The organism is Phaeobacter sp. CECT 5382 (assembly GCF_001457775.1).
Classification (GTDB): domain Bacteria; phylum Pseudomonadota; class Alphaproteobacteria; order Rhodobacterales; family Rhodobacteraceae; genus Pseudophaeobacter.
The window spans coordinates 1-55,855 of record NZ_CYSG01000014.1; the positions used below are offsets into that span (position 1 = coordinate 1).

The window sequence follows — 55,855 nt, forward strand, 5'->3', positions numbered from 1 at the left end:
CATATACTCCAGCTACCATGCTGGATTCACGAAATGAATCCCTCACCCGATTTGTACAACAAAGCCACGTGAAGCCCAAATCATCATCGAAAACTGGAGAAAATACTACAATACCAAACGACCCCATAGTGCATTGGGCTACCGCCCACCTGCGCCAGAGACCATCATCCAGATGGACCAACGGCCAATCATGCACTAACTTTCAAGTTGGACCACCCAAGTGGCGCTGCTCAAGGGCTCCCCCAAGTCAGCCTAGGTTTGACTTGGGTCAATGCGCATATGCGCGTCTCGACATATTCCCCACCATGAATGTGGAGATCTCTATGCGACAGATCATGCAAGCCCTGTGCGACCCGACCCGCCGCGCGGCTCTCGCTCCTCTCTGGAGTGGGGGAGTACTGTGTTTGCGAACTGATGGCGCGACTGAATGTCAGCCAGAGTCGGATGTCGCGGCACATGAAGGCGTTGCGCGAAGCCGGGCCCGTGCTTGATCGGCGCGATGCGCAATGGGTGCGCTACATGCGGAACCCGGATCTCGCAAAAGAACATGCCGCAGTCATCGACGCGGTTCTGATTGCCGAAAGCGTTTTGGAGGGGAAGAAAGTCGCATGACCATCGAAACACATGACACAGCTACCGATACCCCGGCAGATCGCGGGCTGGACGACTGGCGATGGGTTCTCGGCGTCTCCCTTGCGGGGCTAGTCCTCTATGTTCTGTATGGCCAGCTGATCCCCTTTTCCGAATGGGTCACCGGCTTGTTTCCGGTGGACCGGGAGAGCCATACAGGTGAAGCAATCGCCTTTTTTGTCTATGACGTTCCCAAGGTGCTGATACTGCTGACCGGTATCGTCTTTGTGACCGGAGTTCTGCGAAGCTGGTTCAGCCCGGAAAAGACCCGTGCGATTCTGGCCGGTAAGAGCCAGATCTGGGGCTACCCGCTGGCAGCCGCTCTGGGGGTACTGACACCGTTTTGTTCCTGCTCTTCGGTGCCGCTTTTTATCGGTTTCGTCTCTGCGGGCATTCCACTGGGCGTGACCTTTTCGTTTCTGATTGCAGGGCCGATGGTTGGGCCTGTGGGGCTTGGCTTGCTCTATGGCCTTGTTGGCTGGCAGATCGCCACGATCTATCTCGTCTTTGGTTTCAGCATCGCCACGGGTGCGGGGTTCGTCCTTGGTCGAATGGGTTTGGAACGCTATCTGCAAGACTGGGTCCGCGAATTGAACGCGGGGCCTGTCAGCGCCCTTCCAGAAGAGAGCCTGACGCTGGTTGATCGTCTCAGGATTGGCCTTGAACAGGTGCGCGAGATTGTCGGCAAGGTCTGGATCTGGGTACTGGTCGGCATCGGCATAGGAGCTGCGATCCACGGCTATGTGCCCGAAGAACTGATGCTGCGGATCATGGGTGGTGAGGCCTGGTGGTCGGTTCCTGCGGCTGTTGTCGTCGGCGTGCCGATGTACACCAATGCGGCGGGGGTCATCCCCATTGTCGAAGCTCTCTTGGGCAAGGGCGCGGCACTCGGCACGACACTGGCTTTCATGATGTCGGTGATCGCGCTGTCGCTCCCTGAAATGATCATCCTCAAACAGGTCCTAACCCTGCGCTTGATCGCGATTTTTCTCGCAGTGGTCGCGTCCGGCATCCTCGCCACCGGCTTCCTGTTCAACGCCTTGCTATAAACGGCGCTGCAGCGCGCGATTTTTGCCGCCCGGCAGGTCGACATCACACTTTGAAAGGCTATCCACAATGAAAAACGTCAAAGTCTACGGCCCCGGCTGCAAACGCTGTGAAGCCACAGAAACCATGGTCAAGGAAGTCGCCGCCAAGCTGGGCATGGAGGTCGCGGTCGAGAAGGTTTCTAACCCGCGCGAAATCGCCATGGCAGGGGTCATGTCGACGCCCGGTATTTCGGTCGACGGCAAGCTGGTCCATGCCGGTGGCCTGCCGGACGCGGCCAAACTCGAAGGCTGGCTCACAGCCTGATCGGAATTTTCTGGGAGGAAAACACTTGAAGATCAAATTGATAATCGCAGCGCTGTTGGCACTGCCGGGCCTTGCGATGGCCGAAAACCTGACCGGCAGTCTGACGGTACAGCCCGTCACTGACAATGTCTGGGCCATCGTCGGCGAAACCGCGCAACGTAGTCCGGCCAATCTTGCCAATAACGCAACCTTCGGTCTGGTTGTGACGCAGGATGGGGCCGTGCTCGTGGATCCTGGTGGGTCGTGGCAAGGGGCGGAGGCGCTGCATGAGGTGGTCCGCAGTGTCACCGATCAGTCCGTCGCTTACGTCATCAACACAGGCGGGCAGGATCACCGCTGGCTCGGCAATGGCTACTGGCAGGCCCAGGGGGCGACCGTGATTGCATCTGATGCGGCGGTCGAAGATCACCACGCCCGCGCCTCACAACACCTGAGCGCTCTGGCACATTTTCTGGGCGATGGGCTGGATGGGACCGAGCCTGCCTATGCCGATGTTACTTTCGCAAACGACTATCAGCTCGACGTCGGAGGTTTCAGCTTTGAAATCATCCATCGTGGACCGGCGCACACGCTTGGTGACAGTTTTGTCTGGCTGGAAGCGCGCGATGTGATGTTTACCGGCGATATCGTCTATGTGGACCGTCTTCTGGGGAATGGGCCCGCGCGCGACACGGATAGCTGGATCTCGGTATTCGACGCGATGGCAGCATTAAAACCTGCGCATATCGTACCCGGGCATGGACCCGCCACTAATCTGGCCACGGCGCGGCGCGACACCTACGACTATCTGGTCAACCTGCGCACACAAATCGGCGCGCTGATCGAAGATGGCGGTGATATCATTGACGCTCCAAAGATTGACCAGTCCGCATGGGCTCATCTGGCGCAGTTCGATGCATTGGCGGGCCGCAATGCTCAAGCCACCTATGAAGAGATGGAGTGGGAATAAGAGGCGCAGGCTGCTTAGCCAGCCTGCGCCTCTTCTCGATTGGGTCGCGATGCAAATCGCCCGCTGGGTGCCATAGTAAAGGGAAGCACGCCTTTAGGTGATCTCGGGGGCAAATCTGTAAAAGCTTAGGTCCCCCGAGCACACAAGGGCAATCAAGCCCGACGGTTGAGCATGGCGGTGCCCAGCAATGCGTCACTCAAACCTTGTCCTCGAGCAGTGGTCAGCATCATGATGATGGAAATCACCTGCAGAACCGGCACAGCCAGGGACAGGGTGTAGCCTGCAGTGTGCAGCGTGGCCTGAGCCGTATCCAGGCGTTGCCCGGAGAGGTTTCGCAACTCCAGCCCTGCAAACCGCATCCCCCATGTGGCGGAGCCATTCGCGATCGTGACGGTTCGGTAGACAAAGCCAACCACCAGATACAGAAGCGGCCAGATAAACAAGCCGAGAAAACCGGTCAGGGGGATTGCCAACAGACACAAGGCCACAATGACGATACTGTCCAACCCCCAGGCTATCAGCCGTTTGAAGGCAACCGAGGCGTAGAATTCGGCCTGATAGTCAGGGTCTGGCAGGGCGTTCATCGGCGGGGGTCCTTGTTTTGTGGGGGGGTTGGGAAGTTATGGGGGAGACTGGACAGACTGGACAGGTCGACCCTCCCCGTCCAGTCGGACGAAGAGGGCTCGAGGTCATCAAGACTAGTGGGCCTTGGCAGCTGCCTCAGCTTCTTCGGCGGATTCATCGGCTTCAGGGGCGGCGCTGCGTTCATCCATGAACTCGTCGAATTCGGCCTTGTCTTTAGCGTCACGCAGGCGCTGCAGGAAGGTCTCAAAATCGTTCTGCTCCTGTTCAAGACGGCGCAACGTGTCTTCTTTGTAGGCGTCAAATGCGGAATTCCCAGAGGGTTTCATTGCGGACATGCCGTGGCGAGCCCAGGGTTTCCAGCTGTGGGTGCGGCAGGATTTATTGAACATGCGTTTGCTCCAGATCATGTAGAAAAGAAGGGCGAGGCCGATTGGCCAGAAAAAGACAAAGCCAAGAACCATGGCGGCAATCCAGGCGCCTTTGCCTCTTTGGTCCAGCCAAGCTTCACTGCGGGTGAACCAGCCTTGATGGCTGGAGGAGGCAGGTGAGGTCACAGCGGTCATATTGTGTCTCCAGGTTTGAGTGAATGTAAATGTTGTTCACATTACTGGATATCGGTGTGGCGGGTCTCCTCTTCAAGTATCTATGTAAATCTTTTTCACATTATTCGTTTTACGTATTCTTTTTGTTGGAATATCTGCGAATGCCTCTGCGTGTGATTTAGCTGTAGCGGGGCTTTGTTGCACAAATCAGGGTTTGGACGTGCTTCCCCTTACCCCAGCCGGACTTAGCCTACAGGTTCCGTGACAGGTATACCAAGGGCGGTGTAGCGGTTCAGCACCGCGAAGCGGATTTGAATTTCGGCAACCTGCCGATCAAAATCCCTCGCCATCAACGATTGGCCGAGTAATTTTATACAATGCATCCACTGACCGGCAGGTGATGCCTGCATCACCGAGAGGGGGCCTTCACCTTCGGCTTTGATGCCTGTGCTGTCGATGAGGAGGTTCAGCGGTCCCGAGGAACCGCGATATGATAGGTTTACGTTCAGTGTCGTCTGGGTCTTCTGGCGACGGCATAAAGTGCTGAAATCGGGCACCACCCAATCCAAGCCAACCAACCGTAGCAGGCTCTGGACAAGCCCATTTGTTTGGCGCAGCGGCATGCCGAACAGTACTTTCATGGTCAGACAAGTTTGGATAGCCGCGTCACTGAATTGCCGTTGACGCCCCCGCTTGCCGCTTGAGGGCGGCGTCCAAACCATCTCGGGATCAAACCAGATCGACAACGACCCGCGCTGCTTCAAGCTGTCATTGTACGACGACCAATTCTTGGTCTTGTATTTCGTAGGTGCACAGCTGCCCATGCCTTCAGCTATCACGCTGGTTTCATACAGTGAATCCTATCAACCCATTTGTGCAACGATGCCTCGCTCATCCGTCCGAACCTCATCCCAGCAAGTAGGGATTGGTGAAGGTGTCGCCATCCCAGATGCCATCCGCCGCGTGGGCCGCAGCGTGCTGAGCTAGGTCGAGCGCATCCATCTCGGCATAGCTGCGCCCGGAAACGGTCAGATCCACAATATAAGCGCGCTCCAGAACTAGGGATGGGCCGGGCTGATTGTATCCACCCCAAGGCACTGTACGCAGGCGCGACCATGACCGGAATGCTCTGTTTTGCGTTTTTTTCAATTTTCTAGTGATCCAAAATTTGCCCTCATCCGTAATTTGATTATGATCACAACAACCTTAGCCCCTCCCCCTGTAGGCCGTCGGTATCATCGGCCACCAAAAACTGGATCTACTGTGCTGCAAGAACAGCAGAAAACGTCTCAACTGACGGTTTGGCTTGTTGCGGTCAGGGACCAGCGAGACCGAGCTGCCTTTGGTGAGCTGTTTGATTACTTTGCGCCGCGTCTGAAAGGATTTGTGATGCGCAACGGCAATGGTTCTGCACAGGCTGAAGAGATCGTTCAAGATGTCATGCTGACCGTTTGGCGCAAGGCTTCGTTGTTCGATCCCCACCGTGCCCAGGCCTCGGCCTGGATTTATCAAATCGCCCGTAACAGGCAGATTGATATTGTTCGGAAAGAAAACCGACCTATACCCGAGGAATTGGCCCACGATCCTGGCTCTGAAGCCGATGCCAGTCAAATCCTCGCGTTTGATCAAGAAGCCAAGCAATTAAAAGCTGCAATTGAACAGCTTCAGCCAGACCAAAAAGAAATGATCGAGAAGGCCTACCTTGGTGATCTTACACACAAGGAGATTAGTGTTCAAACCGGCCTGCCACTTGGCACTGTGAAATCACGCATTCGGCTGGGACTTCGCCGATTGCGAAAAGAGTTGAAGGGGTTGCGCTAGATGTCTGCGATCACACATCACATCCCGGATGCCATGATGGCCGCCTATGTCTCGGGAACCTTGCCACACCCATTTGCAGTGGTAGTTGCCGCCCATGTTTCGCTCTGCGCCGAGTGCAACGCCTCTCTTGGGGCGCATCAAGCCGTCGGTGGTGCATTGCTTGAAGGGGCCGATCATATGGCGGTGTCCTCTGGACTGAAAACTGATTTGATGGCGATGCTGGACGCACCCACCCGGCCCGAACCCGTCTATGATGCGCAAGGCTGCTATCCCGGCCCAGTCATGGCGGCGCTCAAAGGCAAACCACCCCGCTGGAAGCCGCTTGGAATGGGCGTCAAGCAAAGCATCCTGTCTGAATCCCACGGCGGATCTGTGCGCCTGCTCTATATCCCTGCTGGGCAAGCGGTTCCGGATCATAGCCACAATGGCCTTGAACTGACGCTGGTCCTGCAAGGGAGCTTTAGCGATGAAACCGGACGCTTTGGCGTCGGTGATGTTGAAATTGGCGACGAAGATCTGGAACATACGCCGATTGCCGATGCCGGGGACGCTTGCATTTGCCTTGCTGCAACGGATGCGCCCCTGCGGTTTAACGCTTTCCTGCCGCGACTTTTGCAACCTATTTTTCGCATCTAGCGACGGGCTGAACTCCACGTCGACAAAGACCCGCAACCTGCGGGTCTTTTTTTGTTAAACCCTTATAATAAATAACATTTCCGTGATCTCGAAATCCGCACCACGCCCCGAAACGTATCCTTTGTACGAACCTAAACTGCTAAGGGTGATACGCCCACAACGTCCAAGGAGACAGATTATGAAAACCAGTTTCAAATCCGCATGTGTAGCCCTCGTTTTGTCCGCCGCCGCCGTGAGCGCGCAGGCCGACACAATTGTCGAGATCGCCGCTGCTGACGAACGTTTTTCGACTCTTGTGGCTGCTGTAGGGGCCGCTGGTTTGGCCCAGGCGCTCTCTGGCCCAGGGCCTTTCACAGTCTATGCGCCAGTGAATGACGCCTTCGCAGCGCTGCCAGAGGGCACCGTTGAAACCCTGTTGAAGCCAGAAAACAAGGATCAATTGACCAATGTGCTTTTGTACCATGTCGATGACCGCAAACTGTCCGCCGACATGATCCCAGCCGGTTCAAACTATTTCAAACCACTGCTGGCAAGCGAACGTCTCTGCATCACCTCAGGTCGTGACGGTGTGAGCATTGCAGATGGTTCTGGTAAAATTGCAAATGTGGTGATCGCGGATATTCTGGCTGAAAATGGTGTGATCCATGTGATCGACAAGGTTTTGCTGCCTGGGAAGCGTCCGGCCTGTCACTAAGCAAAATCACGGGCCCCGTCGCGCTGCGCGGGGCCTTCCTATTTACCGCGATACACAATCCAGTCAGGTAGCAGATGCAAGATCTTGATGACCCAGGAAAAAGGTCGTGGAAAATCCGTTCTAAAACCTCGGCGCTTCATGGCCCTCAAAACATGGGCTGCCGCCATTTCCGCCGACATCAACTGTGGCATCGCAAAACTGTTTTTATCAGTGAGCCGCGTTTTGATAAAACCGGGATTAACAATACGTACAGTGATACCGCTGCCCTTCAGGTCGTGCCGCATCGTTTCCGCCAGGCTCATCAAGGCAGACTTACTTGCGCCATAGCCAATGGCAGCGGGCAAGCCGTGATACCCGGCCAGTGACCCAATCAGCGTGACATCCCCTTGTCCTTTGGAGACAAACTGCGGCACAACGTGCCCCAGAACCCGCAATGCACCAGTAAAATTCACCTCCAGCATTGCTATCGCAGCGCCGCTGTCCCACTCCTGACTGCGCATCGGTTCATAGGCACCGGCGTTGTAGATCACGCCATCAATGGAGCCCACGGCTTTAGCTGCGTTTTCAACGGAATGTGAATCGGTCACATCCATCACCAGAGGCCTCGCAGCCCCGAGTGTTTGAGCCAGGTCTTTCAGACGCACCTCAGAGCGTGCGGAAAGGATCACATGTGCCCCAGCAGCCACCAGCTCTTTGGCGATCTCGCGGCCCAGGCCTTCGCTGGCACCGACCAACCAGTAGGTTTTGCCCTGGAGCGGGTTCACGATCCTGTCCCACTGGCTTTGGCATCGGAGACAAGCGGCGTTGGCGGTTCGGGCTTTCGCAAAAACGGCGCTCCTTTGAGAAAAAGCTTCAATGCCTGCCAATAAATGAGTGCCACCACCCGCACCGCACCAAACGGGCGCCGAACTGCAGCCTTTGCCAAGGCACCTGTGGTTATTGGGGTTCGCAAGCCATTCAACGTCGCCAAAACGCCCTGATCACCATTTTTGTAGGAAATTCGGATATTAAACGCCTGCTCTGTCATCTCAAAGTTGAAGCCATACTGCCCGGCGACCTGCTGGAACGGTGAGACATGCATCAGCTTTCTCGCCTCGATCTGGTCTTCCCGCTTGATCGGGCGAAAATCCGCATGCGCACAAAAGTAGCAATGGCGATGGCCAAAGGTGTTGTTCACCTCAGCGACAAAGGCGCGCGGTGTACCATCGATGACAGCGATCCAAAAGCTCACCGGATTGAAATGAAACCATAGGAAACTGGGTTGAGTCAAAAGCAAGAGCTGCGCCTTTTCGAGCGGTAACCCGCGTCGTTGCAATTCTTTTTGAAACCAGGCGACTCCCTGCCCTCCTCCGCGCGGGCCACCATGATGCCGGTCCTGAATCGAAAACAGGTTGAACCGGTTGCGCGATAAAAGCGGCGGCGCGCCAGTTGCCATATCGGTCAACACATAGTCGACGCCATAGCGAAAGGCATTTTTCAGACTGCCACGACGGGCGTGATAGGTTTGGGCTGAGACAATTTCGATCATGGTTTCAATACGGAACAAAGCGGCGATCGGATCACTTCTGATCTTCGCTTTCTCAAACAATAAGTGATCCACTTTTCAAGTCCCTGCGTATTCCTTTTTGAACCTAAGCCAAAACGAGGACCGTATGCTGGATCAAACCCAAGGCCCGCGCCGCAAGATCGCCATCATAGGAGGCGGTATTTCCGGCCTCGCTGCGGCCTACTACCTGTCCTCTCATCATGACGTGACCCTCTATGAGGCAGCGCCGCAATTGGGTGGGCATGCACGTACTGTTTTGGCAGGAAAGACAGGTCAACAGCCTGTCGATACAGGGTTTATCGTTTTCAATTACGCGACCTATCCCTATCTGACACGCCTGTTTCGCGAGCTTGATGTACCAGTGATCAAAAGCGAAATGAGTTTTTGTGCCAGTATCGACGACGGCAGGATCGAGTACGGGTTGAACAGTCTCGCCGCGATTTGCGCACAGAAACGAAATCTTGCTAGGCCGCAGTTTTACAAAATGGTCTATGACATCCTGCGTTTTGGAAAAGAAGCCGAAGCCGCTGCGACGGATGATAACAAAACAATTGGTGAGCTGGTGGCGGAGCTGGGACTGGGGCGTTGGTTTCGCGACAACTACCTGATGCCGATGTGTGGTGCGATCTGGTCAACGCCGGTGACCGATGTGGATGCCTTTCCGGCAAAATCCTTGGTGCATTTTTTTCGCAATCACGCCTTGTTGGCTGGTGCCGGACAACACCAGTGGTGGACTGTGAAAGGCGGCAGCATTGAATATGTGCGCCGCCTTGAGGCCGCGCTCTTGGCACGTGGCTGCTCAGTTCACTCTGCGACACCAATCGAGCAGGTGAAGCGCGACGCCTCTGGCGTGACGGTGGTAGCGCAGGGGCAAGGGAGCCAAAGCTATGATGAGGTGGTCTTTGCCTGCCATTCCGATCAGGCGCTAACTATTCTGGGCCAAGACGCCACCGCAGAAGAAAGCACGGCGCTAGGCGCAATCCGCTATCAGTCTAATACTGCCGTTTTGCATTGTGACGATGGTCAAATGCCAAAACGACGGAGCTGCTGGTCAAGCTGGGCCTATCGCAGCCAGGATGGCGGCGTCGGCGTGACCTATTGGATGAACCGTCTACAGAGCATTCCCGAAAGTGACCCATTGTTTGTGACGCTGAACCCGACGCGTCCTATTGCTGCTGACAAGATCTACGATCAGGTCAAATTTTCACACCCCGTTTTTGACAAGGCCGCGTTGCAGGCACAGCGTGATCTGCGCGCCATGCAAGGCAAACGCAACACCTGGTTCGCCGGGGCGTATAACCGCCATGGCTTTCACGAAGACGGCATTGCCAGCGCCATGCGCATTGTCCGCATGATGAACGCCCCCACCGCCCTGACCCCCAAAGGATCCCAGCATGACGTTAACGAACAAAGCCATGACCTCGCAATTCCTGGAGACCTGCGCGCAACTGCGTGAAGGTCGGCTGACACTGCGCACACCGGATGGCGCGCGCTATCAGTTTGGAGATCACGGGCCAGAGGCCGAGATGCAAATCCGCGATTGGGCGGCGGTCTCGGCGATGGCGGCCCATGGGCAAGTGGGACTGGGCGAGGCCTATGTCCAGGGTCTCTGGGACAGCCCTTCGATTGAGGGCCTGATGACGTTGGCCATGTTGAACCGCGACCATTTGGGCAGCTATGATCAGGCAAACCCATTTCATCGCGCCAAATTCCGGATCATTGACCGCATGCTGCGGGCCAATTCCAAACGCGGATCGCGCAAGAACATTCGCGCCCATTACGATGTTGGCAACGAATTTTACCAGCTGTGGCTCGACGAAGGCATGTCCTATTCCTCTGGCATCTTTGGCGACACCGGTGATGATCTCGCGCAGGCGCAAACTCTTAAAAATGAACGCGTTCTGTCCCGACTAACCTCTGGTGAGAAGGTATTGGAAATCGGCTGTGGCTGGGGCGGATTTGCCGAACAGGCCAGCGCTGAAGGACGCGATGTGACTGGCGTCACGATTTCGCAAAATCAACATAGCTATGCAGACTGCCGCCTGGATGGACGGGCCGACATTCAGTTGCGCGACTATCGCGATGTTCAAGGTAAATTCGACAATATCGTGTCCATTGAGATGATCGAAGCCGTGGGAGAAAAATACTGGCCCAGCTATTTCAGCACGCTAAAACACAACCTGGCCACTGGCGGTCGGGTGATGCTGCAGGCGATTACGGTGCCCGATGACTTCTTTGAGACCTACCGCACCTCTTCGGACTATATCCGGCAATATGTCTTTCCCGGTGGAATGCTGTTGTCAGACCGGATCATTGAGGAGCAGGCAAAGTACTCCGGTCTTCAGGTCAAAAGCAACTTTGCCTTTGGTCAGGACTACGCCAAGACCTGCAGGATCTGGGCCGAACGTCTGGTCGGGCAGAAAAAAAAGATCATGGAACAGGGACACGACGAAGTGTTCTTTCGCAACTGGCAGTATTATCTGGAGATTTGTGCAGCGTCTTTTTCGATTGGGCATACAAATGTTGTTCAAGTTGAGCTGGCCCATGCGTAGTCTGATCCTCTGTGCCTGCCTGTACCTGGTTCCGCCTGCCGGTATCGCCGCGACGGTGCCCACAGCGTTGACCGGCGCCGAACAACGCGGACAGGCGACCTTTAGACACCTCGGACTACAAGTTTATGAAGCGCGCCTGTTTACCGAAGGTGGCGGGCCTTTGGATTGGTCACAGGATTTTGGACTGGAGCTGACATATCAGCGCAAGCTCAGCCAGAATGATTTGGTGGAGGCCACGCTGCGGGAAATGAAACCCATGAGCAATGTGCCTCCGATCCGTGCGCAGCTGGAGCGCTGTTATCAGGGCGTAAGACCCGGAGATCGATACCTGGCAGTGAGTAAAGGGCCGGATCAAGTCAGCTTTTGGCGCAATGATCGCGCGGTTTGCACTCTGTCCCAAAAAGGCATCAAAACTCACTTTATGGCCAGTTTTCTAAGTGAAAACAGTCGTTCTCCCCGCTTCACACGCGCGCTTCTGGGCCAGTGATGCTCTATCCGAGGATCAGCCTCTATGCTCTCATGTTGGCCAGTGCCGGGATTCCATTGTACATCCATCTGCCACAATTTGCTGCAACAAACCTAGGAATTGGTCTCGGCACACTTGGGGTGGTGCTGCTGGCGATACGGCTTTTGGATCTGATCCAGGACCCGTTGATAGGCTGGGCCATAGATCGCTGGCCGCAGACGCAGGCCGGTTTTGCGCTGGCCGCCGCTGCGGGGCTGACATTTGGCTTTCCGCTTTTGTTTGGATTGCGGGACGGCCCGTTTGTTTTGGTCAAGATGGTCATGATCCTAGTGCTGCTGTTCTCAGCCTACAGTTTGGGCATGATTTTACTCTACGGACGGAGCGCAACTTTAGCCAGATCGGCGGAACCACGTGCCCTGATGACCCTGGCTGCTTTCCGCGAAAGCGGGATGTTGATGGGGGTCATTTTGACGGCCATCGCTCCGGCTATGCTTGTCAGTCTGGGAGCCTCTGGCCAGGGATATACCGCATTTGGTTTTCTTTTGGGCGCGATCGCGATTGTCACTGCGGTTTTGACGCGACCGATTTGGGTCCGACCAGTTGTCATGGGGCGACAGCTTAGTTTTGCCGCCCTGCAACACTCTGGCGGCGTAAAACTGCTTATCCTGGCGGTGCTGAACAGCCTGCCGGTGGCTTTGACCTCAACCCTGTTTCTTTTCTTTGTGCAAGACTACCTGACCCTTGCAAAGCTGGCTGGACCATTCTTGGTCTTGTTCTTTCTATCCGCCGGAGTCAGCGTGCCTGGCTGGGGCGTCTTAAGTCATCGGATCGGGGCAAAAACCGCGCTGCTGATTGGCATGCCCCTTGCTATTGCCAGCTTTGTTGGTGCCGCGTTTCTTGCACCTGGCAATGCGGTTGGCTTTGCCTTCATCTGCATTGCCTCAGGTGCAGCGCTTGGGGCCGATATGGTGCTCTTACCTGCATTGTTTAGCATTGCGCTGGCCAAAGCCGGTCTGAGCGCAGGCACGGCCTTTGGGATATGGTCATTTGCCGGAAAGCTCGCCCTGGCTTTAGCTGCTGCAATTGCTTTACCCTTATTGGAAACCCACGGTTTCACGCCTGCCGCAGACAACAGTCCAGAAGCACTACGTGCACTTGTCATTGCCTATGCCATCCTTCCCTGTTTTCTCAAAACTGCAGCCTTCTGCTATGCGCTAAGGTTGCCCTCTGAAAGTTCGTCTCTATGAAACTGCTTGTCGCTTGTCTCTTGATTGTGCTTTTTGCCATGATTGCAAAAACCTTTCTGTTCAGTTTTCGGTTCCAATCGCCTAGCGATTACACTGAAACAGGCCCCGAGTTTGACCTGACGACACACCTGTCAGGCGAGATCCTGTCGGAAGGGCTGATTTTTGGCCCAAATGGCAAAATGACCAACAGTTTTGTCGCAAAAATGGTCGGCACATGGGAAGGCGACAGCGGCACATTGACCGAGGAATTCACCTATTCCAATGGCAAAAGCCAAAATCGTAAATGGTTTCTAACGCTTGGCCCGGGCAACACATTTACGGCCACTGCAGACGATTTGGTCGGAGAGGGACAAGGCATCATTTCGGGATCGACCGTTCAATTGACCTATGAAATTATCCTGCCCCAAGAATCTGGCGGCCATACGTTGCAAGCTACCGATTGGATGTATCTAACGGCGAATGGCGCGATCATAAACAAATCAGAGATGCGCAAGTTCGGCCTGAAAGTGGCGGAGCTGGTTGCAACGATGCGGCCCAATTAAAAAATCCGAAGCCGCACTCTGTCCGAAGCCGTACCCTGAAGGTGTCCAAAGCTGGAGCGGCGCATTCACCTAAAAACTAGGGGCATTGAAAGGTGGTGGCGGAAGGGAGGGGCGGCGTGAAAACGAAAAGCATTTAGTGCGGCACAGTTCATTTGGATCCTGAAGGAACGCAAAGCTGGTATGGGCGCAATGGAGCTTTGCCAAAAGCACCGTACCAGCGATGGCACATTATACAAATGGCAGATCCTCCATAAAACGGATCTCGATGTTCCCGTTAGCAGTGTTCCAGAACCACTGATTTTGCTCTTTTCCAGGCCTGTTGGATGGCCGATTTCTCAAGTGCCTGCATCTCGGTCGCCATCTCCACCTCCAAAAGGCAGGTGCGCAGGGAGGAAAGCCCCAAGACCGCCGCCGATCCGGCCAGTTTATGCGCCTCGCTGCGCAGGGCCGCGGTAAGTTCTGAGGCTGCAAGAAGGGTTTCAAGAAAGCTCTCGACCTCGCGATCATAGCTCAGCAGGAAGCCGCAGGCGCGCTCATCGCCCAGAGCTTCGAAGAACTGGAGAATATCTGACCTTTGCGACAGGTCCGCCGCTCCAGTTTCGGATCCGGTACGACTGGCAATGAGGTCCGTAAGCCTCTGACTGCTCACAGGCTTGGTTACCACTTCCACAAAGCCAGCTTTCAAGATCCGCGCATGATCTTCTGGCGCTGTATGGGCCGTAAGAGCAACGATATCGATCCCCGGGGCCAATTCCGCTGCCCGGATCCGCCTGATTGCTTCAATCCCATCCACCTCGGGCATGCTTATATCCATCAGAATCAGGTCAAAACTGTCCTGGCGACAGGCCTCCACCGCCTCGGCGCCCCCAGAGGCCGTGATCACGAAATGCCCCTGCCGTTGCAGCATGTGCTGAAGCAGCTCGCGGTTGATGTCATTGTCCTCGACCACAAGGATTCTGGTAGAAGAATGGTTTGGCCCGTCTGCATCCTCGCAGATTTCAGCTGCCGTCTGCCTTGGCACCTGAATTGTGCCCTTGGATCCAGTCGGGCATGGCGGCGACATGCGACCGGACCCAGATCCTGCCTGCGCCGTCATTTGAGCCGTTGGAAGCGGCAGGATCAACGAAAACAGACTGCCCTCGCCCGGTTCGCTCTCGCAAGTGATGGTGCCGCCCATCACCTGCACGATCCGTCGAGTGATGGCGAGCCCCAAGCCGGTGCCCTCGCTACCGCGTTTGAAACTGGAATCGAGGGTGATGAAATCTTCGAAAATGCGCTCGAGATCCTGTGACCCGATCCCGTGGCCAGTATCAGAAACATGAAACTCTACCATTCCCTGATCGGATCCGCGCATTACATCCACCAGAACTGCGCCATTGCTAGTGAACTTGATCGCGTTGCCGATCAGGTTGAGTAAGGCTTGCTGCAACGCACGTGGCCGCCCAGCCACCATTTCCCCTCCGGCGATATTAATTTGCAACGTCAACGTGTTTCCGCGATTGTGGGCATTCGCCTGCTGGCTTTCGACCAAGCCTGAAATCAGTTCTTTGAGATCAAAAATCTGCAATTTTTCCGGGGCGACTCCTGCCTCGAGGCTGGACAGCTGCAAAACGTCGTTGACATGATGCAGCAGCAGCTCTCCCGAGACCCGCATGGCATTTAGATAGCGGCTTTGCTCGGCGTCAGGATGCGTGCCTTCCAACAGATCGATCGCCCCAAGAACACCAGTCAGAGGCGTACGCATCTCGTGGCTCATCACCGTCAGCAGGTTAGCCTTGGCACGCTCCCCAGCAAGCGCATCATCGCGAGCGCGCCGCAGCTCTTCCTCAGAGGCCACCCGGTCTGAAATATCCCGAATGAAACCAACAAAGACCTGATCAGCCTGGCTGCGACTGATCGACAAGGAGACCTCAACAGGGAAGATTTCGCCGGATTTGCGTTGCGCCTCTAGCTGGATGCGCCCAGCCCCGGCGACCCGGGCTTCGCCCGTTTTCAGAAAGCGTGTCATTCCGGCACGATGAGCTTCGCGCAGATGCGGTGGGATGATCAATTCGTCCATGGCAGCGCCAATCGCTTCATCGCGACTATAGCCAAAAATTGCCTCAGCAGCGCCGTTGAACGCCTGTATCTTGTTGTTCTTTCCAACAACCAGAATCGCGTCTAGAGAAGAAGAAATCATCGCCTCCATTCGAGAGGCAGCCTTGCTGCGTTCTGCAGCCAGAACACGCCCCCGGCGATACATCCAGCCCAACAAAAGCGCCGTCACCGCCAGCGCCAAAAACAATGCCAGCACGACCCAGGCCAGTCGCAGCAGGATGGAAAACAGATGCAAACGCTTAGTTTCAGTCGCTTCGACCTGGATGACCACCCCAAAGAGCGCCAGCTCGCGCACATCATCGCCATTGTCCGCAAGCTTTTGCGAAACCTGTGGCAGATTCTGCATCAAATCAGCATCATCGACATCAATCAGGGTCGCCAGAGCTTCAAGTCGCAGCCACAACCGCTCCAGCAATCTGCCACCGGCGGTGTTCTCTCGCAGATCGGTAAACAGCGGGCTTTCCTGGAAGGTGTCAATGCGGCTGTAATAGATGTCGAATTGCCGCCGCAGCTGATACAGATCAGCAGGCGTTTTTACCGCGTGCACAGCTGCGTCCAGCTTGAGGAAATCAACTTCGGCCTGAGACAGCACCCATTGCATATTGTCGGTGGCGGCCGTCGAAAGCTCATCTAGGCGCTGCACTACTTCGTGCCCCATACGGACAGACTGCACTGTCAGCAGTGGCAGAACCAGCAGCACCAGCGCCAGCAAGAATTTGAAAACAGCAGACCCGTAACGCCTTTGCACCTTGGCCACGGCCAGCGACACGGCCCTGCTCGGCCCTGAAAACCTCATTCCTGAAAGCGACCCTTTATCACGGGCCCTGGTCTGATCGCCGACTGGAACATCCTCCAGATTTGAACCCTTACTCCAGACATAGGCCAAGCCATTTCACGTCGCTACAAATCTCTACTCGGTGACGGTGGCGATGCTGAGGCTCTCCAATTGCCAAATGCTGCGCGAATAGATCGCTTCGGTTTTATAGGCCGGATTGCTGTCATAAGGGTAAACGAGCCACAACGGTCCCTTGGAACGTAGCGGCATTGTTTTGCCATTGCGTTCATAGGCAATGATCGGGCCACCCTCGACGGCATCCGAAAGCGGGATCTCGATCATATAGTCATTGACCGCCCGCGCCTGAAGCACCCCTTGTTTTACTTCAAGCGGCGCGATCAGATCCACCAGCGGAACTCCGGTAAAACGCTGCACCCCTGTGGTCCAGATGGTCTCGGTCTCAAAACTTTCTGCTCCCATTGCGCGCAGCTGCGACAGGGTGAACTTCTGCGTCAGCCCGGCTTCGGCGACCACCTCGATTGTCAACAGGATCTCTTCGGAGGATTGGACACCTGCCGCATCCTGTTGAGAAACAGTCTCTGCCTGAGACGGTCCACCAAAGGCCACAAACGCGACCAGAGCAGCAATGGGAAGGAACTTTCCCCAATTGAACATGTCATTTCTCCTCATTCCGGCTTATCCCGCCACCAACTCAAATAGGTCAAGCCGCTCCCGCAATCAGACGAATGGATCAGATTGATAGGCTCGGCTCTCATGGCACTTCGAATAGAAATCAAGTGCCATTCGTCCGGCAAGTCTGACACAAGACACCGCCCGGCTCACCTGCGCCTGCGGATAGCCCTATATCCTTCCGTATAGGAGCCCGATCCACTGCAACAAACTGTTGCAACATAACCTGGCTCTTTCTGGATAATTTCCTATTAATCCTGTGCTAAATCGAGGTTCAAAGCAGCCCAGAATAAATTCAATTTCAGACAATGTCTTGGTGTCAAATACCCTTTTAACGTCCCTGATGTAACGTCCCTGATGGCCTATACAAAAGAGACAAGCCTAGTCCGAATGGCAGAAATCTTGATGGAATTGAAACGCTTGACCGCGTAGGCTTTGAGAAATCAATTTAAGCAACTGCAAGGTTATCATGCGTATTTTGCTGGCAGACGACCACGATATGGTTCGCGAAACCATTTCCGCCTACCTCACCTCCGAGGGTGGCGCTGAGGTATCACTGGCGACAGACCTTGCCGGTGCGCTTGAAATCATCAAACAACATGGGCCGTTTGACCTGGTTCTTCTAGACTATCAGATGCCCGGCATGCATGGGCTTTCCGGTATGACACAGGCGATTGCCGCCAATAACGGCAAGGGCGTCGCAATTTTATCCGGCAGTGCCCCGGCCAAGACCGCCCGCGAAGCATTGGATGCCGGGGCCATCGGATTCATCCCCAAAACCATGGGAGCGCAATCACTTCTTAATGCCGTGCGCTTCATGAGTGCCGGTGAGATCTATGTCCCTGTTGAGCTGATGCGACAGGAGGCAACAGCACCATCACATCCGCTCGCCGACAAACTCAGCCCCCGAGAGCAGGAAGTGCTTGAGGGTCTGTGCCGGGGCCTGTCCAACAAGGAAATCGCCCGCGAGCTGGATCTTCAGGAAGTGACCATCAAATTGCACGTGCGCACGCTCTGCCGCAAGCTGGATGCAAAGAACCGCACCCAAGCCGCGCTGACGGCAAAAGAGGCCGGTCTGTTTTAATCGCCTGTGGGCTGCCGACACTCATACCCCTTCGAAAGGGCACTTTTCTCACAGGCAGTGAGCCGAAAAGAAATTATTCAGAAACAAAAATCGGATCGCGGGATCGCGCGCCAATAGCCAGTTGAGCTTGCCTTCCTGTGTACCCGACCCGGAGTTGTCCACGCCAATCGACCGAGCACCCAGCCCGCTGTCATCTTGGCCCGCTGTCATCTTGGCCCGCTGTCATACTGGCCCGCTGTCATACTGGCCCCTGTTATCCAGGCCCCTGTTATCCGGTTGCCTGTCATCCTGCGCCCCGCCATTAAACTCAGCCCCGCCGAATTCCGCTTTCCTAAGCCCGCTCCAATCCAGCGGAGCGCTATCTGGATCCATATAGCCAAACCCGACAGCGCCATCTGGGCCATCTGGCGAAAGGAAATGCCGAACACGGCTCGCCCATTCAAACAGGGTGACGCCGCCATGAACCACTGACGTGACGCACAGCGTATAGGGCAGTAAGATCCATGGATTGCGCTGGTATTCCAGCACCAAAACTCCAAGTAGAACCCGGACGAGAAACACCAGGCTAATCCAGAAAGCGGCGAACCCTGGCCGCATCATTTCTCCGCTGAGCAGAACCAACGGCACAAAGATCGCCAGCAGGGCAGACAGGCGTAGGTCCACCACCCGCAGCCAGACAAAAGTCGGGATATTCACCGGCCCCATGGCAATCACTTGACCGCTGCGCTGCATCATCTGCCCCGACCAGCGCCGCAAATGCAGCGCGATCCGGTGCCAGCCAACCCCTTTCAGCAGGCTGATCGAATAGACGTGCACATCCGGTACAAAGAGCATTTTTCCTTTATTTTTCAGCAGGTGACACCAGGTAATTGAATCGGCAACCGACAGCCTGCGAAAGCGGCTCGCCTGCTCAAGCCCCTGTTGATGCACCTCTTGCGCGCAAATGAAGCTTTCGTCCAAAATATCGCGCGCGCGCAGAATGCGTATCCGCCCGGAAAACGGCAGGATCCGTCCTGACAGTGCCTGCGAGGACAGCTCCTGGCGCCGCTGTTCAAACCGCAATCGCAGCCAGGTGCAAATCCAGGAGGCCCCAAAGCAGATCGCTTTCTGATCGGTCGTTACAAGCTGCAACTCCATGTCCAGAGCAAACAGTGGCAGTGTCTTTTTCAGAACATCCGGCCCCAGGATGGTGTCATCATCAAGAAAGATAATCAGATCGTCCGGCCCTGCCCCCCAGCGACGGATCTCGCGCAGCACCTTGCCCATCGAAACAAAATGCCCAGCGGTTTGAAGCCTGATAAAAACCAGTTCAAGGCCCAGCTCGTCTTCGCCCAGTTCCCTCTCCCGAGCAGCCTCTTCAAACAATTCGTTCAAAATAGCTTCGTCATAAGCACTGGTGGTGCCGTAGTAGACCGTCGTGGGGATCGCTTCGTTGCGGATTTGTCTGACCAGTTCAAAGATGACTTGCCGCCCAAGTTCGGGTGTCTCAAAGCAGGCCGTGATTTGGATGTGCAGGCGTTCAGGGCGCCATCCCTTTGTCCAGATCCTGTCGGCGCGTCGCCGGAGCGCGGGCCAGTCGCTGGACGAGTAGCGCCTAGCTCGCCGATAGGTCAGTCCCGACCAAAACAGCCGCCAGGCTCCGAGCGCGGCGAGTCCCAGGGACAGCTGAAAAACGCTGGACTGCATAAGACCGGACTGCATAAGACTGTCCTGCAAAAAAAACTGCCAACCATAGGCCAGCGGCAAAACGATCAAGAAACTACAGACACCAACAACAAGTAATTGAGCGGTTTTGCGATTGGCCGGTTCGGCATCTTCTGACAGAACGGAGCGATCCCGATCGCGCTGCGCCAATATCTGCGCTTGCAGGTCCGCACCCCAGGTGCGCGTTGCTTCAGGCTTCCTCATACCGCCTCCTCAACCAACCAAACCAAACTGCGGTCTTTCCCAGTCCCGCAGGGCTGCGTCGAACCACCTATAAAAAACCGCACCCATGTTTCTGTTCGACCCGATAGCCCTGAATGACCCTCAATGACCCAGTGCGGCAGAAGCGACAAAAATGCTGGTTATTCCGGCTTAATTTGTTGGTTCGATCTGTTCAATAGTAGCATCCCCTTCACCCGTTCAACTTTTCGCGCATGAGCCAAAAAGTTCGCAAAAATCAACCCTTACGTGCCAAAATCATTCCTTCAGCAGCCCTGCGCAACCCAGACACGAAGGCGTTCTCCACTCCAGCTGGCAGCCAGAAGTTGAAGCCCGACAGCTCCCGCTGCCCCAGACGGGTTTCATGGTCTTTAAACTGAAATGCGCCTCTGCGATCCGCCGTCTGGGTTACCCCACTGATGAGCTGACAACCGTGTCTGCTAAATGGCGGATCAGCCAGCTTGCAGGCTGGCTGGAAGGTGGGCAAAGCCGCGAAAGCGTATGCGCCCACCCGGTTTTCGTCCCGTCAGAATTTCATAGCCGGGGAAGCGTGCCAGAAACCGTTCCAGCGCGATCTTGCCCTCCATTCTGGCCAGGGTCAGCCCGACGCAGACATGCGGCCCGCCCGCAAAAGCCAGGTGACGGTTGGGACGGCGTGCAATGTCAAACCGCTGCGGCTCCGAAAAGACCTCCGGGTCACGGTTGGCCGCCCCGATCACCAGATGCAGATTGCAGCCCCGGTCGATGGTGATCCCGCCGATTTCCACCATGGCCGTGGTTTCGCGATTGCCCAGCTGATTGGGCGAGCGAAACCGCAGGACCTCTTCGACGGCCGGTTTGATCAGCTCTGGTTCTGCCAGCAGTCGCGCCTTTTGGTCCGGGTGATCATGAAGCAGCGCCAAACCATTGCCGATCAGATTGGTGGTTGTCTCGTGACCTGCGTTGAGAATGAAAATACAATTCTGGATCAGCTCGATCTCGCTCAAGCCCTCTTCGCCGGGCTGACGTTGTTCATTGCCAATCAGTCGCGTCAACACATCCGTTTCCGGATCCCCCGGCCTGGCCCGGCGGCGCGCCACCAGATCTTCCAGGTAGGCTTTGAACTCATCCACCGCGCGATGTCCCGCCGCAAGTTGTTGCGCGCTGAGAGAGGGCTCAAGCGCGCCCAGAATGGCCAGTGACCAATCGCGCAACGGCGCACGTTCATCCATTGGCACATCCAGCAGGTTACCGATGATCTGGATTGGAATAGTCGAGGCAAAATCTTCAATCAGATCCACCTGTGCTGCGCCCTCCATCGCATCAAGCAGCTCATCCACGGTTTTGATCAGGCCCGGCTCCATCTTGGCAATTGCACGGGGCGTCAAGGCCGAGGTCATGATCCTGCGCACGCGTGTGTGCAGCGGCGGATCAGAGAACACCAACGAGGTGGTATGGTGTTCAAATAATGCAGATCCCACGCCAAACTTCGGGCCAAAAGCCGCCTTTTTATCCGAGGAATAGAGCGTCGTGTCCCGATATATCCTGTCCAGATCGTCGTGTCGGCTGATCAGAACCGACCCGTCTGGTTGAACCAATACCGGGGCCTCGACCAGCAGTGCATCGTAATAGGGAAAGGGATCCTCGACGAACCCTTGAGGCGGATTGGCCAGGTCAAAGCCGTGAATGTCTTCTGGTCGTATGGCCTTGCTGCTTTTCGACAAAATCGCCCCTCCGAGTTTTTCTTTCTGAGGCTCTGATAAGAATACTTATCTGTCAATCACATGGCATAGCAAAATTTCTTGCTCCCCAAGTGACAGAGGCGGGAAACGTCCCTATGTTCGCCATATGTCCACAGCTATCTCAACCATCCGCAATCTCGGCCCCGCCTACGAGGAATCTTGTAAGCGGGCAGGCATCCACACCGCGGAAGAGCTGCGCGCACTGGGTGCAGATGAAGCCTATGCGCGGCTCTTGGGATCCGGTAGCAAGCCCCATTTCATTGGCTATTACGTGCTGGTGATGGCGCTGCAGGGGCGTCCCTGGAATGATTGCAAGGGCGAAGAAAAAAAGGCATTGTGGCAGCGGTTTGATGCGATCAAAGCGCAGCGTTTTGACAACAACCGATCAGAGTTGGAGCGCATTCTCAACCAGATTGGCGTCATTGAGAAACCAGTCTAAATGTGACGCCGCGTTCCTGATGAGACGACCGTCAGGCATCCCGGCTGCGCAGGTTCAGATCGTACGCGCTGCGCACATGGGGCAGGAAACCTCCGCAAAAAAGGAAAAGGGCCGCACCGACAGTTCGGTACGACCCAGGATCAGCATCTCTGACAAGAACGGTGGCTTAGCCGACCAGCTCGAGGCCGGAGAAGAAGTAAGCGATCTCTACAGCTGCTGTTTCAGGCGCGTCCGAGCCATGTACCGAGTTTTCGCCAACGGATTCAGCGAATTCGGCGCGGATGGTGCCGGCAGCCGCATCAGCTGGGTTGGTGGCGCCCATGATTTCGCGGTTTTTCGCGATGGCGTTTTCACCTTCCAGAACCTGGCAGACAATTGGCTCGGAGGACATGAATTCGCACAGCTCGTCGTAGAAGGGACGCTCAGCGTGCACTTCGTAGAACTTGCCAGCCTGAGCTTTGGTCAGGTGAATACGCTTTTGTGCGACGATGCGCAGGCCAGCTTCTTCGAATTTGGCGTTGATTGCACCGGTCAGGTTGCGGCGGGTGGCATCGGGTTTGATGATCGAGAAAGTGCGTTGCAGAGCCATCGGGCGTTCTCCATTTAAAAGATCGGCGAGAGTATTCTCCGCGCCACAGATATCGCGCGCCGCCTACCATGCCTGCAGGCACATGGGAAGGGCAGAGTTGTGTTGCGCCGAAAAATGCGGCGCCGTTCCGTACCCTTTGCCAGGTTTCATTCTCAGGCGGTTTCGTTTTCAGGCGGTTTCTTCCAAAGGATCATGCTTGTCGAGCCAGCGCACATATATAGCAGAGGCCAGCGCGCAGAAGCTGGAGCCCAGGATGATGCCGAGCACGGTGAATGGCGCCGCTTCAGGCGTGACCAGCCCGCCTGTCAGCGTGGTCATGACCGCACCAAGCGCCACCACCAGAGCCCCTGACAGGCCCGACGCACTGCCCGCCAGATGCGGACGCACCGACATCAGCCCGGCGCTGGCATTGGCCACCGTCAGCCCATTGCCAAAGCCCACACAGATTGCCGATCCAAAGAAGGCCCAGATGGAGCCGAAACCGCTCAAAAACAATCCGAGCCCAACCACAGGCCCGATGGTGGCGGCCAGTCGCCCCGCCAGCACCAGATTGATCAGTTCCACTTTCAGGGCCAGCCGTCCGGTGACAAAATTCCCCACCATGAACCCACAGGTGATGATACCGATCCCCAATCCCAACTGCGCCGGGTTGAGGTCAAACCAGGCCGCGGCCACTAATGGGGCACCGGTGATAAAGGCGTAAAAGCCGCCAATGGAAAACGCCAGACACAGGCTGTAGCCCCAGAACCGGCGGGAGGCCAAAAGCTCTGGATAGCTGCGCATCTGGGCGCCAAAGGTGGCCGATCGTTGGTGGTTTGTCTCGCCCCAGTCCCCCCAACACAGGGCCAGCAGGCCAAACCCCAACAGCGTATAGAGCGCAAAACTGGACCGCCAGCCAAAGGCCATGTCCAGGCCCCCGCCCAACATCGGCCCCAGCATTGGCGCCAGCGCCATGGCCATGGTGACATAGCCCAGCTTGCTGGCAGCCTCTTGGGTGAAATGCATGTCGCGTAGGGCAGCACGCAACAGGCCCTGCCCCGCCACAACAATGCCCTGCAGCATGCGAAACCCCAGAAACACCCAGATGTCTTCGGCCCAAAAGCACCCCAGTGAGGCAACCGCAAAGATGAGCATTGAGCCCAGTAAGACCGGCCGACGACCGTATCGGTCCGACAAGGGCCCCATAACCAGCTGCAAAACGGCAGAAATCGCCAGATACCCCGCCAAAGACAGGTTCACCACGCCGTAGCTGGTGTCAAAATCCTCGGCGATGCGGGGCAGCGAGGGTAAGAACATATTAAGCGACAGAACCGCCAGAGCGGTGCTGAAAATCAGCGTCACAAGATGTGGAGCACTCTGTGCAGCGCGCATGAAATCACCTGAGTTTGAAAGCCTCGTTCCTCAGGTACCAGTATAAATCGACAGGAGCCAGACACGACGCCGCGTGCCGTGACCTGCACCCACCCGCCCTTCATCGAGTTGCCGCCCGGCTAACGTTCGACCGGCAGAACTTGACGATGGTCAAATCAGGTTGGATTGCCAAATCCGACAATTTAAGTCAGTTATTAAAAACCCTATTTCATCCGCCCCCTGGCTTTCACTGTTCTGCCGTCTCATCACAAGGAGTACCACCATGTCATTCCAAACCCACCTCTGCGCCGCCCTTGCAACCATTTTGACATGGGCCGGGGCAACCACGTCCGTTCAGGCCGGCGAGCCCGCCGCGGCACCCGCCCTGCCCTTGACCTACGAAACCTTCGAGGCAGCTGTCGCGCATATCGACCTCGAAACTTGCCCTGTTTCACTCCCACAGGCAGACAGCTTCTGCCGCGCCTCAATCCACCACGAAGAAATTCACGTCTTTGCCTTTTCGCTGCAGGGCGATAGCCCGATGGTGGGTTTTGCCTCCTTTTCTGCCGAGGGTCTTGAGCCACTGCTGAAATGAACGCCGGATATCGCCCGATAGGCCCGGATACACATTGACAAGTCTTGGGCACTGCGACAGTGCATGAGCCCATGCTACGTATTCAGGATATCACCTATTCGGTTGAAGGCCGCCCTCTGTTCGAAGAGGCCAGTGCCACCATTCCCAACGGCCACAAAGTGGGCCTGGTGGGGCGCAACGGCACCGGCAAAACGACCTTGTTTCGCCTCATCCGGGGCGAGCTGGCGCTTGAGACCGGCTCCATCTCACTGCCCTCCAAGGCACAGATCGGCGGCATCGCCCAGGAGGCGCCGTCGTCAAATGTGTCGCTGATCGACACGGTTCTGGCAGCCGCTACAGAACGCGCAGCCCTGATGGCAGAAGCCGAAACCGCGACCGACCCCGGCCGTATCGCCGAGGTGCAGACCCGGCTGGCCGATATCGATGCCTGGTCCGCCGAAGCCCGTGCCGCGTCGATCCTCAAGGGTCTGGGCTTTGACGAAGAGGCACAGCAACGCCCCTGCTCCGACTTCTCTGGCGGTTGGCGGATGCGGGTTGCCCTAGCGGCGGTCCTGTTCTCGGAACCCGATCTGCTGCTTTTGGATGAGCCGACCAACTATCTCGACCTCGAAGGGGCACTTTGGCTGGAGGCCTATCTGGTCAAATATCCCCACACGGTCATCATCATCAGCCACGACCGTGAGCTCCTGAACCGCTCCGTCGGTGGTATTTTGCATCTCGAAGACCGCAAGGTCACCTATTATGGCGGCAACTACGACCAGTTCGCCCGCCAGCGCGCCGCCAACCGCGCCAACCAGGCTGCTCAAGCAAAGAAGCAAGACGCACGTCGCGCCCATCTGCAAAGTTTTGTGGACCGTTTTAAAGCCAAGGCCAGCAAGGCCAAACAGGCCCAAAGCCGGGTCAAGATGCTGGAAAAGATGGAAACCATCCGCGCGCCCGAAGATGCCGCGCGCACCGTTTTCACCTTTCCCACACCCGAAGAGCTGTCGCCGCCGATCATCGCCACCGAAGGTGTCAAGGTTGGCTATGATGACAAGGTGATCCTCAGCCATCTGGATCTGCGCATCGATCAGGATGATCGCATCGCCCTTTTGGGCAAGAACGGCGAAGGTAAATCGACGCTATCCAAAATGTTGTCGGCGCGTCTGGCGCCAATGGGCGGCAAGATGAGCCAGTCCAGCAAGCTGCGTATTGGTTTCTTTGCCCAGCATCAGGTCGATGAGCTTTATATCGATGAAACGCCGCTGCAACACCTGATCCGCGAACGCCCCACCGAAGGCCAGCCGCGCCTGCGTGCCCGTCTTGCGGGATTTGGCCTGGGTGCCGATCAGGCGGATACCGCTGTGGGACGCCTGTCCGGCGGGCAAAAAGCACGGTTGTCGCTGCTGCTGGCCACATTGGACGCACCGCATCTGTTGATTCTCGATGAGCCGACCACCCACTTAGATATCGAAAGCCGCGAAGCCCTAGTCGAGGCGCTGACCGCCTATACCGGTGCCGTTATCCTAGTCAGCCACGACATGCATCTGCTGTCACTGGTGGCCGATCGGCTCTGGCTGGTCTCTAAAGGCACAGTCAAACCCTATGAGGGGGATTTGGCCTCGTATCGGGCCTTGCTGCTGGAAAAAGACAAACCTGCGTCCAAGGACAAGCCGATCAAAAAGGAAAAGCCAAAGCCCGCGCGCCCGACGCGCGATGCCATTCTGGCCCTGCGCAAAGATGCGCGCAAATCCGAAGAACGCGTCAGCAAGCTCACGCAGATGAAGGACAAGCTGGATATCAAACTGGCTGACCCGGAACTTTACGAGCCCGAGAAAAAAGACGAAGCTCGGGTTTGGCAGAGCAAGCACGCCGAAGTCATCGAAGCGCTGGATCGCGCTGAGCTGATGTGGATGCGCGCTCTGGAGAAACTGGAAAAAGCCGAGGCCTCATGATCGACACCGCCTTTCTGATCACCTCTTTTGTGACGCTCTTTGTGATTATTGATCCCATTGGCCTCACACCGATCTTTTTGGCGCTGACACAGGGGGCCACCCCACAGGAACGTCGCTCCATCGCGCTACGCGCGGCCTTTACGGCGATGTTTCTGCTGGCCCTGTTTACCCTCTTTGGCGAGGCCGTGCTGGGCTTTGCCGGCATCTCCATGGCCGCCTTTCGGGTTGCGGGGGGCGTTCTACTGTTCCTGACCGCATTGGACATGCTGTTTGAACGCCGGACCAAGCGGCGTGAAAACCAGGGCGAAGAGGCCACCGAAGCCGAAGATCCTTCGATCTTTCCGATGTCGATCCCGCTGATTGCCGGCCCTGGCTCAATTGCGACCGTGATCCTTCTGGCCGGGCAAAAGCCCGGTCTCGAAGGGTTTGCGCTGGTCATGGGCGTGGTTGTTGCCGTGCTTTTTGTGATGCTGCTGATGTTTCTGGCCTCAGGCATGCTCGAACATGCGCTCGGCAAGACCGGCATCAATGTGGTGACCCGGCTTCTGGGCATGCTCTTGGCCGCTCTTTCGGTGCAATTTGTGCTGGATGGTCTGCGCGATTTTGGCTTTGCCGGCTAGGCATTCGCCGCAGCCCGCTTAGATAGTCAATAGAATCGCAATTTCGCAGGGACCGCTTTCGCAATGGAAGATTTTGAATTCAGCCGCCTGATCTATCTTGGCTTGCTGCTTGTCGCGGTTGGGGCTTGGGTCTTTGTCGAGAACCGCCAATCGCTGGGCAAGACGGTACAGCAACTGGCAGTCTGGGCTTTTATCTTTCTGGGTGTGATTGCCGGATACGGCCTTTGGGGAGATATTCGCCAGACCCTGCAACCACAGCAATCCGTAATGAGTGAAACGGGTCGTGTCGTGGTGCCGCGTTCCGCTGACGGCCATTATTATCTGACGCTTCAGGTAGACGGCGCCGACATCCATTTCCTTGTCGACACCGGTGCCAGCGAAGTGGTTCTGACGGAACGTGATGCACGACGGGCCGGGATCGATCCTGATAAGCTGGCCTATCTAGGGCGTGCCCGTACCGCCAACGGCGAGGTGCGCACCGCATCGGTGCGTGTCGGAGAGATCTCCCTAGGCAACATCCGGGACGAGAACCTGCGGGTCTGGGTCAATGAGGGCGAGCTGGACAGTTCCCTTTTAGGTATGGGCTATCTGCAGCGTTGGTCCAGTATTGAGATCCGCGATGGCGCGCTGGTGCTCACGAGATAGCGCGGACGCGAACAAGGCCGGGGCGGTCGGTTTCGTCTTTTGGCCTATCCGAATGCAGTTGCCCGAATAGGCCCTTTCCGGCCTACGCCGCCTAGTGGGATATCTCTTCAGCCAGCCTGCACCAGCTGATCCAGCTGAGCACGCTCCATCAGCGTTTTGAATTCCACGCCAAAATAATTGCCGTTGCGCCACAGCACCCGTGCAGGGATTGACCATCCGGCGTAGGTGACGCTGTGATCTGGATAGACCAAGGTCTTTTCGGGAACATTCACTTCGACTTCGGCGCCGACCGGACAGGTGACTTCGGATTTCACTTTGGCGCCCAGCTGGCTGACATCAATGATCTGCGCTTCGATCACTTCCTCCTGTTCTGCGGGGTGGACCAGACAGGAGGCATTGCAGACAAAGCGTTTCTTTTTGCGTGAATTGAGTTTGTTGATCCGGTCAAAGATCAAAAACGCAGCCACTCCGAGCAACAGAACCGTAATGGCACCGATACTAGCAATCTTACTAGAGACCAGATAGTTTTCATCGGTAAATGTGCCGGCCACCGAACGACCGTTTCCGTCCAGGCAGGGCAAAGCCACTAGCTCGCGCCGATACGCATCGAGCTTGGCCCGCAAGCGCAGCTTTCGCGCGGTTTCGGCGGCTTTGAACTGGCCGCCAATGGCGCGAATTTTCAAAAGGGTCTTTTGCTGCGCCATAAACTTCGACGTCGCCCCACTGATGCTGTTCAAGCCATTGTCATTGAGGCGCATGCGCAGTTCCACAACAGACGTATTCTTCAGGAAGCGCGTCAACTTGGCCCGCGCCTTGGGGTTGGCGCCGGTTTCCACATTGTCCAGAAACAACTCACTCAGATGCACCAGGGTCGCAAGCTCATCAAAGACCGTGCAGTTCATATCGCGGGCAAGGGCAGGATTGCCGCCCCCGAGAAGCAGAAAGGCGGAGATCAGCCAAACTGCAATGCAGCTGCGGGCAATTCGCCCGAGCCTCACGCGTCCGTAAACTAGCATGGATCGCCATGGTCGACCGGGTTTTGCGGGTTTTTCGAGGTTTCCAGGGCGCAGGGCGAGTCTGGTGGGTTTGGATAGACCAGTGTCTTGCAGTGAATGGTCTAGCCGTGACTGAAGCACTGCCTGCCAACCTGAGCGCAGCCCGTGGACCCGGCCCCTGCCCCGTCGTGAAACCTGCGGGACGGCCGCATCAATCGCACCTTCAGCCCAACCATGTGCTACGCAGTTGCCCATTTCACCTTTACCTATATCAGACCCTCCAGCATTGCCTTGCAGCCTGTACACACTTTGTCTTCGTCACTGTTTCCAGCAGACCAGTCTGACAAAAGCCAGAAGTGAGCAGTCTAAACCAAGACGTCACTCCGCCCTTTGCTACCGGTCTCCTCAGACCGATCTCCGTTTTGGTTGCACTGGCGTGATTAAGTCAGAGGCCTTCGCCTCTGTAGCTTGAGCTGCCAACAACCAATTCGGAGACCCCAAATTGAGTACTGTCACTATTGGCGAAACTATCTAAGAAATGATTACATCAAAGAATAGCGCCATTCACGCCGGCGCAATAAAATGGACAAGTAGGAATTCTGGTTTCTTTGCAATCTAATCGTCCCCTCCACTTTATGGGATTGAAGCGGGAATTCATAAATTCGCCTGCCATTAAATCAATTATATATGGCTCTTCCCGGCAAAGGGCGGGGGCGGAGTTTGCAAAACCTGCGGGGGCCGACAGACAGGCTGGCATTTCGAAAAACAGATAGCGCCAGGCTGCTTTGCAGGTTTTGCCAGGCTTGGCAGAGCCGGGCAGCTAGGGCCCTGCTGCGGCCGGATCGCAAAGGTATCAGAAAATCATCTCGATACCGGATCGCATGATCGCTATCGCACGATCGCTAGAGGCATCATCTGATGTCGAAGATGGGAATCAGATCGGCCTGCTATGTTCAGTCCCAGCGACAGCATCTCAGGCCAGCTGAATTAGGTTTCGGCTTTCTTTTCCCAGCGCCCGGATTCTTCGGACCAGTATTGTGCCGAACAGCCCGCATCCGTCAGGGCCTTCCATTGGCCGCGGGCCTGCTGCACCGCCTGTGGATCAGTCCCATCAAACAAGATGCAGACCCGCGCCAGGGATTGGACTTCTTCGGCCTGCACCTCGGCCCCGTCCACCGCCATCACACAATCCGGTGCATTTGCGGCCTCTTGGCTGGTGGTCAGCAAAACGGGTTGCAAGGCATCATGGGGGCCGCCCGCCAGACCGTGCGCCAAAAAGCTGTCGTCAGCCCCTTGCCACAGGCTTTCGTCCAGCCAGGCCATCCGGTCCTGCATCTGGCCGCGCACGGCTATGCGCCAGCCTGCCCCGCGCGCCTTTTCCAGCAACACCGGCAAGGTGTCCTGCAGCGGGCGGCGGGTCAAGTGATAGAAATAGACGGCCCCCATGGTCGCGTTACTGCGCTTCGAACTTGTCGCGCACCAGACGGTCCAGCGCCATAACGCCCCAGCCGGTTGCGCCTTTGGGCGCATAAGTCGTTGCGGATTTCACCGAGGCAACACCGGCGATATCCAGATGGATCCAAGGCATATCGTCTTTGATGAACCGCTTGAGGAACTGCGCCGCCGTGATTGATCCGGCCGGGCGGCCGCCAACATTCATCATATCCGCGATGCGTGATTTCAGCTGGTCATCATACCCCTGCCCCAGTGGCATCCGCCAAGCGCCTTCATCGGCGGCCTTTGCCGATTTAAGGAACCCATTGCACAGGGCGTCATCATTGGAAAAGACACCGGCATTTTCATGGCCCAGACCGATGATCACCGCACCAGTCAAGGTGGCCAGATCAATCACGCCACTGGGATTGAACCGCTCCTGCGCGTACCAAAGCACATCACAGAGCACCAGACGGCCTTCGGCATCGGTGTTGATCACCTCAATGGTGTCGCCCTTCATGGATTTGACCACATCGCCAGGGCGGGTGGCATTGCCGGAGGGCATGTTTTCAACCAGACCAACCAGACCAACCACATTGGCCTTTGCCTTGCGCAGAGCCAGCGCTTTCATGGTGCCAGTCACCACACCAGCGCCGCCCATATCCATGGTCATGTCTTCCATGCCCGCAGCAGGTTTCAGCGAAATGCCGCCAGTGTCAAAGACAACGCCCTTGCCGACCAGGGCCAGCGGAGCTTCACCCTTGGAACCACCGTTCCACTGCATCACTGCAACCTTGGACGGGCTGTCAGAGCCCTGCCCGACACAGAGCAAGGCGCCCATGCCGAGCTCAGCCAGGGCGGCCTCGTCGAGGATTTCAACCTCCAGGCCGATGTCAGACATCTCTTCGATACGGCGGGCAAACTCCCTGGTTGTCAGCACATTGGCCGGCTCATTGATCAGATCGCGGGTCATGTGCACCCCTTCAGCCACAGCCGCCAGAGGCGCAAACAGAGCCTCCATATCGGCAGCCGCCTTATGGGCGATGGTAATCACAGTCGGGGCGGCGGTTTTGTTGTCTTTTGGTGTTTTGTGGTTCTCAAAATCATAGCTGCGCAGGGCCATGCCCATTGCTAGCTCTGCCGCCTTGGGCATTGATCCCGCCATCACCGTCATCGCCTTGCCACTGGTGCCTGCGATCAGTTTTGCACCAGCCTGACGCGCCTCTGTCGGAGTGACTTTACGCGGCATCACCAGCACGTCCAGCGCTTCGGCCACCATGCCCGCAGGCCAGGCCAGAGAGATCACCGTGCCGGTTTTGGCCGCTTTGAAACCTTCGGAGTCCACCAGCCTTGCCAGGGCACCTTTGGTCATCCGGTTGGCGCTACGGCCCGCCTGATCCATGATGCCTTCGGGGGTGATCAGCACCACCACACGACCGGTCATTCCGGACAGGTCTTTGGGCTCATAGTCGGCAAAGCGGATGGTGGGCAAAGGGCTCATCTGTAAATCTCCTGTCGGGATCGTATCGGGATCGTGTCGCGGAATTTTTCCGGGCTTTAGCAGCAACAGGTAGCTTGCCGCCACGGCAATGGCCACCCCTACGAGACGTCAGCCCTCAGATCAGTAATCCGCAAAGCCCCGCCGATGCTGCAAGTCCGCTATCACAGAGGCGCAGATTGCAGTTTTCCCCCGCAAACAATTCCTCTAAGGTCAGGCAAAATAACATCGACAGGATCTGGGGGGATCGAGTGTCACGCTACGACAGATACGTCCTGTCGCAATATCTGCTGTTTTTCGGCTTCTTTGCGCTCATACTTGTGGCCGTGTTCTGGGTGAACCGGGCCGTTGTGCTGTTTGACCGTCTCATTGGGGACGGGCAGTCTGCGCTTGTATTTCTGGAATTCACCGCACTGACCCTGCCCAATCTCATCCGCATGGTGCTGCCGGTGGCCACCTTTGCCTCTGCGGTCTGGGTGACCAACCGGCTACAAAGCGAAAGCGAGCTGACGGTGCTGCGCGCCACCGGCACCAGCCCCTGGCAAATGGCCCGCCCTGCGCTGGCTTTTGGCATCGTCACTGCCCTGATGATGTCGGCGCTGACGCATTTTCTGTTGCCTACCTCGATCAGTCAGCTGGAGCTGCGCGAACAGGAAGTGTCGCGTAATGTCACCGCCAAATTACTGACCGAAGGCAATTTTCTGCACCCGACCAAGGGCGTGACCTTTTACATCCGCAAGATCGATGCCGACGGCACCCTGAACGATGTCTTCCTGTCGGATCGACGCAATCCGAAACAAAGTGTCACCTATACCGGTGCACGCGCCTTTTTGGTGCGCAATGAAGGCAAGACACATCTGATCATGGTTAATGGCATGGCCCAGCGTCTGGATGTTGCCGCACGGCGCCTTTCGACCACCAGCTTTTCCGATTTCTCATATGATATCAGCTCACTGGCACAGAAATCCGCATCTCAGACGCGCAATATCCGGGCCATTCCCAGCCTTGAGCTGATGACCCAACGCGCCAGCATCACCGAAAAAGAAGGCTATAGCCCCGGCCTGCTGGCCGAAGAGCTGCACCTGAGATTTGCGCGCGCCTTGATCTGCATCGCTGTGGCTCTGATCGGGTTTTCGGCATTGATGCTCGGGAGTTATTCGCGCTTTGGGGTCTGGCGTCAGGCCATGCTCGCCTTTCTTTTGCTGATCCTCGTCGAAGGCCTGCGCGGGGTCGTCTCGGACCCGGTTCTGAAGAACCCGGACCTGTGGCCACTGGTCTATCTGCCCGCAGGGATTGGCCTGGCAATCGCCGTCGTCTTTTTACAACTGGCAGCGCGCCCTTCGATTGGCCTGTTGCGCCGCCGCCAGGCGCCAACCACACCGGAGGCCCAGGCATGAAGCTTGATCTCTACTATGCCCGCCGGTTTCTGCAATGGTTTCTGATCATCTGTGCAGTCCTGATGACCCTTGTGGTTTTGATTGATCTCAACGAACAGGTGCGCCGGTTTGATGCCTTTGACCTCAGTGCCGGTCAGCTGTTGGGGCTGACGCTTCTGAATGCACCCGCAGCGCTGAGCGAGTTTCTACCGCTGATCATGATCCTGACCACGATCGTGCTGTTTGTGGGCCTGGCCCGCAGCAGCGAACTGGTGGTGACCCGGGCCATCGGGCGTTCGGGCATTCGCGCCCTGGCGGCACCGGTTCTGGTTGCCGCCCTGATCGGCGTTCTGGCTGTCAGCACGCTCAACCCGATCGTGGCAGCCACCACAAACCGCTATAAATCCCTGGCAGAGACCTATCGGACCGGGGGCGCTGCGGCCCTGTCGCTATCGGGCGAAGGGCTGTGGCTGCGACAGGGTAGCCCCCAGGGACAATCGGTCATCCATGCGTCAGGCTACGGAGGCGGCAGCGACGATATCGTTCTGCATGGCGTCACCATTCTGGCCTATGCCCCCGGCGGTGGCCCCATTCGCCGTATCGTCGCCCAAAGCGCCATGCTGGACGGTGAAGACTGGGTTTTGACCGAGGCCAAAGTCTGGCACCTGACCGCCGGGCTCAACCCGGAGAAATCGGCCGTAACCCATGACAGCCTGCGCCTGCCGACCACTCTCACGCAGGATCGCATTCGTGACCGACTTGGCTCTGCCGATGGGATCTCGGTCTATGATCTGCCTACGACCATCCGGGAGCTGGCAGAGGCCGGGTTTTCCACCAAACGCTACCAGGTCTGGTATCAGGTGGAGCTTGCCCGCCCGCTGTTCTTGATTGCCATGGTTCTCGTCGGCGCTGCCTTCACCATGCGCCATGCCCGCTTTGGCGGCACCGGCCTTGCTGTGCTGGCTGCGGTCCTGTTGGGATTTGGCCTGTACTTTATTCGAAACTTTGCGCAGATTTTGGGTGAAAATGGCCAGATTCCCGTCGCTCTGGCCGCCTGGGCGCCGCCCTTTGCCGCTATACTGTTAACCATGGGACTGCTTTTACATGCCGAGGACGGATAATATGCGCCGCGCCCTGATGCTTTCGGTGGTCCTTCCCTGGATGGCTGTGGCAAGTCCCGTGGCCACGCAAGAACTTGCCGCACAACCGGAACCGGTCGCGGTTCAGCCCGCCGTTCTAGTGGCAGACCAGCTTTTCATCACCCAGGACCGGACCCTGATTGCTCAGGGGAATGTTGAGGCCTTTCAGGAGGACATTCGCCTGCGGGCCGAAAAGATCACCTTTGATCAGGCCAGTGGCACTCTACAGATCGAAGGTCCCATTCGGATCGATCAGGGTGGCGAGATCACCATTCTGGCCAGCGCTGCCGAAATGGACCGCTCGCTGCGCGATGGCCTGCTGACAGGCGCGCGCATGGTCTTCAAGCAGCAGCTGCAGCTTGCGTCTGTACAGATGAGTCGTGTCGGTGGACGCTATACCCAGCTCTATAAGACCGCTGTCACCTCTTGCAACGTCTGCGAAGATGGCAAACCGCCGCTCTGGCAGATCCGGGCTGAGCGGGTCATCCATGATCAGGTGGAACAACAGCTCTATTTTGAAAACGCCCAGGTTCGTATTCTGGATGTTCCGGTGTTCTACTTTCCGGCCGTCCGCCTGCCGGATCCCAACCTGAAGAGGACCAGCGGTTTTCTGGTCCCTTCGACCCGCACCACATCCAACCTCGGGACCGGGGTCAAGGTGCCGTATTTCTTTACGCTGGGCGAAAGTCGGGACCTGATCCTGTCGCCTTATCTTTCTGCAAAGACCCGCACGCTTGAAGCCCGCTATCGTCAGGCTTTCAGGCGCGGCGATATAGAATTCAACGGCGCCTACACCCGGGATGATCTGCAACCAAACGAGGATCGCGGCTATTTCTTTGGTGAAGGTCAGTTTGACCTGGGGCGCGGCTATCAGCTGGAATTCGACTTCAAAACCGTATCGGATGACGCCTATATCGCAGACTACAGCCTGCCGGATCTGGACCGGCTGCGCTCTGAAGTCAGTATTACCAAAGCGCAGCGCGACAGTCTTTTGCGTGCCTCTCTGATCAACTTCAAAACCCTACGTGACAGTGAAAACCAGGATCTGATCCCCTCCACAATTGGTGATATCTCATACCAGAAACGGTATTTCCCAACGGTGATCGGCGGAGAAAGCCGGATGACATTGGAAGCGCATGGCCACAACCGCACCTCCGATCTGGAGGGCAATGCAACCAGCGAAAACGGTCGCGACCAGGGTCGCGTCACCGCCGATTTCGACTGGCGTCGCAGCTGGCACATGGCCGGTGGCGTGGTGGTGAAATGGGAAATTGGTGCAGCAGCCGATGCTTTCACCACCTATGATGACACCTATTATTCCGAACATAGTTCGCGGTTCACGCCACGCTCGGCGCTGACCTTCCGTCTGCCAATGTCGCGGATCGACAACACTGGTGCCAGCCAGTTTTTCGAACCGATCCTGCAGCTGGGCTGGAGCAATGTCATCGGCGCTGATGCCGCCAGCGACGAAAGCAATTTTGTTGAATTCGACCAGGGCAACCTGTTGTCTCTGTCCCGGTTTCCGGCGGCCGACGCCCGCGAAGACGGCTTTACGCTGGCCTATGGGTTCAACTGGGCCCGCTACGCCAATAGCGGCTGGCAGGCCTATGCCACTATGGGTCAGGTGTTACGTCAAAATGCAGACAGCCGGTTCACCAAAAGCTCTGGGCTTGGCGAAACAACATCCGATATCTTGCTTGCCGGGCAGCTGAAATTTGATGACAGCATTGCACTGACCGCACGCGGTCTGCTCAATGATTCCCTGAACTTTTCCAAGGCAGAGGTACGGGGAGACTGGTACCGGGACGCAGTCGCGGTTTCCGGCAGCTACCTGTGGCTTGGCACCGACCCGGCCGAAAACCGCAGCGAAGAAACGTCAGAAGTCTGGTTCGATGGCTCCTACGAGATTTCCCCCAGCTGGAAGGCCAGCGCCAACCTGCGCTACGATATCTCTGATGCCCGCGCCACCCGGGCTGGACTTGGCCTTGCCTACAGCAACGAGTGCGTGACGGTCGACCTTTCGGTAAACCGCCGCTATACCTCAACAACAAGTGTTGAGCCTTCAACGGATTTCGGGTTTACCATTTCCATGAACGGGTTCTCCGTCAACAACGGCAGCAAACAGTACAGGCGATCATGCAGACAATCCTGACCCCAGCCTTCCCCGCATTTGTGACCCGACGCGTCGTCAAAACCGCCGTCGCACTGACCCTGGCCTTCGCTTTGTCCACGACAGCGATGCCCGCTACTGCGCAGGGCTTGTTTGCACCGGCGATCACCGTCGATAGTGCCGTCATTACCAATTACGAGCTGGAACAAAGGGCCCGGTTCATGGGGGTTTTGCGCACGCCAGGAGATCCCCAGGTCATGGCGCGCGAAGAACTGATCAAGGACAGGCTCAAGATGGCTGCTCTTGAAGACGCAGGCATCGCGCCCAGCGAAGAAGAGATCACCGCCGGCATGACCGAACTTGCCGGGCGTGCCAATCTCTCCCTCAACGAGTTTCTCCAGGCGCTGCAACAAAATGGGATCGCGCCGGAGACCCTGCGTGATTTCACCAGCGTCGGTATTGGCTGGCGCGAATATGTTGGCTCGCGTTTCCTGTCCCGTGCCCGTCCAACCGAAGCCGAGATTGATCGCGCTATGGGTCAGGCCGGATCCGGTGGGGTGCAGGTGCTGCTTTCTGAACTGATTGTGCCGATCAACGAACAGAATGCTGCACAGGTCAATCAACTGACAGATCAGGTCGGCGAACTGACGAGCTTCGCGGCGTTTTCCTCTGCCGCGACCCAGTATTCCGCTGCTGACAGCCGCACCAATGGCGGACGGCTGCCCTGGATGAACCTCACCAAACTGCCACCGCAGCTGCAATCTGTCGTGCTGGCCCTGCAGCCGGGTGAAATCACGGAACCATTGGCGCTGCAAAGCGCGGTCGCCATGTTCCAGATGCGCGGTATCCGCGAAGTAACCGGTGCCAACCAGCGCTTTGCGGCAATCGAATACGCCGCCTACTACATCCCCGGTGGACGCAGTGCAGAAGCCCTGGCGCAGGGTCAAAAGATCGCCAATAGCATTGATAACTGCGATGATCTCTATGGTATCGCAAAGGCGCAGGATCCCAGTGTTCTTGACAGGCAAAGCCTGGTTCCGGCCGATATCCCCCGCGACATCGCCATTGAACTGGCTAAACTGGACCCCAACGAGACCTCGCTGACACTGACCCGCAACGAGGGTCAGACCTTGATGCTTTTGATGCTCTGTGGCCGAACCGCTGAGTTGGGCGAAGGGGAATCGCGCGAAACCGTAGCCAATGCCCTGGTGCAGCAGCGTCTGGCTTCCTTCGCTGACAGCTTCCTGGAACAACTACGGGCGGATGCGCGGATCATCGAAAAGTAGGGCCTGAAAGATGACCCGCGAAACGGAGATCACGGAGATCCAGGCACCAAGGCCCATCGCTCTCAGCTGCGGAGAGCCCGCCGGCATTGGCCCTGAGATCGCAGCGAAGGCCTGGCAGCAGTTGAAAGACAGCTGCCCCTTTGTCTGGATTGGCGACCCGCGCCACCTGCCTGCGGACTGCCCCTATGGGACTCTGTCAGACGACATATTGTCTGACCCCAGCGCCATCTTGGCGATTTCGACGCGCGCATTGCCGGTTCTGCCTTTGCACTTTGCCGGAAATACCATCAAAGGCACCGCAGATCCGAAAAATGCACCGGGGGTTATCGCCTCGATCGAAAAGGCCGTTGGACTGGTACAGTCTGGCTGCGCCTCCGCCGTTTGCACTGCGCCAATCCACAAGAAGGCCCTGATCGACGGGGCCGAATTTGCCTATCCCGGCCACACCGAATTCCTGGCGCATCTGGCAGGCCGGTCGCAGGTGGTGATGATGCTGGCCAGCCCGGCGCTGCGGGTGGTGCCCGCCACCATTCATATCGCCCTTGCGGATGTGCCAAAGGTTCTGACACCTGATTTGCTGCGCGAGGTCATTGCGATAACCGCCGAAGGCCTGCGACACCAGTTTGGCATTTCCCAGCCACGTATTGCCGTCGCAGGACTGAACCCACACGCCGGCGAAGGCGGCGCCATGGGACAGGAAGAACTGCTCTGGATCAATGATCTGGTGACTGACATGCAGGCAGAAGGCTATTCCCTTAGTGGCCCGCACCCGGCGGATACCCTGTTTCACGCCGCCGCCCGCCGCCGCTATGATGCGGCCGTCTGCATGTATCACGACCAGGCCTTGATCCCGATCAAAACACTGGATTTTGATCATGGCGTTAACGTCACCCTCGGCCTGCCTTTCATTCGCACCTCACCGGATCATGGCACCGCTTTCGACATCGCTGGAACCGGCAGCGCCAATCCCTCCAGCCTCATCGAGGCTCTGAAGCTGGCTCAGAGCATGGCGCAAAGCAAGCAGCCATGAGCCTGCACTTGCCACCCTTCGCTTGCCCCCTGCCCTTGACCCGGTAAGGCCAACTGCCTATCCCGGCCTCATCCTCTTTTTGACAGGCGCACCGGATCGGACTGCGCCGCTGGTAAACGTAGCGGGAACACATACATGAGCGCCATCGACAGCCTGCCCCCCCTGCGTGAGGTGATCGAAACCCACCAGCTTCTGGCCCGAAAATCACTGGGTCAGAACTTTCTTCTTGATCTCAACCTCACCGCCAAGATCGCGCGCCAGGCAGGCGATCTGACACAATGTGATGTGCTGGAAATCGGCCCTGGCCCCGGTGGTCTGACACGCGGATTGTTGGCCGAGGGCGCACGCCGGGTTCTGGCCGTGGAAAAGGACAGCCGCTGCATGCCGGCATTGGCCGAAATCGCTGAGGCCTATCCAGGGCGGCTTGAGTTGATCAATGGTGACGCGCTCGAGGTTGATCCATTGGCGCATCTGACGCCACCGGTCCGCATCGCGGCCAACCTGCCCTACAATGTCGGCACGGAGCTTCTGGTACGCTGGCTCACGCCGAAAGAATGGCCCCCTTTCTGGCAAAGCCTGACGCTGATGTTCCAGCGGGAAGTCGCAGAGCGCATTGTCGCCCTGCCCGGAACCAAGGCCTATGGCCGCCTGGCATTGCTAGCCCAGTGGCGCGCCGATGCAGCTATCGTGCTGTCGCTGCCCCCAGAAGCCTTTAGCCCGCCGCCCAAAGTGCACAGTGCTGTCGTACACCTGACAGCCCTGGCAGAGCCGCGTTATCCGGCCGACGCTGCCACCTTGTCCCGGGTGATTGCCGCCGCTTTCAACCAGCGCCGCAAAATGCTGCGCGCCAGCCTAAAAGGGGTGGCGCCGGGGATCGAGGATCATCTTAAGGCGGCAGGAATTGCCCCAACCGAGCGCGCGGAACAAGTGAGCCTTGAAGAGTTCTGCGCTCTGGCACGCAGCATAAAGCCACTCACATAAGATCACGGATCTAATCTGTTCTGCCCTAGCTTGTCATGGCTTGTCCTCACAAACCAGACCTAGCTAAAAATGCAAATGAACCGGCCCAATTGACTGGGCCGGTTCATTTGTTCAAATCGTAAAGTCAGGCTTATTCTGCTGCTTCTGGCGCGTCTTCGGCCTTTGGCTTGGGCCGGGGCTTACGCGGCGCGCGTTTCGGCTTGGCAGGTTCGGCAGTTGCCTCAGCGCCCGCTTCCGTAGCCTGTACCGGCGTAGCTCCTTCATCCGCGGCTTGAGCTACAGGCTTGCGGCTACGGGGTTTGCGCGCAGCGGGTTTCTTGGTCGCCTGCTTTTGCTCCCCCCCCTTGCTTTCGGGGGTCTCCACCAAACCACTGTCCTGAGCGCCAGCCGCGCTGTCACCAGATCTATGCGCATCGCGCGGATCGATCACTTCGGGCTGCGGTGCATCGGCCAAATCCTGAGCTGCCGCAGGGGTCGCCTGAGGTGCCGCTGCAGGAGCGGTTTGAGATGGCTGTTGCGCAGCAGCGGCAGCCTGATTGGCGCTGGCTTCGCGTTCCTGACGCTCCAGACGTTCAGAGCGTTCGCGGTCGCGGTCGGCCTGACGTTCCCGGTTTTGCCGTTCCTGTTCTTCACGACGGCTGTCGATCTCGCGCTGCGCCTCGTTCAACAGGCGCAGATAGTGCTCGGCGTGCTGTTGAAAGTTTTCGGCAGCAACACGGTCGTTGCTCAGCTGAGCATCCCGCGCCAGCTGGTTGTATTTATCAATGATCTGTTGTGGCGTGCCGCGCACCTTGCCCTCTGGGCCGGAGCTGTCGAAGACACGGTTTACAACATTGACCCCATTGGGGCGGTTCCGGTTCGACTTGGAACGCGAACGTGATTTTGACGATCTCATATGCCTAACGTCAGCCTTAATTACATGTGTCGTGGATCCAATTCAGCGCGATCCTGCGCCGGATGATCGACTATTTTGGGCTTGATGTCGCTGGGAGGTAGAGCAACCTCGCCTTTTTTGAGCGACAGTTTGAGTAACCATTTTCCACCCCCTCAGACAAGGGGTAGAGGTCACTTTTCGCTGTTTTTTCTTTCAAAAATGAAAATTTTTGACCAAAAACCGTGATTATTCGGCCCTCACGGCCAGAACCACACGATCACGGCCATCCAAATCAGGCAAAACCTGCACCTGCTGCAATCCGGCCTGTTGCAACATCTCGGCGACAGCTGCCCCCTGTGTCGGCCCGATCTCAAGGCAGATCCGCCCGCCCGGTGTCAGATGCTGCATCGTGCCTGCGGCAATGATGCGATAGGCGCCCAGCCCGTCGCCACCATCCGTCAGTGCCATGTCAGGCTCATGGGCGCGCACTTCCGGCTCCAGATCCTCCATTTCATCCAGCGCAATATAGGGCGGGTTTGCTGTGATCAGATCAAATTGCCCCGTCACATTTGAAAACCAATCCGATTGCTGGATATCAATACGCGCTTCAACCCGGTGCAACACCGCATTGGCGCTGGCCTGTAGGCAGGCGGCTTCGCTCAGATCAACGCCAAGCCCGGTGGATTTCGGATTTTCCGCCAGCAGCGTAACAAGAATGCAGCCTGAGCCGAGACCAAGATCCAGCACCCGTTCAAACGGCTGCGACAGCGCCACCTCGATCAGGGTTTCGGTTTCGGGGCGCGGGTCCAGTACGTCTTTTGAGACCTTGAACCGGCGACCGTAAAATTCCCGCTCGCCAATCAGATGCGACACCGGCACGCGCACCGCCCGCAGCGAGATCAGCTGTTCATAGCGATCAGCCACCTCGGGTTCCAGATCTTCGGGGGCGATCAGCGTGACGCGACTGGCCTCGATCCGGGCGGCATGGGCCAACAAAATGCGAGCATCACGCGCCGGATCCGGCACCCCTGCCGCCCTAAGCCGGGCCGCGGCTGCAGCCATGGCCTGCGCCGCAGTCCCACCAGATGAATCCGATGCGGTGGCGCTCATTGTCCCATCTCTGCCAGAAGCCGCGCCTGGTTGTCTGCCGCCAGCGCGTCGATGATTTCATCCAGGTCGCCCTGCATGATCTGATCCAGCTTATAGAGCGTCAGATTGATCCGGTGGTCAGACATCCGCCCCTGCGGAAAATTATACGTCCGGATCCGCTCTGAGCGGTCGCCAGAGCCAACCTGGCTGGCGCGATCCGCTGAGCGTTCGCCGTCAATCCGCTGACGTTCCAGATCATAAAGCCGCGCTCGCAGCACTTGCATGGCAATTTCGCGGTTGCGGTGTTGGGATTTTTCGGCGCTGACCACCATCAACCCGGTGGGCAGGTGGGTAATGCGCACAGCCGAATCCGTTGTATTGACGTGCTGTCCGCCCGAGCCAGAGGCGCGCATGGTATCGATGCGGATATCACCGGGATCGATTTTGATATCCACGTCCTGGGCTTCGGGAAGCACAGCCACAGTGGCTGCCGATGTGTGAATGCGACCGCCGCTTTCGGTGACCGGCACCCGCTGCACCCGATGCACACCGCTTTCGTATTTCAGGCGACCAAAGACATTCTCACCCTTGATATGGGCCACAACTTCCTTGATGCCACCAAGCTCCGACGCCTGTTCTTCGATGATCTCAAACTTCCAGCCGCGCGCCTCAGCGTAGCGCTGATACATGCGCAACAGATCAGCCGCAAAGAGCGCGGCCTCATCGCCGCCGGTTCCGGGGCGGATTTCCAGCATCGCGGGCCGGGTGTCAGCGTCATCCTTGGGCAAGAGCGCCAGTTGCAGCGCATGCTCTGCCTCGGGCAAGGCCGCCTTCAGAGCCGGGATTTCCTCTTCGGCCAGCTCCTTCATGTCAGGATCCGACAGCATGGATTCGGCCTCATCCAGATCGGACATCAATTGCCGATAGGCACTGATCTGTTCTGCCACGGGTTTGATCTCGGAATATTCCCGCGCCAAATCGGCGATCTGCGCGCCACTGGTGCCTTCGGCCATCGCGGCTTCTAGATACTGAAACCGTTGCAGGATTTGCTCTAGCCGCTCTTCGGGGATCATCCGCGCCTCATTGGTCAACTGGGGTTATTGGGGTCTGTAGGAGTGTCATCGTGCCACTTTGGCAGCTTGTTGCTTCTGTGATATGCTAGCTCCATGCAACATGCCAGAGCCCTTATTGCATTCATCCTGGTTGCCGCTTTTGGCGGGCCGCAACAGTCTGCCTTTGCAGATGTTGTTGGCCCCGGAGGCAAGGTCATCGATTGCTATTGCACCGACAAGACAGGCACGCGGGTTGAGCTGGGCGAATTTCGCTGCCTAAGCGTGGATGGCCGCCAATTCATGGCCCAGTGCCAGATGTCGTTGAATGTGCCGATGTGGCGCGAGGTGCAAACGACCTGCCTCTCGGCCAGTCTGCCGACCAGTCTGAATTCGAACACAGAAGCATCATTCTCGGACCGGCAATTGGCCAGCCCGGCCTTTTCGCGCCCAGTTGGGCCTCCTCCGGTTTTGTGAGCACACTGCGCAGGCAGGCTGAAAACACCTATTTGAGCCTAAATCAAAATCTCCTGAGGTCTCTTGCGGCGCTCTATTCCGCAGCCGGTGGCATTTGCCCCAACCAACGGTCAATCCGCGTCTTGTTGACGCCAAGATCTGAGCGGCCAAAGCGCAGGCGAGCATAAACCTTGAGCAGATCACCGTCCTGGCGCGCCGTTGTATAGTCCGGAAAGCCGATCACCTTGGTACGGGTCACATAGGTTGCCATGCCATCTTCGACAGATCCGGCCAGCAATTTGGTCCGGGGCGCGGATGTTGCAATCTGGTCGAACTGGCGCAGTCCTTCCGGGCCAGAGCGTACGACTTTGAAAACACCGCCACGAAACTCTTTATCCTCAGACAGTTCGGGTTGCGTGTTCCAGTCGAAAGGATCCACGGGCGCCAGCCGGATAAAGCCTAGAACCACTGCGGCCGCAGCCAGAAGAACCCAAACGAGCATCATGATCTTTCCCATCTTGCCTTGGCCCTCTCCCTGAACTGCCGGGATACCCTGACGGATGCCCCTTAATGACAGCTTAGCGTGACTTTACGCCAGGAAGAACGCACATCATCTCATAGAGCAAATTAGCCGCAGTCAGGGCGGTATTGCCTGAGGTATCATAGGGCGGCGAGACCTCGACAAGATCACAACCCACGATATTGAGCCCCTTCAGCGACCGGATCAGCTCCAGCGCCTGCGGTGTTGTCAGCCCGCCAATTTCCGGTGTGCCGGTGCCGGGCGCATAAGCCGGATCCAGACTGTCGATATCATAAGAGACATAAACCGGACGGTTGCCGATATCACGACGGATCTCGGCGCCCATATTATGTAGCTGCCGTCCCCAAAGCTCCTGCGCGGGAAAATGCTGAAAGCCCCAGCCCTGCGCTTCGGTGAAATCATCGGCGCCATAGCCGGTGCCGCGAATACCGATCTGATAGGTCTTGTCGGCAACGATCAGACCTTCCTCATAGGCGCGGCGGAAAACGGTGCCATGGGTCTCTTTTTCGCCAAACATGTCGTCATTCACATCGGCATGGGCATCGATATGCACCAGCGCCACGGGTCCGTATTTGGCCGCAATTGCCCGCAGGATCGGCAGGGTGATCGAATGATCGCCCCCCATCGCCATCGGGATAACGCCACCGGACAGGATCGCGTGATAGCTGTCTTCGATGATGCGCAGCGATTCTTTCAGCGAAAACGTGTTGATCGCAAGATCACCGATATCGCCTGCATTCAGACTGTCAAAGGGGGCAGCCCCCGTGGCCATGTTATAGGGCCGCAGCATCGCGCTCTCTGAACGGATCTGTTTGGGGCCAAACCGTGTTCCCGACCGCCACGAGGTGCCGATATCCATCGGAATGCCCAAAAAGGCCACATCCAGCCCCTCAAGCGAAGTCGCTTGCGGCAGCCGCATAAAGGTGTTGGGCCCGGAAAACCGGGCCAGATCATTGCCACTGATCGGTTGGTTAAAGTCAGCCATTCTATGCTTTGCCACGTTCTTTCAAGTTCCAGCCCAAGAGGCAGATGATTTCCATCGCCACATGGGCGCCAGCTATAGCAGTGGCACCGGTTGTGTCAAAGGGGGGAGAAACCTCCACCACGTCACCGCCCTTAATATTGATGCCGGCGATTTCACGCAGGATCCGCGACGCCTGCGCCGAGGTCAGCCCGCCCCAAACCGGCGTGCCTGTGCCAGGTGCATAGGCCGGGTCGAGCCCGTCAATGTCAAACGTCAGGTATGTCGGGCGGTCTCCAAGGATTTCCTTGATCCGGCGCGCGGTCTCAACTGGACCGATTTCATGCACCGTAGGCGCATCAATGATGTTGACCCCAAGCGTATCCTCATTGGTGGTCCGAATACCGACCTGCACCGACGTCTTGGGATCAACAATGCCCATTTTTACGGCTTTGTAGAACATGGTGCCGTGATCGATACGGTCCATATTATCGTCAGGCCAGGTGTCCGTATGGGCATCAAACTGCAGCAGCGAAATGGGCCCGTATTTGTCGGCATAGGCTTTCAGGATCGGGAACGTGATGTAGTGATCCCCACCCAACACGACCGAAGCAGTATCATGCGCCAGAATTCCGCGAATATGCTCGGTCAGCGCTGCAGGAAAGGCCGGAACATTCGCATGATCAAAAGCAAGATCGCCATAATCGGCAATCGCCAGGGTGCTCAGGGGTTTGTGCGGCCAGCCATAGGGCTCATCGGGGCTTTGCAGCGTGGACGCTTCTCGGATCGCACGGGGTCCGAGCCGTGTTCCGGGCCGATTGGTCACCGCCTGATCAAAGGGCACGCCAGTGACTGCAATATCCACACCAGTCAAGTCTTTGGTGTATTTGCGCCGCAGAAACGAGGTCGCACCCCCAAAGGTGATTTCAAAACTCAGCCCTTTCAGATCTTCGCGCGTAAAGGCTTCGTCGATTGAATGCTTCGCATCTTCAAGTGCCATGGTGCTATTCCCCTGCTCAAGCACTTGCCCCGGCCCAGGGTTTCTTATTCCCAACCGGCGCAAGTATAATTTGATCATATTACCAGATCGGAGATACCCAGTTTTTCATTCATTGTCACCTCCGGTCACGCCCCCTCAGCCCAAAGGCTGAGCCCGCTCAACCAGGCGGGCGAAAAACGACGCACCTATGGGGGAAATATCATCATTGAAGTCATATTTCGGGTGATGAAGCCCGGCGCTGTCGCCCTGACCCAGAAACAGATAGGCGCCGGGGCGCGCGTTCAACATATATGAGAAATCTTCCGCCCCCATTTCGCGCCCACCATCAGCCTCGACATTCTCTGCGCCAGAAATCTCGGCCGCGACATCCACCGCAAAACGGGATTTTTCGGCATTGTTCACGGTCGCCGGATAGCCGACCTCATAATCCAGTGTCGCCGTGACGCCATAGCTGGCCGCCTGCCCCGCGACAATTTCTTCCATCCGGCGCATCACCATAGCCTGCACCTCTGGGTTAAAGGTGCGCACAGTGCCGTTGATATAGGCGGTATCGGGGATCACATTGTCCACGGTGCCTGTGTGGATCTGCGTGACCGAGACCACCAGATCCTCCAGCGTGTGATGATTGCGGCTGATGATGGTTTGGATCGCCTGCGCAATGCCGCAGGCGGCCATCACCGGATCCCGGGTTTCATGCGGCATCGCCCCATGCCCGCCAAGACCCTGAATATGCACATGAAACGTATCTACCGCAGCCATCAGCGCACCGGGCGCGGTCAAAAAAGCCCCGACAGGCAGGCCGGGCGCATTGTGCAGGGCATAGACCTCGCTAATGTCGAATCTGTCCATGATGCCTTCTTCGACCATGATGCGCGCGCCGCCTATGGCCTCTTCGGCGGGCTGAAAGATCAGGGCCACTCGGCCCGCAAAGTTGCGCGTCTCGGCCAAATATTTCGCGGCCCCCAGCAGCATGGTGGTGTGGCCGTCATGGCCGCAGGCATGCATATTGCCGCTGTGCTGCGACAGATAGTCAACGCCGGTTTCCTCGGGGATCGGCAGCGCATCCATATCGGCGCGCAGACCGATGGTCGGCCCCGCCTCCTGCCCGTTGATGATTGCCACCATACCGGACATCGCAATGCCCTGGTGCAGCTCATCGACGCCAATCTCGCGCAGGCGTTCAGCCACATAGGCGGCGGTTTTGGGCAAATCCAGCGCCAGTTCGGGGATCTGGTGCAGATGCTGACGCCAGGTCTTCATCTCGGTGGCGTAGTCAGCAATGCGGTTGACGACCGGCATGGGGTGGACTCCTGTCTCAGGTTAGGGATTGATGCATCTGACACTGGAACAAGAGCAGCTGCAATGCCTGACACGCCCCCTCTCCCCTCTTTTGATGCAACGCTGATCCATGACGAAAGCGCTGGAATCGAACGCCTTTTGGAAATCATGCGCGCTCTGCGCGACCCGGACAAGGGCTGCCCTTGGGATATCCAGCAGGATTTCGCCAGTATCGCGCCCTACACAATCGAGGAAGCCTATGAGGTGGCAGATGCGATCGAACGCCAGGCCTGGGATGAGCTGAAGGGCGAGCTGGGTGATCTGCTGTTCCAGTCGGTGTTTCACGCCCAGATGGCACAAGAAGCCGGGCATTTCTCCTTTCAGGATGTGGTCACCACCATGTCCAACAAGATGGTGTCCCGCCATCCACATGTTTTTGGCGATGAGAACCGCGAAAAATCCGCCGAGCAACAGACCTCCGACTGGGAGGCGATCAAGGCCGCGGAACGCGCAGGCAAGCGCGAGACTGGCACGCTGGATGGTGTCGCCGTCGGCCTGCCTGCCCTGCTGCGGGCGTATAAACTACAAAAACGCGCCGCCCGCGTCGGCTTTGACTGGCCCGAAACCGCGCAGGTCATTGACAAGATCAAGGAAGAAGCCGCCGAGCTGGTCGAGGCCCGTGATCAATTGACGCCCGACGAGGTGGAAGAGGAATTCGGCGATCTGATGTTTGTCATGGCCAATCTCGGTCGCCATCTGGGGCTGGAGCCAGAAGCCGCGCTGCGCCGCGCCAATGCAAAATTCATCCGCCGATTTGAAGGCGTCGAGGCCAAGCTGGCGGCGCGAGGCAAAAAGCCCGAAGACAGCGATCTGGCCGAAATGGATGCGCTTTGGGATGCGGTCAAAGCAGACGAAAAGACAGGGGCGTGACCTCCGACTTCTGCGTGTCAAAAATAGATTCTTCTGATCGGCCATGTTCACATCGGCACATGTTCACATCGGTAATGGACATTTACACGCCGCACTGCGATTTTCAGCATTTGCCGAACAGGACATACCTATGAGCGCGCGTAAAATCATCATCGACACCGACCCCGGCCAGGATGATGCGGTCGCAATCCTGTTGGCTCTGGCCAGCCCGCAAGAGATCGACCTTCTGGGCATCACCTGCGTGGCCGGTAATGTGCCTGTGTCGCGCACCCAGATCAATGCCCGCATCATCTGCGAGCTGGCAGGCCACAGACAGATCAAAGTCTTCGCGGGACGCGCAGCCCCGCTACGCAGACCGCTGGTGACAGCAGAATATGTGCATGGCAAAACCGGTCTGAATGGGCCAGAGCTGTTTGAGCCGACAATGCCGCTGCAATCGCAAGGCGGCGTCGAGTTCATCATTGAAACCCTGCGCGCAGAGCCTGCAGGCAGTGTCACGCTCTGTCCCCTTGGTCCGCTGTCCAATATCGCCGAAGCCTTTCAATCCGCCCCCGACATCATCGGGCGGGTGCAAGAAGTCGTGTTGATGGGCGGCGCCTATTTTGAAGTGGGCAACATCACCCCCGCCGCGGAATTCAACATCTTCGTGGACCCCGAAGCGGCTAATATCGTGCTTAAATCTGGGGCACCCATCACCATGATGCCGCTGGATGTGACACACAAGGCGCTGACCACGCGCCCTCGTATCGAGGCTCTGCGCGCCCTGGACACCCCGGTCGGCCATTTCACCGCAGAAATGCTGGATTTCTTTGAAAGGTTCGACATCGAAAAATACGGCTCCGAAGGTGGTCCTCTGCATGATCCCTGCGTCATTGCCTATCTGATCCGCCCAGATCTGTTCAGCGGCCGCCATATCAATGTGGAGATTGAAACCCAATCAGAGCTGACCCTTGGTATGACCGTCGCCGATTGGTGGGGCGTCACGGATCGCCCGGCCAATGCGCTGTTCATGGGTGATCTGGATGCCGATGGCTTCTTTGACCTCATCACCCAGCGTCTGGCCCTGCTATGAGTGCGGCACTGCATCTCGCCCGGCCGGAGCATCTGGAAAAGCTGCTCACCATGGTGGAGGCCTTTCATGCAGAGGCGGGCCTGCAAAGCGATGATGCCCATCGGCGCGCCGGTATTGCACCGCTGCTGGACGGCATCCCCTATGGTGCTGTCTATATCATCGGCCCCACCCGCGCGCCGATCGGCTATATCGTCGTAACCTTTGGCTGGTCGGTGGAATTTGGCGGCATGGATGGCTTTGTCGATGAAATCTACATTCGTCCTGCAGTGCGCGGGCGTGGCCTTGCGGCCGAGGTGTTGATCGAGCTGCCCAAAACCCTGGCCGAAGCGGGCATCAAGGCGCTGCATCTCGAAGTGGATCGCAACAATGAGGCGGCGCTACGGTTGTATCAGCGCTGCCGGTTCGAGCCGCGTGACAGATATATGCTGATGACCAAGGTTCTCAGCTCCTGATCCCATCAGGCGGGGTTTTGAACTCCAAAACTGCGCTGTCGAGATTTTTTTCCACTTCTTGATCCAGAACAGTACAGCCCGTCTTTTGACGGGTGATGATGTGATGGAAGACATGCACGTAAATATGGACAAGGAGAAACTCGATGAAGTCTCAAATAGTCGCCATCACCGCAGCTGCCCTTGTGGCCCTGTCAGGCTGCGATAATCTGACAGAAGACCAGCGCACCGTGGTCGGCGTGACCGGCGGGGCCGCTGCTGGGCTGATCGCTGCCGAAGCACTTGACGCCAATAGCAACTGGCGCATCATCGCGGCCCTTGCCGGTGCTGCAGCTGGGACCGTTGTTGCCCAGAACAATGCCACCAAGACCTGCGCCTATTCCCGTGGCGATGGCACCTACTATGAGGCGGCCTGCCCGTAACGGCTACACGCTCCTTCCTTATCCGCCAAACAGAGTTGCCGGATAAAACGGTCTGACAAAAACGCCCCGCGCCTAGCGGCACGGGGCGAAAAATATTTTGTCAGATCCAACTCTGTCCAAAACCTCTGGAGAGCCGCAGCAGGTTTACCCTTTCAGGATCGAACGCCCTGCATATTCGGCCACTTCGCCCAGCACTTCTTCGATGCGGATCAGCTGGTTGTATTTCGCCAGCCTGTCGGACCGTGCCAGCGAACCCGTTTTGATCTGACCACAGTTGGTGGCGACGGCAAGATCGGCAATGGTTGCATCTTCGGTTTCGCCCGAACGGTGCGACATCACATTGGTGAAGCCCGCGCGATGCGCCATATCAACCGCTTTCAGCGTCTCGGTCAGCGTGCCGATCTGATTTACCTTGACCAGCATCGAATTGGCGCTACCGCGTTTGATGCCTTCGGCCAGGCGCGCAGGGTTGGTCACGAACAGATCGTCACCTACCAGCTGAACCTTGTCGCCAAGGGCGTCAGTCAGAGCTTTCCAGCCATCCCAGTCATCCTCGCCCATGCCATCTTCGATCGAGATGATCGGATAGTCATTCACCAGCGCTGCCAGATAATCGACATTCTCTGCCGATGTCAGGGTCTTGCCCTCACCTGACAGAACGTATTTGCCGTCTTTGTAGTATTCGGTCGCCGCACAATCCAGCGCCAGATAGATCTCCTCACCAGGGCGATACCCAGCTTTTTCGATGGATTTCAGCACGAAATCCAGCGCTTCACGGGTGGAGGCGATATTGGGCGCAAAGCCACCCTCGTCACCGATCCCGGTGCTAAGGCCAGCCGCCGAAAGCTCTTTCTTCAGGGTGTGGAACACTTCGGCGCCCATGCGCACGGCATCACGGATATTGTCCGCAGCCACTGGCATGATCATGAATTCCTGAATATCGATGGGGTTGTCGGCATGTTCGCCACCATTGATGATATTCATCATCGGAACCGGCAGCATGCGGGCCGAGGTACCACCGACATAGCGAAACAGCGGCTGGGTGGTGAAGTCGGCAGCCGCCTTGGCCACCGCCATCGAAACACCCAGAATGGCATTGGCGCCCAGGCGGGCTTTGTTTTCGGTGCCGTCCAGCTCGATCATGGCGCCATCTACAGCGACCTGTTCGGTGGCATCAAAGCCGACCAGTTCTTCAGCGATCTCACCGTTGACGGCAGCAACGGCTTCCAAAACGCCCTTGCCCAGATAGCGGCTCTTGTCACCATCGCGGCGTTCAACTGCCTCATAGGCACCGGTCGAGGCACCTGACGGCACAGCGGCGCGGCCCATGGTGCCGTCTTCGAGGATCACATCAACCTCAACCGTCGGGTTACCCCGGCTATCGAGGATTTCGCGGGCGTGAATGTCGATAATGGTGCTCATTTGGACGGTCCCTGACTGCTGCAAAAGATGCCTGCGTCATAGCAGTCAGGGGCCAAATGTAAACAGTGATCGTTATCGCTAACAGGGGTTATTTCACGGGGTTAGGGCTAACATTTCGCTGTTTGCGCCACCGGTATCGCTGCCAATCTGAGATCCCTGCTCAGGATGGGACATCAGGCCGCAGCCTGACCCGAGGCGATGTCACGCGCCTGCCGCTGGGCGCGCCGTACCAGCCGCCGTTCGCGCACAAAGGTATATAGCCCAGACCCGATGATCAGTGTTGCCCCCGCAAGGGTCAGCGCATCCGGGCGTTCGCCAAAGACCAGAACCCCAACCAGAATCGAAAACAGCAGACGGCTGTAGCGAAACGGCGTGATGGCCGAGGCATCGCCAATCCGCGTCGCCACCACGATGGCATAGTAGCCGGCCACGCCAAAGGCGATCCCACCCAGCATCATCAGCGCCTGCCGCCCATCGATTGCTGTCGCCTCCCCCGGAGTGAACGCCAACAGCAGCCCCCCCGCCGCGATCAGCGACGCGAAGGCCTGAAAGCTGACAACGGCAGAGGACACCGTTGTATCAACCAGCCGGGTGAGCAGATCCCGCGCCGCGATGGCAAGCACGGCAAACAGCACCAGCAGCACCGATGGATCAAACCCGTCCAGCCCGGGACGGACAATCAGTAACACGCCTGCAAAGCCGACGCAGATCGCGCTCCAGCGTCTCCAACCGACCTGCTCGCCCAGAAACAGCGCCGCTCCCATGGTAATGACCAATGGCAAGGCCTGAAACACCGCAGCGACCGTAGAGATATCCACCACCGCCAGCGCCGAGGCAAAGGCCATTGCCCCCACGGCCTCAGAAAGGGTGCGCAGGATCGCAGCACCGCGCCAGGCGGCGGGTGCAAAGAGGTTATCCCCCTTGTAAAGCGCCACCGCTGCAAATACAGCGCCCGAGCCAAAGCCAAGCATGATGAGGATCTGCCCCACAGGGATCTCACCAGACAGTCGCTTGATAAACATATCTTCCATGGTGAAGGCTGCCATCGATGCGATGACAAACAGAATTCCATTGAGATTGTTCATAACGGCCCCTTTCCGAAGAAAAACGGAGCCCCTGCCGCCAGAAAACAGAGCTGGACAGTCAAAGAGCACCTGCTGGTCTGGATGCGACCAGCGCAGAGCATCCGCAAGTCTCTTTGCGACAGTTTTAAGCGACCAGCACAACAAGTTGTTGCGTAAAGCATCACGACTGATGATGAGTCTCAGGCGGTACACGAAAAATCATGACAGAAAAAAGCAGGGCACATTTTGAGCAAGGGCTTCGCAAAACGGCTCCAGAACCGGTGCTGTCAGCCTAGCTCTTTTTCAGCGGAACGCCGTAAAGCTCCAGCTTGTGCCCCTTCAACTGGTAGCCCAGCTTGGCGGCGATCTTTTCCTGCAGCGCCTCGATTTCGGGATCACAGAATTCGATCACCTCGCCGGTGTTGATATCTATCAGATGGTCGTGGTGATCACGGTCGGCATCTTCATAGCGGGCCCGGCCATCGCCAAATTCAAGGCGGTCCAGAATGCCTGCCTCTTCAAACAGTTTGACCGTACGATAGACGGTCGCCAGCGAAATACCGGAATCCAAGGCACTGGCCCGGGCATAGAGCTCTTCGACATCCGGGTGGTCCAGACTGTCCTGCAGGGCACGGGCAATCACCCGGCGCTGACCGGTCATCCGCAGGCCCTTGGCCTCACATCGGGCGATAATCGTCATGGCGTTTTGCTTTCCGTCCACTCGTCGGTCCATTCATCTGGGCTCTCTGTGTAATCAATGATTGCGCCGACGAAAACCGGAATTCCGCATCTGGCACGCATTGACTTTATCCACAGAAACCGCCATGTGAGCGGCAGGTATCCTTCCCTGCCGCGTGAGCAGAGACCCCCGGACGCGCCATGATAGCGCGAAACACCCCGGCGTCTAGTGAAGTGCCAAGGTTCCCAAAATCACGCGTGGGGCACTCGCAAAACCCAGCGGACTGGCGCTCGCCAGCCCCCGCCCGAGGGCTTTGCCCCACCAGGCGCCAGCGCATCCTGCGACTGGCACAGACGGTTTTGCACGCGATGCAGGACCGCGAAAGGACGATACGTGACTGAATTTTCAACAATGGGCCTGCCCGAACAAGTTCTGGCCCGTCTGGCCGATATGGGTCTGAAAGAGCCAACGCCAATCCAGGCGCGCGCTATTCCCCATGCGCTGAACGGCGAAGACGTGCTGGGCCTGGCCCAGACCGGCACTGGCAAAACCGCCGCCTTTGGCGTGCCGCTGATTGCCCGGATGCTGGACTATGGCCGCAAACCTGCCGCGCATACTGTGCGTGGTCTGGTTCTGGCCCCCACCCGCGAGCTGGCCAACCAGATTGCTGCAACCCTGAAGGATCTGACCGAGGGCACTCCGATGAAGATCGGTCTGGTTGTCGGTGGTGTGTCCATCAACCCACAAATCCAGCGCATTTCGCGTGGTACCGATATTCTGGTCGCCACCCCCGGCCGTTTGATCGACATTCTCGATCGCAAAGCGCTTGACTTGGGCTCTTGCGATTTTCTGGTGCTGGACGAGGCCGACCAGATGCTGGATCTCGGCTTTATCCATGCCCTTCGCAAGATCTCCTCGCTGCTTCCTGAAGAGCGCCAGACCATGCTGTTTTCGGCCACTATGCCAAAGCAGATGAACGAGATTGCCAATTCCTACCTGCAGCGTCCCGTGCGCATTGAAGTCACCCCTCCCGGCAAACCTGCTGCCAAAGTGACACAATCGGTGCATTTCATCGCCAAGGCCGAAAAGCTGAGCCTGCTGAAAGAGCTGCTGGGTGAGCACAAGGATGAGCGCACGCTGGTCTTTGGCCGCACCAAGCACGGCATGGAAAAGCTGATGAAGGTGCTGGAAAAAGCCGGTTTCGCTGCCGCAGCCATCCATGGCAACAAAAGCCAGGGCCAGCGCGAACGCGCGCTCGCAGCGTTCAAATCAGGTCAGATTAAGGTGCTGGTTGCCACTGATGTTGCCGCCCGAGGGCTCGATATCCCCGACGTGAAATATGTCTACAACTACGAGCTGCCCAACGTGCCGGACGCCTATGTGCACCGGATTGGCCGGACAGCGCGTGCCGGCAAGGATGGCCAGGCCGTTGCGTTTTGCGCACCAGACGAGATGGAAGAGCTGAAGGCTATTCAAAAGGTGATGAAGATCACCATCCCTACGGCCTCAGGCACGCCCTGGGAGGTCATGCCTGATCCCAAGGCCTCCCGCGGTGGCCGCCCCGGTGGCAAACCAGGCGGCGGGCGCCCCGGCGGCAACCGGGGCCGTCGTAACGGCGGCGGTGGCAGCGGCGGTGGTCGTGGCAAATCACAGGGCGCTGGTGGCGGTCAGGGTGCAGGTGGCGGCGCTCGAAGCGGCGGCAAGCCAGCAGGTTCGTCAGCTGGCGGCCAGCGTCGTCAGGCGCGCTAGGTTTCAGGCTCACCAAATATTGCAGACCCGTCCGCAGTCACAGTTAAATGACTTCCGTCGGAATTGGGGCTGCTTTCCAAAATGAAGGAGCGTCTGGTGCAAACCGGGCGCCCCTCTTTGCTTGGCAAGAACAAAAGCGGTGCCTACAGCAGACACACAGCGGCCCTTAGTCACCCCAAAAGCCTAGCTCGGGTACAGATCCGCCCAGACCGGCAGGTGATCCGACGCAATGTGGGCGGGTTGGGCAGAATGCACTCCCGCCTGTGCGGCTTGCAATCCCTCGCTCAGGGCAATGCGATCCAATGATGCCAGCGGCCGGAGCGCCGGAAAGCTGGGTTTGGCAGGCAGAAACTGCATCTCCGGTGCCAAAGACAGAAAACTGGGTTGGCGCGCCCAATCGTTGAAGTCTCCGGCCCAGACCGTCGGCACATCGGTCCATTTTCGGGTTTGCTCTGCCAGTCGTTGTACCTGTTCACGACGCGCCCCCCCCGTGAGACCCAGATGTGCGCCCACGACGCGAAAACTGCCGATTTCGGTGCCAAACTTGGCCCAGACAGCGCCACGTGGCTCAAGCCCCGGAAGGGTCAGATGCCCCTGTTGCTGTAGCTGGATGCTTTCGCCTTTCCACAGAATGGCATTGCCATGCCAGCCAAGAGAGCCCGCCCCGCCCAGATCAACCACCTGCCAGTTCGCCTCGTTCAAAACAAAATGCGGTAGGGCCGCAGGCCGCGGCGGCAGGCGTTTGTCGGCCTCCTGCAGCAGAACGATCTGCGCCCCGATCCGGTCGAGCACTTGAAGGATACGCCGCGGCTGGCGGCGCAGGTCCAGGCCGATGCATTTCTGGATATTGTAGCTGGCCAATCGAAGCGTGGGTGTCGGCATGGAGCCTCCTGAAACAACTTGGTTTTAGTGCCGCAGTTTTCTCCCGAAATCCACCACTCCCTTC

General features: G+C 57.6%; 57 protein-coding genes and 2 pseudogenes. 32 read left to right on the top strand and 27 right to left on the bottom strand.

The annotated features are described in order from the left end of the window. Positions 1-70: 70 nt before the first annotated feature. From PH5382_RS19495 to PH5382_RS14305, 5 genes and pseudogenes are all read left to right on the top strand, one after another. Positions 71-199 (top strand): annotated as a pseudogene (locus PH5382_RS19495) (integrase core domain-containing protein); the annotation flags it as partial. 215 nt (positions 200-414) lie between these two features. Continuing rightward, positions 415-612: a helix-turn-helix domain-containing protein gene (locus PH5382_RS14290; protein WP_231751890.1), complete on the top strand. Its 198-nt coding sequence runs from the start codon at positions 415-417 to the stop codon at positions 610-612. After that, positions 609-1,679 (top strand): permease, encoded by a 1,071-nt coding sequence (locus tag PH5382_RS14295; RefSeq protein WP_058335080.1) that lies wholly within the window; start codon positions 609-611, stop codon positions 1,677-1,679. Before PH5382_RS14290 ends, PH5382_RS14295 begins: the two co-directional genes overlap by 4 nt. Positions 1,680-1,746: 67 nt before the next feature. After that, positions 1,747-1,983: a thioredoxin family protein gene (locus PH5382_RS14300; RefSeq protein ID WP_058335081.1), complete on the top strand. Its 237-nt coding sequence runs from the start codon at positions 1,747-1,749 to the stop codon at positions 1,981-1,983. A gap of 25 nt (positions 1,984-2,008) precedes the next feature. After that, positions 2,009-2,932 (top strand): MBL fold metallo-hydrolase, encoded by a 924-nt coding sequence (locus tag PH5382_RS14305; RefSeq protein WP_058335082.1) that lies wholly within the window; start codon positions 2,009-2,011, stop codon positions 2,930-2,932. Between the two features lie 152 nt (positions 2,933-3,084). Here the strand turns inward: PH5382_RS14305 and PH5382_RS14310 are convergent, their stop codons facing one another. From PH5382_RS14310 to PH5382_RS20310, 4 genes are all read right to left on the bottom strand, one after another. Beyond that, on the bottom strand, positions 3,085-3,516 hold the full coding sequence (locus PH5382_RS14310; protein ID WP_058335083.1) for an RDD family protein: 432 nt from the start codon (positions 3,514-3,516) through the stop codon (positions 3,085-3,087). 114 nt (positions 3,517-3,630) lie between these two features. Then, positions 3,631-4,080 carry a DUF2852 domain-containing protein gene (locus PH5382_RS14315; protein ID WP_058335084.1) on the bottom strand — a complete coding sequence of 150 codons (450 nt, stop codon included), beginning with the start codon at positions 4,078-4,080 and terminating at the stop codon, positions 3,631-3,633. Between the two features lie 224 nt (positions 4,081-4,304). Then, positions 4,305-4,883, bottom strand: coding sequence for an IS5 family transposase (locus PH5382_RS14320; protein WP_058335085.1), 579 nt, complete (start codon positions 4,881-4,883; stop codon positions 4,305-4,307). 82 nt (positions 4,884-4,965) lie between these two features. Further along, on the bottom strand, positions 4,966-5,097 hold the full coding sequence (locus PH5382_RS20310; protein WP_255354107.1) for a hypothetical protein: 132 nt from the start codon (positions 5,095-5,097) through the stop codon (positions 4,966-4,968). A 153-nt stretch (positions 5,098-5,250) separates the two neighbouring features. Between PH5382_RS20310 and PH5382_RS14325 the strand changes: the two genes are divergently transcribed. From PH5382_RS14325 to PH5382_RS14335, 3 genes are all read left to right on the top strand, one after another. Beyond that, the gene (locus PH5382_RS14325; protein ID WP_156414921.1) at positions 5,251-5,880 is read left to right on the top strand and encodes a sigma-70 family RNA polymerase sigma factor; all 630 of its coding nucleotides are present in this window, start codon (positions 5,251-5,253) and stop codon (positions 5,878-5,880) included. Then, a complete protein-coding gene (locus tag PH5382_RS14330; protein WP_058335086.1) occupies positions 5,881-6,516 on the top strand; it encodes a ChrR family anti-sigma-E factor in 636 nt (211 codons plus the stop codon). A 178-nt stretch (positions 6,517-6,694) separates the two neighbouring features. Beyond that, positions 6,695-7,210, top strand: a complete 516-nt coding sequence (locus PH5382_RS14335) for a fasciclin domain-containing protein (protein WP_058335087.1) — start codon at positions 6,695-6,697, stop codon at positions 7,208-7,210. Positions 7,211-7,248: 38 nt separating this feature from the next. Here the strand turns inward: PH5382_RS14335 and PH5382_RS14340 are convergent, their stop codons facing one another. Together PH5382_RS14340 and PH5382_RS14345 are read right to left on the bottom strand one after the other, a co-directional pair. Then, positions 7,249-7,974, bottom strand: coding sequence for an SDR family NAD(P)-dependent oxidoreductase (locus PH5382_RS14340; protein WP_058335088.1), 726 nt, complete (start codon positions 7,972-7,974; stop codon positions 7,249-7,251). Continuing rightward, complete coding sequence (locus PH5382_RS14345; protein ID WP_058335153.1) at positions 7,971-8,738, bottom strand: DUF1365 domain-containing protein; 768 nt, start codon at positions 8,736-8,738, stop codon at positions 7,971-7,973. The genes PH5382_RS14340 and PH5382_RS14345 overlap by 4 nt, the downstream gene beginning before the upstream one ends. Before the next feature lie 124 nt (positions 8,739-8,862). Here PH5382_RS14345 and PH5382_RS14350 point away from each other — a divergent pair, with 124 nt between their 5' ends. From PH5382_RS14350 to PH5382_RS20355, 6 genes and pseudogenes are all read left to right on the top strand, one after another. Then, the gene (locus tag PH5382_RS14350) at positions 8,863-10,212 is read left to right on the top strand and encodes an NAD(P)/FAD-dependent oxidoreductase (protein WP_058335089.1); all 1,350 of its coding nucleotides are present in this window, start codon (positions 8,863-8,865) and stop codon (positions 10,210-10,212) included. Continuing rightward, positions 10,151-11,308 (top strand): SAM-dependent methyltransferase, encoded by a 1,158-nt coding sequence (locus tag PH5382_RS14355; RefSeq protein ID WP_058335090.1) that lies wholly within the window; start codon positions 10,151-10,153, stop codon positions 11,306-11,308. The genes PH5382_RS14350 and PH5382_RS14355 overlap by 62 nt, the downstream gene beginning before the upstream one ends. Then, complete coding sequence (locus PH5382_RS14360; RefSeq protein WP_058335091.1) at positions 11,301-11,795, top strand: hypothetical protein; 495 nt, start codon at positions 11,301-11,303, stop codon at positions 11,793-11,795. Before PH5382_RS14355 ends, PH5382_RS14360 begins: the two co-directional genes overlap by 8 nt. Then, complete coding sequence (locus PH5382_RS14365; protein ID WP_058335092.1) at positions 11,795-13,021, top strand: MFS transporter; 1,227 nt, start codon at positions 11,795-11,797, stop codon at positions 13,019-13,021. Before PH5382_RS14360 ends, PH5382_RS14365 begins: the two co-directional genes overlap by 1 nt. Continuing rightward, positions 13,018-13,563, top strand: a complete 546-nt coding sequence (locus PH5382_RS14370) for a DUF3833 family protein (protein WP_058335093.1) — start codon at positions 13,018-13,020, stop codon at positions 13,561-13,563. Before PH5382_RS14365 ends, PH5382_RS14370 begins: the two co-directional genes overlap by 4 nt. Positions 13,564-13,683: 120 nt before the next feature. Then, a pseudogene (locus tag PH5382_RS20355) lies at positions 13,684-13,827 on the top strand (transposase); the annotation flags it as partial. A 10-nt stretch (positions 13,828-13,837) separates the two neighbouring features. Here the strand turns inward: PH5382_RS20355 and PH5382_RS14375 are convergent. Next, the gene (locus tag PH5382_RS14375) at positions 13,838-16,429 is read right to left on the bottom strand and encodes a hybrid sensor histidine kinase/response regulator (protein ID WP_231751891.1); all 2,592 of its coding nucleotides are present in this window, start codon (positions 16,427-16,429) and stop codon (positions 13,838-13,840) included. Positions 16,430-16,570: 141 nt separating this feature from the next. After that, positions 16,571-17,110 (bottom strand): putative pterin-binding protein, encoded by a 540-nt coding sequence (locus tag PH5382_RS14380; RefSeq protein WP_058335094.1) that lies wholly within the window; start codon positions 17,108-17,110, stop codon positions 16,571-16,573. A gap of 484 nt (positions 17,111-17,594) precedes the next feature. Between PH5382_RS14380 and PH5382_RS14385 the strand changes: the two genes are divergently transcribed. Continuing rightward, positions 17,595-18,209 (top strand): response regulator transcription factor, encoded by a 615-nt coding sequence (locus PH5382_RS14385; protein WP_058335095.1) that lies wholly within the window; start codon positions 17,595-17,597, stop codon positions 18,207-18,209. A gap of 48 nt (positions 18,210-18,257) precedes the next feature. Here the strand turns inward: PH5382_RS14385 and PH5382_RS19780 are convergent, their stop codons facing one another. The 3 genes from PH5382_RS19780 to PH5382_RS14395 all read right to left on the bottom strand — a co-directional run bounded on the left by PH5382_RS19780 (position 18,258) and on the right by PH5382_RS14395 (position 21,835). Next, positions 18,258-18,419, bottom strand: a complete 162-nt coding sequence (locus PH5382_RS19780) for a hypothetical protein (RefSeq protein ID WP_156414922.1) — start codon at positions 18,417-18,419, stop codon at positions 18,258-18,260. Positions 18,420-18,431: 12 nt separating this feature from the next. Next, a complete protein-coding gene (locus tag PH5382_RS14390) occupies positions 18,432-20,117 on the bottom strand; it encodes a glycosyltransferase (RefSeq protein WP_058335096.1) in 1,686 nt (561 codons plus the stop codon). 467 nt (positions 20,118-20,584) lie between these two features. Then, entirely contained in the window at positions 20,585-21,835 is a 1,251-nt protein-coding gene (locus PH5382_RS14395) for a cytochrome P450 (RefSeq protein ID WP_082645690.1), read from the bottom strand. 124 nt (positions 21,836-21,959) lie between these two features. Here PH5382_RS14395 and PH5382_RS14400 point away from each other — a divergent pair, with 124 nt between their 5' ends. Further along, positions 21,960-22,292 (top strand): TfoX/Sxy family protein, encoded by a 333-nt coding sequence (locus tag PH5382_RS14400; RefSeq protein ID WP_058335097.1) that lies wholly within the window; start codon positions 21,960-21,962, stop codon positions 22,290-22,292. A 166-nt stretch (positions 22,293-22,458) separates the two neighbouring features. Here PH5382_RS14400 and ndk read toward each other — a convergent pair whose 3' ends face one another. Together ndk and PH5382_RS14410 are read right to left on the bottom strand one after the other, a co-directional pair. Beyond that, entirely contained in the window at positions 22,459-22,881 is a 423-nt protein-coding gene (ndk, locus tag PH5382_RS14405; protein WP_009812004.1) for a nucleoside-diphosphate kinase, read from the bottom strand. A gap of 168 nt (positions 22,882-23,049) precedes the next feature. Further along, positions 23,050-24,252, bottom strand: a complete 1,203-nt coding sequence (locus PH5382_RS14410; RefSeq protein ID WP_058335098.1) for a multidrug effflux MFS transporter — start codon at positions 24,250-24,252, stop codon at positions 23,050-23,052. A gap of 262 nt (positions 24,253-24,514) precedes the next feature. On the opposite strand from PH5382_RS14410, the gene PH5382_RS14415 reads away from it, so the two are divergent. From PH5382_RS14415 to PH5382_RS14430, 4 genes are all read left to right on the top strand, one after another. Beyond that, a complete protein-coding gene (locus PH5382_RS14415; protein ID WP_058335099.1) occupies positions 24,515-24,826 on the top strand; it encodes a hypothetical protein in 312 nt (103 codons plus the stop codon). Between the two features lie 71 nt (positions 24,827-24,897). After that, positions 24,898-26,760 carry an ABC-F family ATP-binding cassette domain-containing protein gene (locus PH5382_RS14420; RefSeq protein ID WP_058335100.1) on the top strand — a complete coding sequence of 621 codons (1,863 nt, stop codon included), beginning with the start codon at positions 24,898-24,900 and terminating at the stop codon, positions 26,758-26,760. After that, positions 26,757-27,380 carry a MarC family protein gene (locus tag PH5382_RS14425; RefSeq protein WP_058335101.1) on the top strand — a complete coding sequence of 208 codons (624 nt, stop codon included), beginning with the start codon at positions 26,757-26,759 and terminating at the stop codon, positions 27,378-27,380. The genes PH5382_RS14420 and PH5382_RS14425 overlap by 4 nt, the downstream gene beginning before the upstream one ends. A gap of 63 nt (positions 27,381-27,443) precedes the next feature. Next, positions 27,444-28,025, top strand: coding sequence for a retropepsin-like aspartic protease family protein (locus PH5382_RS14430; protein ID WP_058335102.1), 582 nt, complete (start codon positions 27,444-27,446; stop codon positions 28,023-28,025). A gap of 107 nt (positions 28,026-28,132) precedes the next feature. Here PH5382_RS14430 and PH5382_RS14435 read toward each other — a convergent pair whose 3' ends face one another. The 3 genes from PH5382_RS14435 to PH5382_RS14445 form a co-directional block, all read right to left on the bottom strand. Beyond that, positions 28,133-28,927 (bottom strand): PilZ domain-containing protein, encoded by a 795-nt coding sequence (locus tag PH5382_RS14435; RefSeq protein ID WP_231751892.1) that lies wholly within the window; start codon positions 28,925-28,927, stop codon positions 28,133-28,135. Between the two features lie 1,080 nt (positions 28,928-30,007). Then, positions 30,008-30,466, bottom strand: coding sequence for a DNA polymerase III subunit chi (locus PH5382_RS14440; protein WP_058335104.1), 459 nt, complete (start codon positions 30,464-30,466; stop codon positions 30,008-30,010). 7 nt (positions 30,467-30,473) lie between these two features. Continuing rightward, positions 30,474-31,955 carry a leucyl aminopeptidase gene (locus PH5382_RS14445; protein WP_058335105.1) on the bottom strand — a complete coding sequence of 494 codons (1,482 nt, stop codon included), beginning with the start codon at positions 31,953-31,955 and terminating at the stop codon, positions 30,474-30,476. Between the two features lie 248 nt (positions 31,956-32,203). Here PH5382_RS14445 and lptF point away from each other — a divergent pair, with 248 nt between their 5' ends. From lptF to rsmA, 6 genes are all read left to right on the top strand, one after another. Then, positions 32,204-33,349, top strand: coding sequence for an LPS export ABC transporter permease LptF (gene lptF / locus PH5382_RS14450; protein ID WP_058335106.1), 1,146 nt, complete (start codon positions 32,204-32,206; stop codon positions 33,347-33,349). Next, entirely contained in the window at positions 33,346-34,449 is a 1,104-nt protein-coding gene (gene lptG, locus PH5382_RS14455) for an LPS export ABC transporter permease LptG (RefSeq protein WP_058335107.1), read from the top strand. The genes lptF and lptG overlap by 4 nt, the downstream gene beginning before the upstream one ends. A 1-nt stretch (position 34,450) precedes the next feature. Further along, entirely contained in the window at positions 34,451-36,619 is a 2,169-nt protein-coding gene (locus tag PH5382_RS14460) for an LPS-assembly protein LptD (protein ID WP_058335108.1), read from the top strand. Beyond that, the gene (locus tag PH5382_RS14465; protein ID WP_058335109.1) at positions 36,604-37,863 is read left to right on the top strand and encodes a peptidylprolyl isomerase; all 1,260 of its coding nucleotides are present in this window, start codon (positions 36,604-36,606) and stop codon (positions 37,861-37,863) included. The genes PH5382_RS14460 and PH5382_RS14465 overlap by 16 nt, the downstream gene beginning before the upstream one ends. 10 nt (positions 37,864-37,873) lie before the next feature. Next, positions 37,874-38,893, top strand: a complete 1,020-nt coding sequence (pdxA, locus tag PH5382_RS14470) for a 4-hydroxythreonine-4-phosphate dehydrogenase PdxA (protein WP_058335110.1) — start codon at positions 37,874-37,876, stop codon at positions 38,891-38,893. 135 nt (positions 38,894-39,028) lie between these two features. Next, on the top strand, positions 39,029-39,874 hold the full coding sequence (rsmA, locus tag PH5382_RS14475) for a 16S rRNA (adenine(1518)-N(6)/adenine(1519)-N(6))-dimethyltransferase RsmA (protein WP_058335111.1): 846 nt from the start codon (positions 39,029-39,031) through the stop codon (positions 39,872-39,874). Between the two features lie 130 nt (positions 39,875-40,004). Here rsmA and PH5382_RS14480 read toward each other — a convergent pair whose 3' ends face one another. The 3 genes from PH5382_RS14480 to prfA all read right to left on the bottom strand — a co-directional run bounded on the left by PH5382_RS14480 (position 40,005) and on the right by prfA (position 42,910). Then, a complete protein-coding gene (locus PH5382_RS14480; RefSeq protein WP_058335112.1) occupies positions 40,005-40,769 on the bottom strand; it encodes a DUF4167 domain-containing protein in 765 nt (254 codons plus the stop codon). Between the two features lie 225 nt (positions 40,770-40,994). Next, a complete protein-coding gene (prmC, locus tag PH5382_RS14485) occupies positions 40,995-41,858 on the bottom strand; it encodes a peptide chain release factor N(5)-glutamine methyltransferase (RefSeq protein WP_058335113.1) in 864 nt (287 codons plus the stop codon). Further along, on the bottom strand, positions 41,855-42,910 hold the full coding sequence (prfA, locus tag PH5382_RS14490) for a peptide chain release factor 1 (protein WP_058335114.1): 1,056 nt from the start codon (positions 42,908-42,910) through the stop codon (positions 41,855-41,857). The genes prmC and prfA overlap by 4 nt, the downstream gene beginning before the upstream one ends. Positions 42,911-43,003: 93 nt before the next feature. Between prfA and PH5382_RS14495 the strand changes: the two genes are divergently transcribed. Beyond that, positions 43,004-43,363, top strand: a complete 360-nt coding sequence (locus PH5382_RS14495) for a hypothetical protein (RefSeq protein ID WP_231751893.1) — start codon at positions 43,004-43,006, stop codon at positions 43,361-43,363. A gap of 73 nt (positions 43,364-43,436) precedes the next feature. On the opposite strand, the gene PH5382_RS14500 is transcribed toward PH5382_RS14495, so the two are convergent. The 4 genes from PH5382_RS14500 to PH5382_RS14515 all read right to left on the bottom strand — a co-directional run bounded on the left by PH5382_RS14500 (position 43,437) and on the right by PH5382_RS14515 (position 47,143). After that, entirely contained in the window at positions 43,437-43,859 is a 423-nt protein-coding gene (locus PH5382_RS14500; protein ID WP_058335115.1) for a DUF1499 domain-containing protein, read from the bottom strand. A 61-nt stretch (positions 43,860-43,920) separates the two neighbouring features. Next, positions 43,921-44,868 carry an agmatinase gene (gene speB / locus PH5382_RS14505; RefSeq protein WP_058335116.1) on the bottom strand — a complete coding sequence of 316 codons (948 nt, stop codon included), beginning with the start codon at positions 44,866-44,868 and terminating at the stop codon, positions 43,921-43,923. Position 44,869: 1 nt separating this feature from the next. After that, the gene (gene speB / locus PH5382_RS14510; protein WP_058335117.1) at positions 44,870-45,844 is read right to left on the bottom strand and encodes an agmatinase; all 975 of its coding nucleotides are present in this window, start codon (positions 45,842-45,844) and stop codon (positions 44,870-44,872) included. Between the two features lie 135 nt (positions 45,845-45,979). Continuing rightward, on the bottom strand, positions 45,980-47,143 hold the full coding sequence (locus PH5382_RS14515; protein WP_058335118.1) for a M20 aminoacylase family protein: 1,164 nt from the start codon (positions 47,141-47,143) through the stop codon (positions 45,980-45,982). Between the two features lie 63 nt (positions 47,144-47,206). On the opposite strand from PH5382_RS14515, the gene mazG reads away from it, so the two are divergent. The 4 genes from mazG to PH5382_RS14535 all read left to right on the top strand — a co-directional run bounded on the left by mazG (position 47,207) and on the right by PH5382_RS14535 (position 49,995). Next, positions 47,207-48,052, top strand: a complete 846-nt coding sequence (gene mazG, locus PH5382_RS14520) for a nucleoside triphosphate pyrophosphohydrolase (protein WP_058335119.1) — start codon at positions 47,207-47,209, stop codon at positions 48,050-48,052. Positions 48,053-48,182: 130 nt separating this feature from the next. Next, on the top strand, positions 48,183-49,124 hold the full coding sequence (locus PH5382_RS14525) for a nucleoside hydrolase (RefSeq protein WP_058335120.1): 942 nt from the start codon (positions 48,183-48,185) through the stop codon (positions 49,122-49,124). Then, positions 49,121-49,576: a GNAT family N-acetyltransferase gene (locus tag PH5382_RS14530; protein ID WP_058335121.1), complete on the top strand. Its 456-nt coding sequence runs from the start codon at positions 49,121-49,123 to the stop codon at positions 49,574-49,576. The genes PH5382_RS14525 and PH5382_RS14530 overlap by 4 nt, the downstream gene beginning before the upstream one ends. A 143-nt stretch (positions 49,577-49,719) precedes the next feature. Continuing rightward, a complete protein-coding gene (locus PH5382_RS14535) occupies positions 49,720-49,995 on the top strand; it encodes a glycine zipper 2TM domain-containing protein (RefSeq protein ID WP_058335122.1) in 276 nt (91 codons plus the stop codon). A gap of 144 nt (positions 49,996-50,139) precedes the next feature. Here PH5382_RS14535 and eno read toward each other — a convergent pair whose 3' ends face one another. From eno to PH5382_RS14550, 3 genes are all read right to left on the bottom strand, one after another. Further along, a complete protein-coding gene (eno, locus tag PH5382_RS14540; protein ID WP_058335123.1) occupies positions 50,140-51,417 on the bottom strand; it encodes a phosphopyruvate hydratase in 1,278 nt (425 codons plus the stop codon). Positions 51,418-51,590: 173 nt separating this feature from the next. Then, a complete protein-coding gene (locus tag PH5382_RS14545; protein WP_058335124.1) occupies positions 51,591-52,502 on the bottom strand; it encodes a DMT family transporter in 912 nt (303 codons plus the stop codon). A 271-nt stretch (positions 52,503-52,773) separates the two neighbouring features. Beyond that, positions 52,774-53,181 carry a Fur family transcriptional regulator gene (locus PH5382_RS14550; protein WP_156414926.1) on the bottom strand — a complete coding sequence of 136 codons (408 nt, stop codon included), beginning with the start codon at positions 53,179-53,181 and terminating at the stop codon, positions 52,774-52,776. Positions 53,182-53,553: 372 nt separating this feature from the next. Here PH5382_RS14550 and PH5382_RS14555 point away from each other — a divergent pair, with 372 nt between their 5' ends. Then, the gene (locus PH5382_RS14555; RefSeq protein ID WP_058335126.1) at positions 53,554-54,909 is read left to right on the top strand and encodes a DEAD/DEAH box helicase; all 1,356 of its coding nucleotides are present in this window, start codon (positions 53,554-53,556) and stop codon (positions 54,907-54,909) included. A gap of 183 nt (positions 54,910-55,092) precedes the next feature. Here the strand turns inward: PH5382_RS14555 and PH5382_RS14560 are convergent, their stop codons facing one another. Then, positions 55,093-55,791 (bottom strand): endonuclease/exonuclease/phosphatase family protein, encoded by a 699-nt coding sequence (locus tag PH5382_RS14560; RefSeq protein WP_058335127.1) that lies wholly within the window; start codon positions 55,789-55,791, stop codon positions 55,093-55,095. Positions 55,792-55,855: the final 64 nt, after the last annotated feature.

Coding starts and splice junctions, on each gene's coding strand:
- PH5382_RS14355 (WP_058335090.1), top strand. CDS start 10,151: ATGACGTTAACGAACAAAGCCATGACCTCGCAATTCCTGGAGACCTGC.
- prfA (WP_058335114.1), bottom strand. CDS start 42,910: ATGATCCCCGAAGAGCGGCTAGAGCAAATCCTGCAACGGTTTCAGTAT.
- PH5382_RS14400 (WP_058335097.1), top strand. CDS start 21,960: ATGTCCACAGCTATCTCAACCATCCGCAATCTCGGCCCCGCCTACGAG.
- PH5382_RS19780 (WP_156414922.1), bottom strand. CDS start 18,419: ATGACAGCGGGCCAAGATGACAGCGGGCTGGGTGCTCGGTCGATTGGC.
- PH5382_RS14440 (WP_058335104.1), bottom strand. CDS start 30,466: ATGGGGGCCGTCTATTTCTATCACTTGACCCGCCGCCCGCTGCAGGAC.
- PH5382_RS14315 (WP_058335084.1), bottom strand. CDS start 4,080: ATGACCGCTGTGACCTCACCTGCCTCCTCCAGCCATCAAGGCTGGTTC.
- ndk (WP_009812004.1), bottom strand. CDS start 22,881: ATGGCTCTGCAACGCACTTTCTCGATCATCAAACCCGATGCCACCCGC.
- PH5382_RS14415 (WP_058335099.1), top strand. CDS start 24,515: ATGTCATTCCAAACCCACCTCTGCGCCGCCCTTGCAACCATTTTGACA.
- PH5382_RS14320 (WP_058335085.1), bottom strand. CDS start 4,883: ATGGGCAGCTGTGCACCTACGAAATACAAGACCAAGAATTGGTCGTCG.
- PH5382_RS14550 (WP_156414926.1), bottom strand. CDS start 53,181: ATGACGATTATCGCCCGATGTGAGGCCAAGGGCCTGCGGATGACCGGT.
- PH5382_RS14365 (WP_058335092.1), top strand. CDS start 11,795: ATGCTCTATCCGAGGATCAGCCTCTATGCTCTCATGTTGGCCAGTGCC.
- PH5382_RS14530 (WP_058335121.1), top strand. CDS start 49,121: ATGAGTGCGGCACTGCATCTCGCCCGGCCGGAGCATCTGGAAAAGCTG.
- PH5382_RS14335 (WP_058335087.1), top strand. CDS start 6,695: ATGAAAACCAGTTTCAAATCCGCATGTGTAGCCCTCGTTTTGTCCGCC.
- PH5382_RS14560 (WP_058335127.1), bottom strand. CDS start 55,791: ATGCCGACACCCACGCTTCGATTGGCCAGCTACAATATCCAGAAATGC.
- PH5382_RS14295 (WP_058335080.1), top strand. CDS start 609: ATGACCATCGAAACACATGACACAGCTACCGATACCCCGGCAGATCGC.
- lptG (WP_058335107.1), top strand. CDS start 33,346: ATGAAGCTTGATCTCTACTATGCCCGCCGGTTTCTGCAATGGTTTCTG.
- PH5382_RS14345 (WP_058335153.1), bottom strand. CDS start 8,738: ATGATCGAAATTGTCTCAGCCCAAACCTATCACGCCCGTCGTGGCAGT.
- PH5382_RS14370 (WP_058335093.1), top strand. CDS start 13,018: ATGAAACTGCTTGTCGCTTGTCTCTTGATTGTGCTTTTTGCCATGATT.
- PH5382_RS14380 (WP_058335094.1), bottom strand. CDS start 17,110: ATGTTCAATTGGGGAAAGTTCCTTCCCATTGCTGCTCTGGTCGCGTTT.
- PH5382_RS14430 (WP_058335102.1), top strand. CDS start 27,444: ATGGAAGATTTTGAATTCAGCCGCCTGATCTATCTTGGCTTGCTGCTT.
- PH5382_RS14325 (WP_156414921.1), top strand. CDS start 5,251: ATGATCACAACAACCTTAGCCCCTCCCCCTGTAGGCCGTCGGTATCAT.
- PH5382_RS14330 (WP_058335086.1), top strand. CDS start 5,881: ATGTCTGCGATCACACATCACATCCCGGATGCCATGATGGCCGCCTAT.
- PH5382_RS14350 (WP_058335089.1), top strand. CDS start 8,863: ATGCTGGATCAAACCCAAGGCCCGCGCCGCAAGATCGCCATCATAGGA.
- prmC (WP_058335113.1), bottom strand. CDS start 41,858: ATGAGCGCCACCGCATCGGATTCATCTGGTGGGACTGCGGCGCAGGCC.
- PH5382_RS14535 (WP_058335122.1), top strand. CDS start 49,720: ATGAAGTCTCAAATAGTCGCCATCACCGCAGCTGCCCTTGTGGCCCTG.
- PH5382_RS14390 (WP_058335096.1), bottom strand. CDS start 20,117: ATGAGGAAGCCTGAAGCAACGCGCACCTGGGGTGCGGACCTGCAAGCG.
- speB (WP_058335117.1), bottom strand. CDS start 45,844: ATGGCACTTGAAGATGCGAAGCATTCAATCGACGAAGCCTTTACGCGC.
- PH5382_RS14410 (WP_058335098.1), bottom strand. CDS start 24,252: ATGCGCGCTGCACAGAGTGCTCCACATCTTGTGACGCTGATTTTCAGC.
- PH5382_RS14360 (WP_058335091.1), top strand. CDS start 11,301: ATGCGTAGTCTGATCCTCTGTGCCTGCCTGTACCTGGTTCCGCCTGCC.
- PH5382_RS14525 (WP_058335120.1), top strand. CDS start 48,183: ATGAGCGCGCGTAAAATCATCATCGACACCGACCCCGGCCAGGATGAT.
- PH5382_RS14495 (WP_231751893.1), top strand. CDS start 43,004: ATGCAACATGCCAGAGCCCTTATTGCATTCATCCTGGTTGCCGCTTTT.
- speB (WP_058335116.1), bottom strand. CDS start 44,868: ATGGCTGACTTTAACCAACCGATCAGTGGCAATGATCTGGCCCGGTTT.
- eno (WP_058335123.1), bottom strand. CDS start 51,417: ATGAGCACCATTATCGACATTCACGCCCGCGAAATCCTCGATAGCCGG.
- PH5382_RS14435 (WP_231751892.1), bottom strand. CDS start 28,927: ATGAACTGCACGGTCTTTGATGAGCTTGCGACCCTGGTGCATCTGAGT.
- PH5382_RS14300 (WP_058335081.1), top strand. CDS start 1,747: ATGAAAAACGTCAAAGTCTACGGCCCCGGCTGCAAACGCTGTGAAGCC.
- PH5382_RS14465 (WP_058335109.1), top strand. CDS start 36,604: ATGCAGACAATCCTGACCCCAGCCTTCCCCGCATTTGTGACCCGACGC.
- PH5382_RS14545 (WP_058335124.1), bottom strand. CDS start 52,502: ATGAACAATCTCAATGGAATTCTGTTTGTCATCGCATCGATGGCAGCC.
- PH5382_RS14385 (WP_058335095.1), top strand. CDS start 17,595: ATGCGTATTTTGCTGGCAGACGACCACGATATGGTTCGCGAAACCATT.
- PH5382_RS14310 (WP_058335083.1), bottom strand. CDS start 3,516: ATGAACGCCCTGCCAGACCCTGACTATCAGGCCGAATTCTACGCCTCG.
- PH5382_RS14480 (WP_058335112.1), bottom strand. CDS start 40,769: ATGAGATCGTCAAAATCACGTTCGCGTTCCAAGTCGAACCGGAACCGC.
- PH5382_RS14420 (WP_058335100.1), top strand. CDS start 24,898: ATGCTACGTATTCAGGATATCACCTATTCGGTTGAAGGCCGCCCTCTG.
- PH5382_RS14460 (WP_058335108.1), top strand. CDS start 34,451: ATGCGCCGCGCCCTGATGCTTTCGGTGGTCCTTCCCTGGATGGCTGTG.
- PH5382_RS14500 (WP_058335115.1), bottom strand. CDS start 43,859: ATGGGAAAGATCATGATGCTCGTTTGGGTTCTTCTGGCTGCGGCCGCA.
- pdxA (WP_058335110.1), top strand. CDS start 37,874: ATGACCCGCGAAACGGAGATCACGGAGATCCAGGCACCAAGGCCCATC.
- mazG (WP_058335119.1), top strand. CDS start 47,207: ATGCCTGACACGCCCCCTCTCCCCTCTTTTGATGCAACGCTGATCCAT.
- PH5382_RS14425 (WP_058335101.1), top strand. CDS start 26,757: ATGATCGACACCGCCTTTCTGATCACCTCTTTTGTGACGCTCTTTGTG.
- PH5382_RS14445 (WP_058335105.1), bottom strand. CDS start 31,955: ATGAGCCCTTTGCCCACCATCCGCTTTGCCGACTATGAGCCCAAAGAC.
- PH5382_RS14290 (WP_231751890.1), top strand. CDS start 415: ATGGCGCGACTGAATGTCAGCCAGAGTCGGATGTCGCGGCACATGAAG.
- rsmA (WP_058335111.1), top strand. CDS start 39,029: ATGAGCGCCATCGACAGCCTGCCCCCCCTGCGTGAGGTGATCGAAACC.
- PH5382_RS14515 (WP_058335118.1), bottom strand. CDS start 47,143: ATGCCGGTCGTCAACCGCATTGCTGACTACGCCACCGAGATGAAGACC.